Here is a 47,028-nt window from a genome sequence, read left to right as displayed (position 1 = left end):
TTAAAACGATTACTCATAAATCCCTCCACCATTCTCCATTTCTCTATATAAATTGACGGACTGTTGATCTCGCATTTGTGCGTTAAGATCTAATTGATATGCCTGCCGATCGGCAAGTAAACTAAGATCATATTGATATTCCGTACCTGATACACCTCTGTATCTTTTCTGTCCATTTTTGTAAAAAACAATTAATACCATATAAGCTCCTTAACGAAAATTAAAAAAATTTTAATCAGACTTGCTTTGTTATTTACATCAAGTAAATAACAAAAAGTACTATAGTACTTTTGGAAAACGAACATTTTTTGAGCTTTCGTTTATGTTCCTATTTCATCTGAAATCGTTAATCAATGAGGGTGTTGAGGGTTGAGACATCAATATGCTATGGCTGAAAGAAAGGGCGATATTAAACCGCCCTTTATATTTTATGATGATTGCGACGAAGAGAGATTGCCAGAATTCTTCTTCCTTCCATCGATTAATTCAGCAAATTCTTTAACTTTCCCCCAATCGGTATATTCAATTTCTTTGCTGGTGTCGGTTTCGCCACCTGTTAATCGCATAATAAATTGGATCATTATGCGATCAAAGAAATTATAGCGAGGGTAATATAATGCCCCAGCAAACACTGCTTTATAAGTAGGTTGCCAGCTGATTTTTTGTAATAATTTACGGGTGTAAACATTGGTTTCTGGGCTGTCTTTGCCAGCTTTTCTGGCGGTGAGATTGACAGAAAAAAAGGCACTGGGGATTTGGTTTAATTGTGCCGCATAACGCTGAATAAAAGCATATAATTTAGACTCAAAATGCCCATAACGGATAGAAGCACCGATAATAACACAAGAAATATTTTGAAAATCTACCGCACTTTTTTGTTCTAACTTTTCAATAACCACTTCTTTTTGTGGTGAAATTTGCTGTAATTGCTGTGCGATAAAATAAGCAATTTTTTTGGTTTGTCCATCACGACTGGAATATAAAATTAATGTTTTCATTATGATTTCCAAAAAGCAGGGCTAAATAAGACCAAGAGTGAAAAAATTTCTAAACGACCACAAATCATAGCAAAGGTTAAAATCCATTTGGCGCTATCTGGTAAATTGACCACATTACTATGCACCATACCTAAGGCTGGTCCAAGGTTATTTAAACAAGCGATAACCGCATTGAAGGCATCAAAAATTTCTACACCGCAAGCAATGACCCCTAATAAACAGAGAATAAAAACGAAAATATAGGCGGAAAAAAACGCCCAGATGCCTTCAATCGTGCGTTCTGGTAAGATACGTTTGCCTAATTTAATGGAAGAAATAAGGTTAGGGTGGATAAAGCGTTTTAATTCTCGTTGTCCTTGTAAGAACAACATTAAAACACGAATAACTTTTAATCCGCCCCCTGTTGAGCCTGCACAGCCCCCCACAAAAGAAGCTACTAGCAATAGCATAGGAATAAAGGACGGCCATATTTCAAAATTGGCACTGGTATAGCCTGCGGTAGTTGAAATAGAAACTGCTTGTAAGGCGGCTTGTTCTAAGTTCATTTCTGCTGTTGCAAAATAATCCCCTTGCCATAAAAAAACAAAGCAAATGCTGACTAAAAACACTTGGATTGCAATAAAAAAGCGAAATTCGGGATCTTGCCAGTAAATTTGCCATAATTTTCCCTCGCCTAAACGTGAAAACGCATTGAAATGTAGGGCATAATTACAGCCTGAAATAACGAGAAAAAATACGGTAATCCAATTAATCAAAGGGCTGGCAAAATAACCTAAACTGTCATCATGGGTAGAAAATCCACCAATGGAAACCGTAGAAAAACTATGGCATATAGCATCAAATAAGCTCATACCTGCGAGCCAGTAAGCCACCGCACAAACCACCGTCAACGAGGTATAAATAAACCAAAGAATTTTCGCGGTTTCAGCAATACGAGGACGCATTTTCTCGGTTAATGCCCCTGAGGTTTCCGCTCTATATAAGGACATTCCACCAATGCCGAGTAAAGGAATAATGGCAACCGCTAATACAATAATCCCCATGCCACCAAACCATTGTAACATTTGACGATAAAATAAAATGGCTTTGGGTAAATAGTCTAGCCCTACAATGGTGGTTGCCCCTGTGGTAGTTAAACCTGAAAAAGATTCAAAAAAAGCGGAAGCGAGATTGAGTTTAGGGTGTTCAAAGAGCATAAAAGGGATTGCCCCTAGACTGCCTAATACCAGCCAGAATGCCACCACAATTAAAAAACCTTCCCGAGAACGTAATTCTTCTTTATGACGATGCCCCGCCCACCATAATAAAAAACCCAGTACGGAACTCATTAAAAAAGTTTGCACAAAGGCTGTCCCAGCGCCATCACCATAAAACAAGGCAACCCCTGCTGGCATTAACATCGTTACCGAAAAACAAATTACTAAAATGCCAATAATACGGATTATAGATAAAATTTGCATTATTCACACCGCACTTTTTCTATACTTAATTGCCCAGCTGAACGCTCAGTGATTTCTTGACGAAAAGCCTCAACCTTTTGCTCACTGATTGCTAATTGAAAATGCACTCGCTCAGCAAAATCTTGTTTTTCTAGCACAATATCATATTTTTCAAATAACATTTGTAACCAATTAATTTGCCCATAATCGCAACGCAACAAGTAAGGCTCTCTAAGCACTTTTACTTCTGTTTCTAGCAATTTCAAGGCTTGTTGCACACCATTGCCATAAGCTCTAACTAAACCGCCTGTACCAAGCTGAATACCACCATAATAACGCACTACCACCGCACAAATTTCGCCGATATGACTGCCCATTAAGGCACTCAGCATCGGTTTTCCCGCCGTCCCTGCGGGTTCGCCATCATCTGAAAAACCATATTGTTGGCTATCATCAGGCGAACCTGCCACCGTTGCCCAACAATGATGACGGGCATTGGGGTGTTGCTGGCGCATTTGTTGCCAAAAGGCTCTCGCTTGTTCAAGGTTATCCACTTGACGCAAATAGGTAATAAAACGGCTTTTTTTGATTTCTTCTTCAAAAACTACCGCACTTTTGGGAATAAAATATTGGCTCATATCCGCTATTGATTAACGATCATCAACCCCCACAAGCAAATAATTACCTTGTTCATCACAAAGGCTACGAAACCCCACATTGATGATTTGATATGCCCCTTGCGAAATTTGGTTATAACTAAAATTATCATGATGATGTCCATGATAAATTTGCGATACCCCCATTTTTTCAGCAAGCTGATTAATCACATTAAACCCCGATGGATGCGGTTTTGGTGCTTCATGACAAATTAAAATATCCGCTTGTTGCTGTTCTAATATTTCCACATCAGAAGGAAAAATGGAACTACGATGACGCAACGGTATGCCACCACGCCAAATTTTCTCAGGTGGGCAATATTGGCAATAATGAATGGGATCAAAAAATAAGGGTTTATTCGGTGGCATCCAAACTTGCCCACGAAAAACACCGCCTAATCCAGCAATCCGCTTGCCTTGAATGTCCACAATTTTGGTATGCAAATTACGGTTTTTCCACTCTGATCCCCATAATGCCTGAAATGCGGTGGCGGTCTTGCTATCATGATTACCATGGATAAACCAAACATCACAATACTTCGCCAACCTTTCCAATTCTTCTGTGGAGGTCAACTGTAAATCCCCCAAAATAATCAAAGCGATATTCTCTCGCTGTTGAATAAAGGGATAAAGGTGGCTAAAACTGCCATGCGGATCGCCGGCAAATAAAATCATTCTATAACTTCCTCATCAATAAATTGATAAGACTCGCCCACTTTGACTAAGTCCTCATCATTGAGAATTTTCTCAATAATGGCTTTGGCTTGGTTATAGCGTTCTAAATAACTCGGCGACTCAATTTCAATATAAGGTACTTGATATTTTTCTAGTAATTTTTTCAATAACTGCTGAAAACGCGCCCGTTGTTTTGTACTACCGAGACTGCGTAAACCATCATCAACCCAACGAGTATTATTGTTAAGCAAAATAGTAACATCAAAGGGGTATTCTTTAATCATTGAATCAAGGAAAGGGTGAGCTTTACCTTCATATTGGATACAAAATGCTTGGGTAGTAATAAAATCCGTATCAATAATTGCCACTTTATGCGCATGGCGTACCGCATAATCAATATAACGCTGATGCCCTAATGCCATTTGTGGATAATCGGAATATTGCATAGCTTGTTCATTGCCACCTAATTGCTCAAACACAAATTCTCGCCCATATTCCCAAGCAGAAGTGGTATTAAACACCGTAGCGAGTTTATTCACTAACACACTTTTTCCGCTACTTTCGCCGCCTAAAATGGCAATGGTTTTAGCAAAAAATGGGCGAACCTCTTTGGGAATAAATTTCCAATAATGAAAAGGATTATTACGAATTTTAGTGGCGGACACATTAAAAAAATGCCGCTCAGGATCTACTAATGCTACTTCAAGGTTGAGATATTTCTCATAAGGGGCTTTATCCTGTATTTCACTACTAAACACCACACTAGGATTAACATTTTTCTCGGCAAATAAGCGTTTTACCTGTTCAGCCCAAGCTGCCCAGCCATTTGGGTAACTTGGTAAACCGTCTTCCACCAAGTGATGAATAAAAATTTGATTTTTTTGATATTTAAAAATTTGTTGCATCCAACGTAGCCGATCTTGCACCGTAGGCATACGTTTCATTTTACTATCATAAAACAGTTTCAAATCTCGCTCGCTATCTGTACATACCACCACATGCACTTCATCAACCTTACTAAAGGCTTCATAAATCATATTAATATGCCCTGTATGTACAGGATAGAACTTGCCAAAAATCACTCCAACTCGCTTATTCGCGACTTCATTAATTTGTAACACCTTATGCAACGCTCCGAGCTTAGAAGCACTTGGATTTTTGATTTTGCCACTCACTAATTGATTAAAATAGGCTCGAGTAATATTGGCTTGTTCACAAAGCTCATTAACCCGTAAATTGAGCTGTTTACGTTTTTGCTGAAGATAAGAAAAATCTGTCATAACGGCTACCTATCGGATAAAAAGTGCGGTCAAAAATCAATCTTTTTTTTCATCTTTTGCCACAAGTAATTGTTCTACTTGTTGCTCTAATTGCATGAGTTTTTCTCTGGTACGCACCAACACTTGGGTTTGTACCTCAAATTCTTCTCGAGTCACTAAATCTAATTTCGCTAACTGTGCTTGCAACACTTGCTTAATTTTATTTTCTGCATCTTGCCCTAAGTTTTTTACGCCTTCTGGCAACACATCATGAATTTGTTGCATAATTTGTTCAATTTTTTTCGGATTTAGCATAATTCCCTCTTTAATTTCACTAAGATTTGGTTATTGTATGCAATCTTGCTACAAATAAAAACATTTTTTCTTGTAAAACTTTCCGCTATACTATGCACTCATTCTCAGGGCAGGGTGTAATTCCCTACCGGTGGTAAATGTAATAAACATAAGCCCACGAGCGGTTAGCCTCTCATTAAAGGTTAATGACAAGCAGATTTGGTGAAAATCCAAAGCCGACAGTGATAGTCTGGATGAAAGAGAATATAGTCGTTTCAATTTAAAATAACACAAAATCGTACATTACCGAACACAACACAAAGAATATGGCGAGGCGTGCCAACGCTGTATTATTTTAAAGTAGAACGACTATAAACAGGACTTGTTCATTAACAAGACCTAATTTTGTTATTATCAAAATAACCCTTTCCATCACCCCTGATTCATTCTCATTACGTATTATTTATGAAGGAATTAACAATGAATCAGTCTTTACTTGCCGAATTCGGCACACCACAACAACGTGTGGAAAATGCCATTCAAGCCTTTAAACAAGGGCGAGGTGTACTTGTATTAGATGACGAAAATCGTGAAAATGAGGGCGATTTAATCTTTCCCGCCCAAACCATCAATGTGGCTCAAATGGCACAACTTATCCGTTATGGTAGCGGTATTGTCTGTTTATGTATTACCGATGAACTCTGCCAACAATTAGATTTGCCACCAATGGTAGCCAATAATACCAGCATCAATAAAACGGCATTTACTGTCAGTATTGAAGCCGCTGAAGGCGTTTCTACGGGAGTTTCCGCCGCCGATCGTGTTACCACTATTCAAGCTGCCATTAAAGAGGGAGCAAAACCAAGCGACTTACACCGCCCCGGGCATATTTTCCCCTTGCGTGCAGCAGCAGGTGGAGTAAAACAACGCCCGGGACATACGGAAGCCTCTGTGGATCTTGCTCGCCTAGCCGGCTATAAACCTGCCGCCATTATTTGTGAAATAACCAATGATGATGGCACAATGGCACGAGCTCCTGAAATTATCAACTTTGCCAAACAATTTGATTATCCAGTGATTACCATTGAAGATCTGATTGCCTATCTGTCCTAAACCTAATCTGAGCAAGAGAAGAAAAATTGGTGTAATGGAAAAATCCATTACACCAAAATAACAAGCGTAAAATGACACAATATGGGCTTAACCCAACGCCACTCTCGCATTTCTAAATAATCGCATCCACGCCCCGTCTTCTGACCAGTCTTCTGGATACCAAGAATTGCTTACCGCTCGGAATACACGCTCAGGGTGTGGCATCATTACAGCAACTCGTCCATCAAGGTTAGAAATGGCGGTAATACCAAATACCGAGCCATTTGGATTCGCAGGATAAGTTTCGGTTACATTCAAGTGATTATCAACATATTGTGCTACCACTAGATTTTGTTGTTGTAATCCTGTTAATTGTTGTTGAGATTTAAACTCTACTTGTCCTTCACCATGTGATACGGCGATTGGCATATGTGAACCTGCCATCCCCTTAAACCATAGGGACGCTGTATCATTAATTTTCACTAACGCCACGCGAGCCTCAAAGCGTTCTGATTTATTACGCACAAATCTCGGCCAATTTTCTGTGCCAGGGATAATTTCTGCTAAATTAGAGATCATTTGGCAACCATTACATACCCCCAAGGCAAGGGTATTTGGATTCGCAAAGAATTGACTAAATTGTTCTCTTAATTGTGGATTAAACAAAATGGATTTTGCCCAACCGCCACCAGCACCGAGTACATCACCATAAGAGAATCCACCACAAGCGACTAAGGCATTAAAATCTGCTAACTTGCGATGTCCTTGCATTAAATCACTCATATGCACATCAATGGCATTAAAACCAGCTCGGTCAAAAGCTGCCGCCATTTCATAATGGCTATTTACGCCTTGCTCACGCAAAATCGCGATAGTTGGTTTTACCCCTGTGGCAATAAATGGGGCGCTAATATCTTGATTAACATCATAACTCAGTTTGGCAGATAACCCCGGATCATCCGTAGCTTGTTTGCTAGCAAACTCTTGATCCGCACAAACAGGATTATCACGCAAACGTTGCATTTGGTGGGTCAACTCTGCCCAAATACTACGTAAGTTTGAACGTTTATCACGCAATAAGGTTTTTGTACCACGTGTAATTTCAAATTCATCTTGTGCCGTTACTACACCAATATCTTTAGTTAGGCTTAATAAATCATATTGTTTTAAAATTTCACGCACCGCTACCAGCTCACTTTCACGAACTTGGATAACCGCCCCTAATTCTTCATTAAACAATACGGCTAAATCATTATCGCCTAAAGCTGAAATATCTACTTGCACGCCACAATGCCCTGCAAATGCCATTTCGGCTAAGGTTGTGATTAAACCACCGTCAGAACGATCGTGATAAGCCAATAATTTTTGCTCACTGACTAAAGTTTGAATCGCCTCAAAAAAGCCTTTTAAGCGCGCAACATTCACAATATCTGCTGGCTTATCGCCTAATTGTTGATAAACCTGAGCCAATGCCGTTGCCCCTAGTCGGTTATGCCCTTCGCCAAGATCGATTAATAATAAACGGCTTGCCCCTTTATCAGTGCGTAATTGTGGTGTTACGGTTTTACGCACATCTTCTACACGTGCAAAAGCACTGATCACTAAGGATAATGGAGCGGTAACGGTTTTTTGCTCGCCATTTTCTTGCCAAGCGGTTTTCATTGACATAGAGTCTTTACCCACAGGAATGGTAATGCCTAACGCTGGACAAAGCTCTTCGCCCACCGCTTTAACCGCATCGTACAAGCCAGCATCTTCGCCCTTATGCCCTGCGGCAGCCATCCAGTTCGCCGATAATTTAATCCGCTTAATGTCGCCAATATTGGTAGCGGCAATATTGGTAATGGATTCGGCAACGGCTAAACGTGCTGAGGCGGCAAAATCCAATAATGCCACTGGAGCACGTTCGCCCATTGCCATCGCCTCGCCATAATAGCTATCTAAACTAGCAGTGGTTACCGCACAATCTGCCACAGGCACTTGCCAAGGGCCTACCATTTGATCCCTTGCTACCATACCTGTTACTGAGCGATCGCCAATGGTAATTAGGAAAGTTTTTTCCGCCACCACAGGCAAGCGTAATACCCTATGTAACGCCTCTTTCAACTCAATCGCTTGTTGATCTAAAGCGGGGCTATTCACTTGTGCTTTTTTCACATCACGTGTCATTTTTGGCGTTTTACCCAATAACACATTCATCGGCAAGTCAATCGGTTTATTGTTAAAATGGCTATCAGCTAAGGTTAAATGTTGTTGTTCTGTTGCCTCACCAATCACCGCAAATGGGGCTCGCTCACGCTGACAAAGTGCGGTAAATAAATCCAATTTTTCTGGTGCAACTGCCAAAACATAACGCTCTTGCGATTCATTACACCAAATTTCTAAGGGGCTCATTCCCTTTTCATCACATAAAATCTGACGTAACTGGAAGTTACCACCACGCCCAGCATCATTTACCAATTCTGGCATCGCATTGGATAAACCGCCTGCCCCCACATCGTGAATAAACAAAATCGGGTTTTGTTCCCCTAATTGCCAACAGCGGTCAATCACTTCTTGGCAACGGCGTTCCATTTCTGGGTTATCACGTTGTACTGAGGCAAAATCCAAATCTTCCTTTGATTTCCCACTGTCCATTGACGAGGCAGCCCCACCGCCTAAGCCGATATTCATCGCTGGACCACCTAATACAATCAGTTTCGCTCCCACTGGAATTTCGCCTTTTTGCACGTGTTCCGCACGAATATTACCGATTCCCCCTGCTAGCATAATAGGTTTATGGTAGCCACGCACCTCTTCGCCTGCAAAGCTATTGACCTTTTGTTCATAGGTACGGAAATAACCTAATAACGCAGGGCGACCAAATTCATTATTAAACGCCGCACCACCTAACGGACCTTCAATCATAATATCTAACGCAGAGGCAATGCGTTCTGGTTTAGATAATGGCGTTTCCCAAGGTTGCTCAAAGTTAGGGATTACTAAGTTAGACACCGAGAACCCAGTCAATCCTGCTTTCGGTTTAGCACCTCGCCCCGTTGCCCCCTCATCACGAATTTCGCCACCTGATCCTGTTGCCGCCCCCGGGAAAGGCGAGATTGCCGTTGGGTGGTTATGGGTTTCCACTTTCATTAAAATATGGGCATCTTCTTGATGATAACGATATTGCCCATCTTGATCAGGGAAGAAACGCCCTACTTTTGACCCTTGCATTACCGCCGCATTATCTTTATAAGCGGATAACACATAATCAGGGGTTTGTTCAAAGGTATTTTTAATCATCTTAAACAAGGATTTTTCCTGTTTTTCGCCATCAATAATCCAATCGGCATTAAAAATCTTATGGCGACAATGTTCTGAATTGGCTTGAGCAAACATATAAAGCTCAATATCGTGAGGATTGCGTCCAAGTGCGGTGAAATTTTCCACTAAATAATCAATTTCATCTTCCGCTAATGCCAAGCCTAATTGAATATTGGCTTGTTCTAAGGCTTGTCTGCCCCCTTTCAAAATATCCACTTCAGTAAAAGATTTTGCTTGCTGTTGAGCAAATAAAGCCTCAACCTGTGCAATATCAGTAATGACCGTTTCCATCATTCGATCGTGCAACAAACTGGCGAGTTGTTGATATTGTGGTTCAGTTAAGGCTTGTGCAAAAGAAAAATAATAAATCACCCCACGTTCTAAACGTTCTACCTTACTTAACCTACAATTATGGGCAATATCCGTTGCTTTTGATGACCAAGAAGAAATTGTGCCAATGCGAGGGATAACAATCAGGCTTTCGCCCTGCGTAGCTTGTTCGGGCAAGGTTGGGCCATAATGCAATAATTCTGTTAATGCTTGTTGTTCAAGTGCGGTCAGTTTTTCGGTTAATTTTGCAAAATGCACATATTCGGCATAAACAGAAGTTACCGCCAAATCCGCCTTAGCAAAATTGGTTAATAATTGATTAATACGAAAATCAGAAAGGGCTGGCGTGCCACGAAAGGTTTGGATCATAAACAATAACACCATTTTTAATTAAAAACTGGCACTTATTATAAAGTAAAGCAGATAAAACGAAAACGTTTGCTTAATAAAAATCTCGCCAAAATAATGAAAATCATCGCCTAAGTTTTATTTTAGCGTTATTATTCTTAATAAACAGCATTAGCTCGCCTTGTCATAGTCGCTATGCTGTCTTATTTCAAATTACAACGACCTACTCATTAATCTTTCTATTTGTTAAATCGCCATTTACTGTGTAAAATCGCCAAAGGATTATTTGGGCTTATTAATGATTTGAAAGGTTTATTTTTACGCATTATTGCCGCTTTGGGCTTATTACTTTGGGCAATTGACATGGTTTTTCCATGGCAACGTTTTCTCCTATCTGAAGAAAACCATTATCATGTTATTCAACAACGTGGAAAATTAATTGTTGGCACAATTAACAACCCCGTTTCCTATTTTATCGGACAAGATGGTGCAGCGGGCTTGGAATACGAATTAAGCAAAGCATTTGCTGATTATCTTGGCGTACAATTAGAAATGCGAACATTGAGTAACAACGATGCCTTATTTAATGCTCTCAATAAAAATGATATTGATATTGCTGCGGCTAATCTGCTATATCAGCCTGATAAAGCTCATCATTTTCAAATAGGCCCAGCCTATTATTCCGCCTCTTGGCAAGTAGTTTATCGTAAAGGCGAATACCGCCCTCGTTCTTTAGCCGATATTAACGAGAAGTTATTGATTGCAGGTGGCTCAGAACTATCCCATATTTTAGCCGAATCTCAGCAAAACTATCCTCATTTACAATGGGATAGCAAAAATGATCGCACACAAGAAGAATTATTACTGAAAGTCGCCGAAGGGGAGCTTAATTATACCATTGCGAACTCTATTGATGTCCTCGCCATTCAACAAATTCGCCCACAAATTGCGGTTGCCTTTGATCTAACCGATGAAGCACAAGTACATTGGTATCTTCCTGCAAGCTCCTATAATGAATTACAAGCTAGCTTGCTTGAATTTATGAATCAAGCCTTAGAAACTGGCACTATTGCCCGCATTGAAGAAAAATATCTTAATCATTTCTCTAATTTTGATTATGTAGATATGCGAGCTTATTTAAAAGCCATTGAAAATATTTTACCTCTCTATCAGCCTTTATTTGAACAATACAAAGGCGAACTTGACTGGCGTTTATTAGCGGCTATCGCTTACCAAGAATCCCATTGGCAAGAAGATGCTACCTCCCCAACGGGCGTGAGGGGGATAATGATGCTGACGAAAGCGACCGCTGATCGAATGAATGTTACTGATCGAACAGATGCGGAACAAAGCATTAAAGCAGGTTCAGAATATTTACATTTATTAATTAATCAAATGCCTGCCTCCATTCCTCCTGAAGATAGAATTTGGTTTGCATTAGCTGCTTATAATATGGGGTTAGGGCATTTACTTGATGCAAGACGTTTAACCACTAGCTTAGGTGGTAACCCTGATAACTGGTTAGATGTGAAAAAAAACTTACCCTTATTAGCGGAAAAACGCTACTACGAAAAACTCAAATACGGTTACGCACGAGGCTATGAGGCTTATCGTTATGTAGAAAATATCCGCCGTTATATGAACAGTATTGTGAACTATCATCGTTTACAAGCTAATAATGAACAAGTGATCGAACAAGACAAATCCCTTGAAAATGATAAAACTAATTAGGAAAACACTATGGCAGTTAGACGTAAAAAAATATTCTTAAAACAAAAAACCTCCTTTCGTATTTCACAAAATCGGGCTTTACGCTTAAAACGCTTAAAACAACGTAAAAAAATGGTATCATCACGCCATTCGTTGCAATTTATGTTACAACAAGAGCAATAAACAAGCCTTTTGGTGTTAGGATTTTACTCATTAAACTAAAGCTAACACCAAAACAGACCTTTTTCTCCTCAAAAAAATTCTTCGCAGCATACCGCACTTTTATGCTATATTCATTTTACTTTGAAATAATGCTGCATTGACTTGGCTTATCTTATTTCAAGCTAAAACATTATAATATTGCCCACCTAAACGTTTTTTATTGAGGACAAAATGATGAAAAATTATAAAGCTATAATGATATTATTATCTATAATTGGTTTATCCGCCTGTTCTGCAATTGGAACACAATTTACCAAAATGTCAGAACCAACAACCGAACAAAAGGCGAGAGTTCGTGTTCATGCCAATATGTTAGTCAAAGGGATACCTGAATCCTCTTGTGTTAATTGGAGTAAAACAGGGGCAGGGACAATCTTTGGTGGTCTAGTGGGAAGTAGTGGTTATCGTGGGCAAGTGATAGGTATGCCTAATCCTAATCAGCTTCAAAGCTCAAACAGTGGTGAATTTTATGTAGCTGGCGATAAACCCTTTACTATGATGTTATTAAATACCCCTGAAAGCAAAATGTTATGTTCTATTGCGATTACTTTTGTCCCTGAAACAGGGCACGACTATGAAATTCAAATGGCAACTTCATTAATAGAAAATAGAAAACGATCCATTTGTGCGGCACAAGTACATGATATTACAAATGGACAATATCAAGCCGTTCCTATTAAAGAAGCGCCTAAATGTTAACATCTCCCCTTTATTTTATAGTCGTTTTACATTGAAAGACGCACCAACACCGTCATTTTAAAGTGGAATGACTATAAAAAACCATTGCCTACATTACAAATAGGCAATCCTTTGAGTGAAGTATTCTCCAAACACTTTCCCAATTCTCACTGCAACAAACTATCCCTCAATTTACACATCGCTTTTTGCAACACCTTAATTTCCTCAAGGCTTAAGCCAAATTTTTCAATGATATTCATACAAATCAGGCTTTGCTGACATTTTTGTTGCCCTTGCTCGGTTAAGTTTAGCACCACTTGGCGTTCGTCTGTTTTAGAACGTTGCCGTAGGATTAAGCCTTGTTGTTCCAAACCTTTTAAGAGAGGCGTTAATGTGTTAGAAGCAAGAAACACCTTTTGCCCTAATTGATTAACGGTTTGATTTTCGCCTTCACTTAAAGCTAACAACACAATCCATTGAGTATAGGTTAAACCTAATTGATTGAAATAAGGTTTATAGGCTTTGCCAAAGGCAAGATTGGCGGTATAAACCGCAAAACAGAGAAAATCTTGCAAAGGGGGGAATTGTTTTTCTTGGTTAAGGTTTTGTTTTTCTGTCATTTTTTATCCTCTCTCTTTATATTATAAAAATCGCATGCGATTTTTATTCAAAAACCATTGACAAAGTCATAAACCTTGCCTAGAATGACCTTAAATTATATCGTATACGATATAATCATTAGCGATTTAGTTATTATAAAAGAAAGAATGGGGTTTTGCTATGAGATTTTTTACAACATTCCCCTTACTTAATCTATATTCATTAAATATATAAGGACAAATTATGAAAATTTTTTATCAAACTCAAGCTACTGCAACAGGTGGGCGTACAGGTAGAACCGCTTTAGATGATGGTTCACTCGCTTTTGATTTAGCCTTACCAAACAGCGGGCAACAAGGGGCAAATCCTGAACAATTATTCGCCATGGGCTATGCCGCTTGTTTTGATAGTGCGTTAAATTTAACCGCTCAACAAATGAAATTGCCTTTAAGCCATAGCCAAACGTCGGTACAAATTGGGATTGGGCAAGTGCTAGGTGGCGCGTATCAATTAACCGCCAAAATTAGCGTAACGACCCAAGGATTAAGTCAAGAACAAGCAGAAAGTTTAGTAGAAAAAGCCCATCAAGTTTGCCCCTATTCTAATGCGGTACGAGGCAATATTGAGGTGGAATTGGTTACCCTTGCTAAATAGGAGAATAAACCATGCAAGCAGCAATTTTTCAACAATTTGGTGAACCTGAACAAGTGATGGAATTTAGTCAGCATCAGCCACAACCGCAAGCAAAAGCAGGGGAAGTGTTAGTAAAAATGCGTTTATCGCCGATCCATAACCACGATTTATGGACCATTCGTGGCACTTATGGTTATAAACCTGAGCTTCCAGCCATTGCAGGCAGCGAGGCAGTGGGCGTGATTGAGGCTTTAGGCGAAGGCGTAAGCCATTTACAAATAGGACAGCGTGTTAGTGTTGCCAGTGCCAAAGGAGCATGGGCGGAATATTTTACTGTACCAGCCAATCAAGTCGTACCCGTGCCTGATGAAGTAAGCGATGAAATGGCGGCACAATTAATCGCCATGCCCTTTAGTTGCTTAACCTTATTAGAGTTTATTGGCGCAAAAGCAGGCGATTGGATTGTGCTAAATGCCGCCAGCGGTGCGGTGGGCAAAATGACCGCCTTACTCGCCAAAGCGCGCGGTATCAAGGTCATCAATTTGGTGCGCCGTCAAACCGCCATTGCCGAACTCAATGCCTTAGGCATTGATGAGGTTATCGCCACCGATCAACCAAACTGGCAACAACAAGTCCACGCCATGGTAGGCGAACAAGGCATTATGGCGGCAGTGGATTCCATTGGTGGCAAAGCCAGCTTGGAATTAAGCCAATTATTGGCACAAGGCGGCAGCTTGATTTCTTTCGGCACCATGGGCGGCGAGCCAATGCAAATTCCAACAGGCGATTTAATTTTCAAGCAAATTACTGTAAAAGGCTTTTGGGGCGCTTTAGTGAGCCAACAAATGCCTGCGGAACAACGCAAGCAATTAATGCAAGAGCTAATCGGTTATGCTATCGCAGGGAAAATCCCAATGCCAGTGGATAGAGTGTATCCACTAAGTGAAATTAAACAAGCCTGCCAAGCGAGTTTGGCGCAGGGGAAACAGGGGAAAGTGTTGTTGCGTGGCTAAAAGTGCGGTGTGTTTTTAAAAAATTTTTGTGAACAATTAATGATAAAGAGGTAAAAAATGCAAAATATTCAAGACAAAGTCGTGATTATTACAGGGGCATCTTCAGGTTTAGGCGCTGAAACAGCACGTTATTTAGTACAACAAGGGGCAAAAGTCATTTTGGCTGCCCGCCGACTAGATCGCCTAGAACAGCTTGCTCAAGAACTAGGCATTAGCGAGCAACATTGTGTACAAGCCGATGTTACTGACTTATCTCAAATGCAAGCCGTTGCACAACGTGCTTTGGCGCTATACGGTAGAATTGATGTGCTACTCAATAATGCTGGTGTTATGCCTTTATCCTTGTTGGAAGAATTAAAAGTAGAAGAATGGAACCAAACCATTGATATTAATATCCGAGGTGTATTGCATGGTATTGCTGCTGTATTACCAACCATGAAAGCACAAAAAAGTGGACAAATTATTAATGTTTCTTCCGTAGCAGGACATGTTTGGGGAGCGATGTGGGCGGTTTATGCAGGTAGTAAAGCTGCTGTTCGTGCTATTAGCGAAAGCCTACGCAAAGAAGTTAAACCTTATAATATCCGCACTACAATTCTTTCGCCCGGTGCAATCGCTAGCGAGCTAAAACATGGCTCAAGTTCTGCCATGGCAAGCCAAACAATGGAAGATTTCTATGCCAATAATGAAATTCCTGCCGAGAGTTTTGCCCGTTGTGTTGCTTTTGCTATTAGCCAACCTGAAGAGGTAGATATTAACGAAATTGTCTTCCGCCCAACGAAACAAGAAATTTAAAAGAGCGGTGTTTTTCAAAAGTTTTTATCTTTAGATTATTAACTTTTTGTTATAACTGTTTTAGCAAAAAGGTTATTTTTTAACAAAGATAAAATCATTATCATAAGCACCAGTTACCCGTTAAGGGGTTTAGTAATGTTAAATGTTTATTTAGAAAAAGGAAAGCAAAATGAAACGTAATTTAATCAAAACAATGTTAGTGTTAACTTTAGGTTTTTCGGCATTCAATGCGATGGCTGATGATAAAACCAGTGTTGAAATTGAACGCTCAATGAGCCAGTTACCAGCCAGTCCTGTAACGCAACCTACTGAACGTTACACAGAAACCAGAAAATTACTTGAGCAAAAATTAGAGCAATTAGCTCAAACTACGGATAAAGCACAATTTGACGGGCTATTACAACAAAGTCGTGAGCTAGCACAGCAAGCAAAATCATACAGCAATGATTTATTGGTGGATATGGGCGACAGTAGCGACAACCGCCGTTTAGAAGATGATGTGTTTTATAAACAATATCGTTTAAGTAAAATCATTAAATCTTTAGACCAAATTGAACAGGTAAGCCAAGACAATCAATTCGCTCAAGCACAACGTTTGGCGAAAGCGTTAAGTTAAGCCTTTGATTGTTAATTAAGTCAGTCAATAAGCATTACCATAAAGGTAATGCTTATTTTTTAGCAGTTAGGATTTTGTAATATGATATTGACGTAGCTTATTCGCCACTGCGGTGTGAGAAATGCCTAAACGATTGGCGAGTTTGCGTGTACTCGGATATTTTTCATAGAATTTTCGCAAAATCGCTGCTTCAAAATTCCCCATAATTTGTTCAAGGCTTTCTTCGCCGAATTGTTCAATATCCATAGATTGAATATCATTTTCCAATAAACTTAATCCCTCAATGGAAAGCTGTTGGTTTTCCGCCAAGGTGCAAGCACGATAAAGGGCATTATAGAGTTCCCTAACATTCCCTGCCCAAGGGTAATTAATCAAATATTGCAAAAAGGCTTGCTCATAGCGAGGTGGGTCAATGGCTAATTGTTGGCAAATTTGTTGAATAAACAAATCCAGTAAGGCAGGCACATCTTCTTTACGCTCTCTTAATGGGGGAATGGTTAAGGTTAAGACATTTAGGCGATGAAATAAATCGCTCCGCATTTTTCCTTGTTCTACATAATATTGTAAGGGAATTTGTGAGGTACAAATAACTCTCACATCGGCGTGATGCTCTTGTTCCTCGCCCACTCGGCGGAAAGAGCCGTCATTGAGAAAACGTAGCAACTTAGCTTGTAGCTCTAATGGCAATTCAGCCACATTATCCAATAACACCGTACCATTATGAGCATATTCAAAAAAACCTGTGCTTTGTTTGTTGGCAAGTGCTGAGCCAAACATTTCGCTTTCCGCTTCTTCTTGTGGTAAACCTGCACAATTAACGGCGATAAATTTTTGCTGTCCTCGAGGGCTAATATGATGACAAATTTTAGCGACTAATTCTTTTCCTGTGCCTGTTTCCCCTTGAATAAGCAAAGGGGCATCTAATAAAGCAAATTTTTTCGCTTTAGTAATCAATTCAAGCATTTTAGGACTCTTAGCAACAATTTCAGAAAAATTATGTTGAACGCTATCAGGTTTCATCTTTCCCCCTTAATAATATGATCGTTTTCAACATAATACGGCACGACTGTAAAATTGCCAAATGATTTTTGGAAAGTTTTATTTACAAAATTAAACTTACAATTTAACCCATTGCTTAATTAAATCCTCATCAATTTGCTGCCTTGACCACATTGTGGCTAAATCAGGTTCAGGGTATTTGCTATGGTTATAGCCCACTAAACGCGTAAAATCAAAAACGGCGTGAGGATAATCATTAATAAATAACAATGCCATAGTGCCGTTGTTTGCCCAACAAATTTCAAGTTTTCTCACTAATTGTGGTTGTTCAACGCTAGCAACATTATACACAAACAACGCGTCCACCACAGGTTGAGGTTTACTGGTATCAATGGCATAAAAATAGCCAGTTTCGCCATTATCCTCAAACATCACTGAATATTGTGGTTGTTCCATGGCGGTTGAGCCAATTTGCTTGGCTTTGCCAATATAAAGATCATCTTCTAGTCCTAATAGCATAGTTACTCCAAAAAATATAGAAAAAAACCACCGCACTTTTGGTTTGGTGGTTTCCATTGTGATTAATCTATCAAAATTAGGCTTGACCTTTCACTTCTTTTAAACCGTTGAAAGGGGCTTTATCGCCTAATGCTTCTTCAATACGAATTAATTGGTTGTATTTCGCTACACGATCAGAACGGCTCATTGAACCTGTTTTGATTTGACCTGCTGCTGTACCTACCGCTAAATCCGCAATAGTGGCATCTTCTGTTTCGCCTGAGCGGTGAGAAATTACTGCAGTGTAGCCTGCATCTTTTGCCATTTTGATTGCCGCTAAGGTTTCAGTTAATGAACCAATTTGGTTGAATTTAATCAAGATTGAGTTGGCAATACCTTTTTCAATCCCTTCTTTTAAGATTTTGGTATTCGTTACGAATAAGTCATCGCCCACTAATTGGATTTTGTCGCCCAATACTTTAGTTTGGTAAGCGAAACCGTCCCAGTCAGACTCGTCTTGACCGTCTTCAATGGATTTAATTGGGTATTCTTCACATAATTTCTCTAAATAATGGGTAAATTCTTGTGAAGTGAAAGATTTGCCTTCGCCTTTTAATTCATATAAACCGTTTTCTTTGTTATAGAATTCAGATGATGCACAGTCCATCGCAAGGGTAACATCTTTACCTAATACATAACCTGCTTTTTCTACCGCTTCTTTAATGCAAGCTAAGGCTTCTGCATTAGAAGATAAGTTAGGTGCGAAACCACCCTCATCACCTACGGCGGTGTTATAACCTTTAGATTTTAATACTTTCGCAAGGTTGTGGAAGACTTCTGCCCCAATGCGTACCGCTTCTTTTAATGTACTTGCACCCACTGGTTGGATCATAAATTCTTGAATATCAACGTTGTTATCCGCGTGTTCCCCACCGTTGATGATATTCATCATTGGTAATGGCATAGAATAAACACCCGGTGTGCCGTTTAATTCTGCAATATAAGCATATAATGGTAAACCTTTTGACGCAGCCGCCGCTTTTGCAGTTGCTAATGAAACAGCAAGGATTGCGTTAGCACCAAATTTAGATTTGTTATCTGTACCGTCAAGATCAATCATAATTTGATCGATTTCAGCTTGTGCCGTTCCTTCTTTACCAACTAAGGCATTAGCAATTTCATTATTTACCGCTGAAACCGCTTTTAATACCCCTTTACCTAAGAAACGTGCTTTATCGCCATCACGCAATTCTAAGGCTTCACGAGAACCTGTTGATGCACCAGACGGAGCAGCGGCTAAACCAACAAAGCCCCCTTCTAAATGCACTTCTGCCTCAACCGTTGGATTACCACGAGAATCGATAATTTCACGACCAATTACTTTAACGATTTTTGCCATTTTGTTTTCCTCTATGAGTTAACGTTAAAAATTAAAATAAATTCAGCATATACTAAATGGATTTTATCAAATTGTCTTGTAAAAAATCAGTTTTATTGATCAAGATCGGGATTTTTTACTTCTTTTGATGTTCTTTTGCCGCCTTTACAAACCCTGTGAATAATGGGTGTCCATCACGAGGGGTTGAGGTAAATTCTGGGTGGAATTGGCAAGCCACAAACCAAGGGTGATTTGGTACTTCAATAATTTCCACCAGTTTTTTATCCGCCGATAAACCTGTTACTTTTAGCCCAGCTTTTTCAATTTGTGGGCGTAACACATTATTTACTTCATAACGATGACGATGACGCTCTTCAATGGTGTCTGCACCGTATAATTGACGTGCTAAACTGCCTTCGGCTAAGTGGCATAATTGTGCCCCTAATCGCATAGTGCCACCTAAATCAGAATCAGAAGAACGGGTTTCCACCTTGCCTTCCGCATCTTGCCATTCAGTAATTAAACCAATCACAGGTTGCGCACAAGTGCGGTCAAATTCTGAAGAATTTGCTTCGCTTAGCCCTGCCACATTGCGTGCATATTCAATAAATGCCACTTGCATACCTAAGCAAATACCTAAATAAGGAATATGATTTTCCCTTGCATATTGTGCGGTTTTAATTTTGCCCTCAACACCACGATAACCAAAGCCGCCCGGAACTAAAATACCGTCAAGGTCTTTTAATAGCTCAGTACCTTTTTTCTCTACGTCTTCAGAGTCAATATATTTGATATTTACTGCTAAACGGTTTTTCAAGCCTGCGTGTTTTAAGGCTTCATTCACAGATTTATACGCATCAGGCAATTCGGTATATTTTCCAACCATACCAATGGTGACTTCGCCTGTTGGATTGGCTTCTTGATAAAGCACCTGTTCCCATTCCGATAAATCCGCCTCAGGGCAAGTTAAATGAAAACGATCACAAATAAACTGATCCAAACCTTGCGATTTTAATAACGCAGGAATTTGATAGATAGAACTCACATCTTTTAATGAAATCACTGCTCGCTCAGGCACATTACAAAATAAAGCAATTTTTGCTCGTTCATTGGGTGGGATCATTCGGTCTGAGCGACAAACTAACACATCAGGCTGAATACCAATAGATAATAATTCTTTTACCGAATGTTGCGTTGGCTTGGTTTTCACTTCGCCTGCGGTTGGAATATATGGCACAAGGGTTAAGTGCATAAATAAGGTACGCTCACGCCCCACTTGCACCGCTAATTGACGTAACGCCTCTAAGAAAGGTAAAGACTCTATATCGCCAACGGTTCCGCCCACTTCAACAATGGCAACATCATGCCCTGCTGCACCGTCAATCACTCTGGCTTTAATTTCATTAGTAATATGCGGAATAACTTGAATGGTTGCCCCTAAATAATCGCCACGCCGTTCTTTACGCAATACCTCAGAATAAATTTTACCTGTGGTAAAGTTATTGCGTTTGGTCATTTTGGTGCGAATAAAACGTTCATAATGCCCTAAATCCAGATCGGTTTCTGCCCCGTCTTGGGTAACAAACACTTCGCCATGCTGGGTTGGACTCATTGTACCCGGATCCACATTAATGTAAGGATCAAGTTTCATCATGGTGACATTTAAACCACGTGCTTCTAAAATTGCCGCAAGAGAGGCTGCAGCAATGCCTTTACCAAGGGAAGATACGACACCGCCCGTTACAAAAATATAATTTGTTGCCATGTTGAAACCTAAATTTTATTGTGTTGATTTGAAGAAAAAGTGAGATACCCATAGGCGTTCTACTTTGGAAATAAGACAAAATGACACGAAGAACACAGCACCAATGGTACAGCAAGCCAACGCGGTATTATGTCAAAAGTAAGATAGCCAATAAGTATCAGGACGGGACAGTAGTTTACAGCAAAGCCGATATTATCTCAATCATTGAATGTGGATTTTCATAAAAAATTGCCCCGCTAAGCCAATACTTAACGGGGCAGAAAATTAAAGAATATCTAATAATTCTACTTCAAAAATCAAGGTGCTAAATGGCGGAATTGATGCTCCTGCACCACGTTCACCATAGGCTAATTGATGCGGAATAGTTAATTTCCATTTTGATCCCACTGGCATCATAGATAACGCCTCAATCCAACCTGCAATCACGCCATTTACAGGAAATTCCGCAGGTTGCCCACGTTGTACGGAACTGTCAAAAACAGTGCCGTCAATTAATGATCCGGTATAATGTACTCGCACTTTATCTTGACGAGAAGGCACTTTTCCCTCGCCAGCCACTAAAACTTCATATTGCAAGCCAGAATCCGTTTCCACCACATTCGCATTTTGCTTATTTTGGGCTAAATAATCTTTGCCTGCTTGTTCAATTTGTGCAAACTGCGCTTGACGTTGTTGCTCTGCCGCTTGGTGTAGCTGCTGTAAGGCTTGGGTCACCACATTAAAATCTAGGGCTGGGGGATTTTGTTTTAACGTATCAAAAATGCCCTTTGCCAACGCAGCCACATCAATTTGCAAACCGCTTTCCATTAACTGTGAGCCAATTTGCAAACCAACACCATAGCTGCCTTGTGCCTTAATATCATCTAATTTGACTTGAGCTAAAAATTGTTCTGTCATTTTGTTTTCCTTCTATTTTTCATCACTTTATTGTTGATAAGCCATAATCTCGCCCACTTTTACAAAACTATCCACCTGTAAATAGTCGGCTAACTGTACTGCCCCCGCCGGGAATAAATTAATTACTGTTGAACCTAACTGAAAAGCCCCCATTTCCTGCCCTTTTTTCAACTCAATGGCTTGCTCTCCCTCGTAACTCCAAGTTTTCACCTCTTTACTGCGTGGCGGATTAACCACACCACTCCAAACCGTACTCATACTTGCAGTAATGGTTGCCCCCACCAAAATTTGCACCATTGTGCCAAAAGCCGTATCAAACACACAAATTAATCGCTCATTGCGAGCTAATAAATTCGGAATATGGCGATTTAAAAAAGGATTTACCGAAAATAATTCCCCCGGCACATAAATCATCTTACGCAACTTGCCATCACAAGGCATATGCACCCGATGATAATCTCTTGGCGACAAATAGGTAGTAACAAAATCCCCTTGTTTAAAGGTTTCTACTAACTCATTATCCTCTGCCAATAAATCTTTTAACTGAAAAAAATGTCCTTTGGCTTGCAATAACAGTCCCTCATCAATATGTCCACATTGACTAATACGTCCGTCAGCAGGTAAACAAAGTGCCTTAGGATCTTGATTGATCGGGCGTACATTCTCGGCTAATGGACGAATAAAAAAAGCATTAAAATTTTCATAATGTTCAACTTGCGGAAACTTCGCCTCATTCATATCTACCTGATATTTCTTGATAAATGCCTTAATTCCCCACTGGGTTACCATGCCCCACTTTTGCTTGGCTAACCAGCCTGCCAACTGGGTTAAATAAAGCTGTGGCATCACATATTGAAAAGCAATTTTTACACGTTGCCAATAGGATAATTCTGTTTGTTTTGTCATATTTATTTGCCTTAACTTGTTGATCAAATAGGACTAAACGGCGAATTATAGCAGTTTCTCGCTATTCTGAGAAATATTATAGTCATTTCAATTTATCGCCGTTTTCCCTTGCGATAGTTAATAAATGATTATAATATAAACAACATCAATGATTTTTATCGCTAAAAACTCTCAAATAAACAATATAGATAGTCAAAAGCTATCAATTTAATTGGTGGTAAATTATTAAATTTTGCCTATAATAATCAACAAGTTTGATAGATATTAACGATTAAATTTTTAACTTTCATTAGAGGAGATAATTATGTCTAAAGTAACTAAATTAAGAGAATTACACGCATCTATTAAATCATTTACCTTTGAAATGCAAAAATACCATTGGACAATCAAAGGAAAAGGATTTTACACCTTACATAAAGCCTTTGAAGAACTTTATGACTGGGGTTTTGAACAAGAAGATGAAATCGCTGAACGCCTATTAATTATCGGCGAACAACCTGTACTTTCATTACAACAAATTATTGAATTAAATAAAATCAGCGTATTAGCGGAATCTGATCTGGTAGAAAATAAAATGATCGACAATTTGCGTGACGCTTTCGCTACCTTATTAGCGGTTGCAAGACAAGCTCTTGAACAATGCGAAGACGAAGACGTCGGCACAGACGCTTTACTCTCTGATTTTATCGCTGATGTTGAAAAACGCGCTTGGATGTTGCGTGCTTACTTAGCTTAATTAAATCGTTTGTTTCATCAATTTTGTACCCCAAAAAAGTGCGGTTAAAAATGACCGCACTTTAGTAATGTAATACCTCTTATTTTGTTTCTCTGCCTGATTTAATTAACAGTAAAAAGGCTTAATTTAGCTCTCGTCAGTTGTTGTACTTGAGCAAATTGATTATCTTAACTCACTTGTTCAATTTGATCTAAAGATTTAATGATTTTACTTAAACGGTATTGTTTATAAAACATATCATATTCTAAACGGTGATTATCGCTACTGTCGCCCATATCTATCAATAAATGATTACTATATGAATTAAATTACGTTTTATTTTACTTCCTTTCTTCTAAATAAAAATTTAACATTACTGCCCCCTTAACGGGTAACTGGTGCTTATGATAATGATTGTATTTTTGTTAAAAAATAGCCTTTTTGCTAATTACAGCCTTATAACTAATCTACTATCCAGTTGCTTTCCCACCAATATAAAATTACCCCAGCCACCACGTTTTTGGTGCAGGGGTTACAAAAAATTTATTGAGGTTTAAGGAAATTTTTTAAAAACTAACCGCACTTTACCCCCGCATTTTTTGCCGAATACGGGTTAGGTGTTGGCGTTTAATACCCAAATAGGAAGATAAATCGGTAAGAGAAAGACGTTTGAGTAAGTTAGGCTGTTGTTGCATAAATTGGCGATAGCGTTTTTCCGATTGGCTGATTAAGAAACTTTCAGTGCGGTATAGATAGCTGGCAAAAGCTTGTTCTAATTGTAGGCGGAAAAAACGTTCTAGTTGTGGGCTTTGTTGTAAGCTATGTTGAATATGGGCGAAAGGTAAGCCGATTAGGGTGCAGTGTTCTAAGCATTGAAAGCTGTATTTACTGGGGCGTTGTTGCATATAGGCAAGGTAATCGCCAGCAAATTGCCCCTCTTGGCAAAAATTAATGTTGGTCAGTTCGCCTTGTTCATCGCTGTAATAAACTTTAATCAGCCCGTGGCAAAGATACACCATTTGTGTAGGGATTTCGCCTGCTTGCAATAAATGGCTTTTATTGGCAAGTTGAAACAGGGTTAAGCCGCTGGCAAATTGATTGAGTTCGGCGGAGCTGATTTGTGGGCAGCTTTGTTGAATTTGGCTTAATAAGGGGGTGAATTGGGCTAACATTTTGCTTTTCTGGAAAAATTTGGGTGATGTTAGTATAAATTATTTATAAAAAAATAAAAATGACACAAACGTGTCAGGAAATTTGCCTTAATACTCACGATAATAACCGCTCTTTTATTGTTTTCAAGGAGCAAAGATGAAAATTGCAGTGATTGGTGCGTCAGGACAAACTGGGCGTTTAGTGGTAGAGCAAGCGTTAGCGTGAGGTTTTGAAGTGGTAGCTTATGTGCGTGAGCAGGCACGTTTGCCGTTGCAACAGGCAAATTTAACAGTGATTGAGGGAACGTTGCAACAAACCTCGCATTTGGCTAAGGCGTTGCAGAGGTGTACGGCTGTTCTCTGTTGTTTGGGAACGCATCAGTTACGCAAGGTGCAATTTATGCAGGAACATTTGCCGTTGCTGGCACAAGCCATGCAGTTGGCGTCGGTCAATCGCTTGATTTTGTTATCGGCTTTTGGCGTGGGGCAATCTTATGCCAAAGCCAATGGCTTAGCGAAATTGGCATATCGTACATTGGTTAAATCCGTTTATCAGGATAAAGCCTTATCGGAACAGGCGTTAGCCAAAACGGACTTGACAACTACTCTCATTTTGCCAACGGTATTAAATCTTGCCCCATTGTCTGATCAAGTGATGGTCAAGCCTTTAACCCAAGTGGCAAGCGTCAATGGTTTGGCGAAGGTAGGGCGCACGAATGTGGCAAAAGCGATGTTAGATTGCGTTACCGATAAGCAAAGCATTGGACAGCAGTTGGTGGTAGCGCCTGCGGAGGCGGTACGGTACAGGGCATGCACTTAATTGGGCAAAGCATGACACTGAACTTTATCCCCCCCTTCTCGCTTTCAGGTGGTCTCTTTATGACTACCTGAAAAATTTTAAAAACCCACCGCACTTATTTCAAATTCACACGATAAAAATCCACCAACTTGGCAAAAGGAATTTTATCGGCATTATCGTACATATCGGTATGATTTGCCCCTTGCACATAATAAAGTTCTTTCGGCTCGCCTGCGTTTTGGTATGCCATTTCGCTAAAGATTTTGGATTGCGCCTCATCGCCTGTGATAAACAACACAGGGCGCGCCAAGCGGTCTAAATCGTTAAGCGGATAGAAATTGGCAAATTTCACATTGCTAGACAAGGTTGGCATAGTGGTATGATTTTTATCCGCACCTGCTGGGGTAAACTCGCCGCGTGCAGTGCGGTAAAAATCGTAAAATTCCCGTTGCATCGCATCAGTGTCAGGTTTAAGCTCGGTTACCGTTCCGCCTGTATAAACTGGGCTTGCCCCTTGATATTCTTGACGGCGTTGTTCACTGCTGTCGGCAAGCACACTCGGATTGGCTGCCAATAAGCCTCGCATTACCGTTCCCATATCCACCATTGCCACCGTTGCCACCGCCTTGATACGCGGATCGATTTTGCTTGCGTCCAACACATAGCCACCACTGGCGCAAATGCCTAGCACCGCAATCCGATCAGACTGAATAAAAGCCAGCGATTGCAAATAATCCACCGCACTGCTAAAAGCATCAGCATACAACGTCGGCTCAACCGCTTGACGAGGTTGCCCACCGCTTTCGCCCCAAAACGGCAAATCAATGGCTAATGTGGCAAAGCCTTGCTCCGCCAACACTTGGGCATACAACATTGAGGCTTGTTCTTTCACCGCCCCTAAAGGGTGTCCAATTACAATAGCGGGCAACTTGCCCTGCGTACGCTCAAAGCCCTTTGGCAACACCAAATTGCCCACAATCTCAATGCCATAAGGATTGGCAAAACGCACTTTTTCTATTTGCACCTGCTGGCTTTGATAAAAATTTTGATAACCTGTTGGATAAGACATATTCTGCTCCTGTGCATAACTGAATGGACTAATCAAACTCCCTGCCATCAGCAGGGATAACAATAATTTTTTTAGTTTCATTGATAAACTCCTCAACTTGTTGATATGGTTATCATAACACCACTAATTTAGGCGAAAAATAGCGAAAAAAGAATAAGACCTATAACTTAAAGTTGATAATCAAACAGCCTTGTTACACAAGGCTGCCTGAAATTTTCGCAAAACCCACCGCACTTATTTTAAATTCGCTTTAAAAAATTGTTCAAATTGCTCAAAAGGGATTTTGCCTGTGCTGTTGTCGTATAAGTCCGTATGCACTGCATTTGGCACGATAAGCAATTCTTTATTTTCTGCCCCTACCGCCTTGAAGGCGTCTTCCGAAAAATAGCGTGAGTGGGCGTTTTCGCCTGCCACAATCAGGGTTGGGGCTTGGATTTCATTGGCGTAAGAAAGTAAAGGCATATTCATAAACGCTAAAGGGGTTACCGTTGTCCATGTGCTGTTGGAGTTGACCGAGCGTGGGTGGAAACCGCGTTCGGTGGTGTAAAATTGTGAGTATTCACGCACAAATTGTGGCACGTCGTCGGTAACGTTTTCGTATTTAATCAAGGCATTATCGGCTAAGGTGGCGTAGTTTTGCTGGCTGGCAGATACGCGCCCTTGATTGATGCCTTGTTTCATCGCCAAGCGTTGCTCTGGTGTGTTGCTGTCATTATAGCCTTTTGCCATCACTCGGCTCATATCGTACATGACGCTGGTTGCCACCGCTTTGATACGGGTATCAATCGCCGCCGCGTTTAATGCCATTCCGCCCCAACCGCATACTCCTAAAATACCGATAGCTTCAGGATTAACCTTGTCTAATTGGGCTAAATAATCCACTGCGGCGCTAAAATCTTCGGTGTTGATTTCGGGCGAGGCTTGATTGCGTGGCAAGCCGCTGCTTTCTCCTGTGAATGAGGGGTCAAAGGCAAGGGTAACAAAACCACGCTCCGCCAAAGTTTGCGCGTATAAGCCTGAGGATTGTTCTTTCACCGCACCAAAAGGTCCGCTTACCGCAATGGCGGGCAATTTGCCTGTCGCCCCTTTTGGCACATATAAATCGGCGGCGAGGGTAATGCCGTAGCGATTGTTAAAGGTCACTTTGTAATGCTCAACCTTGTCGCTTTGTGGGAAAATTTTATCCCATTGTTGCGTTAATTGAATAGATTGGGCTGGGATTTCAATCGCGGTTTGGTTTTGTGGGGTGATTGCCATAGCGTTTGCTCCTAATAATGTTGTGGATAATAATAAAGCCGAAGTTAAGATTTTTAGTTTCATTTCAATGTCCTCTTGTGAATAACTTGGGCGTATTATGCCAAGCAAAAGGGATTGGATAAAGGCGCGATTTGTTATAATATTTATGCGTTTTTGTTATCAATCAAGGGAGGAAATATGTTGGAAAAAGAGTATTTAAGCGCCTTATACCAATTTATGTGGGTGGCAGAGCTGGGCAGTTTTAGCCAAGCGGCGGACAAACTCAATATGGCACAAGCAGGGGTAAGCCGTAGCGTGAAAAGTTTGGAAAACCATTTAGCCGTCAAACTGTTACACCGCACCACTCGCCGTTTATCCCTCACCCAAGCAGGCGAGCAGTTGTATCACAGTGCCAAACAAAGTTTTCAGCTGTTAGAAAACGGACTGAACCGCCTTGATTTTTTACGTGATATACCCAAAGGCAAAGTACGGATTACCGCCAGTCGCCACGCCATTGAATACATTTTAATCCCCAAGCTCGCCCATTTTGCCCAAGATTACCCCGATATTCAGCTGGAATTATTGGAAAATAATGCCTTTGTGGATATTATCGCCGAACGCTACGATGCTGGCGTCAGGCTGGGCGATAATGTGGCGGAAGGTATGGTGGCAGTGAAAATCAGCCCAGAATTGCCCTGCGCGGTGGTGGGTAGCCCTGACTTATTTAAACGCTATGGCATACCGCAACACCCCAACGACTTAAACCATTTCCCTTGTTTAACCTATCAACTGAAAACAGGGCGGATTTACGACTGGGCATTTAACGACAACGGCGAAACCCTCTGCCATAAACCAAGCCATAGTTGGGTTTTCAACGACTCGCAAGCCATTATGCAAGCGGCAAAATTCGGCATTGGTTTAGCCTATGAACCCCTAGATTTAGTGCAAAATGAACTGACAAACGGTAGCCTTATAGCGGTTTTAAGGGATTACTGTATCAATCTAGACAGCTTGTATCTTTATTATCCCGATAGAAACATTAGCCCTGCCTTAAGGTTGGTGGTGGATTGTTTGCGGGAGTGAGAAAACTTTTTGAAAATGCACCGCACTTTTTATGCTAACAACCCAAATTCCCCTTAGCTTACGAGTAAAAATACGCCTCTTTTTCTTTGGTAACAAAGCATAAAAGCCTAAACTGATTTCTTTATAAAAAGGAAAAAAGATGAATAAAATCGTATTGTTGCGTGGCGTAATGCCAACAGGGAAAAATAGTATTCCTAAAATGTCCTATTTGGTTGAGATTTTACAAGATGCGGGATTTCGCGCGGTGAAAACCTATATTCAAAGTGGCAATATTTTGTTGCAAAGCAATCAATCTGACGATGAAGTTAAACAGATTGTTCATCATGTGATTGAAGAAAAAATATAGTCGTTCCACTTTAAAATAATACAGTGTTGGCACGCCTCGCCGTACTATCTGTACTGTCTTCGGCGTGCCGCCTTGTCTTATTTTAAATTGAAACGACTATAGGTTCGGATTTGACGGTTATCGTGAAAGCACCCCATCAATTTGCTACCGCTATTGCCGAACAACCTTTTTCAGCAACATTAGATAAAACGCGAATTCATTTGGTTTTTAGTCAAGATAGCTTTCCTGTGGATAAATTAACGCCCTTATTACAAGAGGATTTTGGTGATGAAATCATCAAGCAAGGCAGTGAATGTCTTTATTTGTATCTTCCGCGAGAGGCGAAAAAGAAACCTTTATACACCAATTACCTTGAAAAACGACTGAATTGTGCAATGACGGCTCGTAAACTCAGTGTTATTCATCGTTTGCTTGAGATGGTGTCTTAAAAGAGTTGATTGAAAATTTTTTGAAAATAGATCGCACTTAAAATCTTAGTTTTTTAAATTTCAAGGTTAATATAGTGGTATTCAATTTTTGAAAAGTTTACCGTATTTGCTAATATACAAATGGTTATTGGTAATAAACTGAGTTTTTAAGATGACAATTAATTAGATAAGGAAAACAGTATGAATAAAAAATTCGTTTATATACTTGGATTATCTGTTGTACTGCTAACGTCCTGTGCTGCTCCAACAACTATGCATCAGCGTTTTGAGCAAGTTAGCACGTATTTACAACAAAATAGTCAACCGTTAGGTAATGTACGTTTTTATGATGTACCTGCTGCTGATAATCCCATTTCTAATGCCATAATCATTAGTACAACACAAGTCAATTCATCTTTGCCCTCTGTTCAACAAGTTGTTGAGCAAATTACACAAGGAATACCTATTGCGGTAACATCAGCTAGCCCATCACTGGCACTCGCCAATGTGCGTTCGGCGGTGCGTAGTGTTCCACAAGGACAAAATGCAACGGTTTATGTTTTAGCTGAGCGTGATGAAGATCTGGAAAAAACAGCTTCGGCGAAAGGTATTCGCTTGTTTTTTGTTTCTCCCTCTCGCTAGTTCTAGAATAGTGTAGAGTTTTCACGATAATAGAAAAGTTGCCTAGAGTTTAATCTATTTTCTAAAAAATTCAGGCAGCTTTTATCCAAAGCCACCTGAAAATTTTTTAAAAACAGACCGCACTTTTTGTGCGTAGGGATTAAATATCTAAGTTTGCATATAAGGCATTGCTTTCAATAAATTCGCGACGTGGTTCTACTTCATCGCCCATTAGGGTGGTAAAGAGTTGGTCAGCGGCGACAGCGTCTTTAATGGATACTTTCAACATACGGCGGGCATTAGGATCCATAGTGGTTTCCCATAATTGTTCCGCATTCATTTCGCCCAATCCTTTATAACGTTGAATGGTTAAACCTCGGCGTGATTCTTTGACTAACCAATTTATCGCTTGTTCAAAAGAAGTAATGGCTAACTTGCGTTCGCCTCGTAGGATATAAGCACTATCATCTAATAAGCCTTGTAGTTGTTGCCCCAATTTCACAATGCGAGCATATTCTGAGCTTTCGGCAAAGTTAAAATCTAGTGGATAGTCAATATCTATGCCATGGGTGCGTACGGTAAGCAACACTTGATAAAGCTGGCGTTCGCCATTGTAATCAATACGATAGCTGTAATGATTGCCACTGGTTTCTTGTTCCGTTAATTTTTCTACTAACTGGTTTGCCCATTGTTGTAATGCGCTTTCATTTTGCATTAATTCAAGGCTTAAGGTTGGTTGGTAGATAAGTTGATTAAGTAATGCACTTGGATAACGGCGGTTAAGACGTTGGATCATTTTTTGTACATTATTATATTCCGCCACTAGTTTTTCTAGGGCTAAACCATTCATCGCAGGGGCATTTTCATTAACATACAAAGACGCACCCTCAAGGGCAATGGCAAGCTCATATTGCGTCATAGCTTCATCGTCTTTGATATATTGTTCCTGTTTGCCTTTTTTCACTTTATAGAGTGGCGGTTGAGCAATATAAACATGCCCCCGTTCAATTAACTCTGGCATTTGGCGATAGAAAAAGGTTAATAATAGGGTACGGATATGTGAGCCGTCCACGTCCGCATCGGTCATAATGATAATGCTGTGATAGCGTAATTTATCAGGATTATATTCATCACGCCCAATGCCACAGCCAAGTGCGGTAATCAAGGTTGCGACTTCTTGCGAAGAAAGCATTTTATCAAAACGGGCTTTTTCCACATTAAGGATTTTCCCTTTTAATGGCAAGATCGCTTGATTTTTACGGTTACGCCCTTGTTTTGCTGAACCGCCAGCAGAATCCCCCTCCACTAAGTAGAGTTCAGATAAAGCAGGATCTCGTTCTTGGCAATCGGCTAATTTCCCCGGCAAGCCCCCTAAATCTAACGCCCCTTTACGGCGAGTCATTTCTCTGGCTTTGCGTGCTGCTTCTCTGGCACGAGCGGCATCTTGGATTTTGCTTACCACAATTTTGGCATCATTCGGATTTTCCAATAAGTAATCTTGGAAACGTTCGCCCATAGCGGATTCCACCGCCCCTTTGACTTCAGAAGACACCAATTTATCTTTGGTTTGTGAAGAAAATTTTGGATCAGGCACTTTAACGGAAATAATCGCCACCAAGCCTTCACGAGCATCATCACCTGAGGTGCTGATTTTATTTTTCTCTTTTTTGCCTGCGTTGTCTTCCATATATTTATTTAACACACGGGTCAATGCCCCTCGGAAACCCGCTAAGTGCGTACCGCCATCACGTTGTGGAATATTGTTGGTAAAGCAATACACATTTTCGTTATAGCCGTCATTCCATTGCAATGCCACTTCCACACCAATACCGTCTTTCTCGGTAGAAAAATAAAAAGGTTTTTGATGAATAGGGGTTTTATTTTTATTGAGATATTCCACAAAGGCTTGGATACCGCCTTCATAATGGAAATGATCTTGTTTATCAGTGCGTTTATCCAATAATTTAATGGATACCCCTGAGTTTAAGAAAGATAATTCACGCAAGCGTTTGGCTAAAATATCATATTCAAATTCAACATTGCTGAAAATAGTTGGACTTGGCCAAAAACGTACGGTTGTCCCTGTTTGCGAGGTTTCGCCAATGACGGCTAAAGGCGCTTGCGGTTCGCCGAGTTGGTAGAATTGCTCGTGTACTTTGCCCTCACGGCGGATAGTCAGTTGGAGTTTATCGGATAGCGCATTGACCACTGAAACCCCTACGCCATGTAAACCACCAGAAACTTTATAGGAATTATCATCAAATTTTCCCCCTGCGTGTAATACCGTCATAATTACTTGAGCAGCGGAAACCCCTTCTTCTTCGTGAATACCCACAGGAATACCACGTCCATCATCTTGTACTGAAACGGAATTATCAGAATGAATAGTAACAATAATATCCTTACAATGCCCTGCTAAGGCTTCATCAATGGCATTATCCACTACTTCAAAGACCATATGATGTAACCCTGTTCCGTCATCGGTATCCCCAATATACATTCCGGGACGTTTGCGTACCGCATCAAGCCCTTTTAATACTTTAATACTTGATGCACCATAAGATTCAGGCGTGTTCGTTGACATAATTTTCTCTGTTGTAAAATGATAAAAATTAGCCGAGATTATAGCAGAATTTGTGATTATTATCATCTTCTTAATTGTTATTGCTATATTATAGTCAGAGAGAAAATCTTGGATAGCTGATCTTGAAGGTAAAATTCCCTTAAATGATTTGTAGTTATAAGCTAACTTGTTTACAATGCTGAACAGATTTATGTTTGAGAGAAAATTATGCGAAAAAATCCTTTTTTAATTGTTCTTGTATTGGCTGTCAGTTTCGTTACAGGTTGTTCTAGTATCAATCCTGAAACAGGGGAACGTAATGATCCCATTCAGGGCTTTAACCGAACCATGTGGGATTTTAACTATAATGTGGTAGATCCTTATGTGTTAAAACCCGTAGCAACTGGCTGGAAAAATTATGTTCCTCAGCCCGTAAGAACAGGATTAGTCAATGTGGCAAATAACCTTGATGAACCTGTGAGCTTTGTAAATCGTTTACTTGAGGGAGATGCTAAAAAAGCCATTGTGCATTTTAATCGTTTCTGGATCAACTCGGTATTTGGCTTAGGAGGATTAATTGATTGGGCGAGTTATAGTGATCCGCTCAAAATTGATGGTGAGCGTACCTTTGGCGATACTTTAGGCAGTTATCATGTAGATCCCGGTATTTATATTATGTTGCCATTATATGGGGCAACTACGCCGAGAGAGGCAACAGGGGCGGTAGTGGATAGTGCTTATACTTATGCCTTTTATGATTGGGTTGGTGGACCTTGGGCGTTAGTAAAATGGGGTGTGCAAGGCATTGATAAACGTGCTAAAGCTATTGATCAAGAGGCTTTGTTAAAGCAATCGCAAGATCCTTATGTTACGTTTCGTGAGGCGTATTATCAAAATCTTGAATTTAGAGCCACTGACGGTAAGGCGAGAGAAATCAAAGAAACCTTATCTGATGAGCAATTACAACAAATTGATTAATTAAAATTTTATTGTATTAGGGGTATGTTATGGAAATGACCGCAACGCAACGTCTTATTTTAGCCAATCAATATAAATTAATGGCATTATTGGACAGTGATAACGCACAAAAATATCAACGTTTAGAAATTATTGTGCGTGGTGGATTTGGTTTAGAACTCAAAGAGTTAGATAAAGAATTTTCGGATTTATCTGAACAAGATTGCCGTTTAGTGCTAGATACGTTAGAAATGTATAATGCCTTACAAGTGTCTTATAATCATCTTAAAGATAAATCGGCGATCAGTGAACATCGTTTAACTTTCCCCGGTTATTGTGCGGTGCGTGAGAAAAAATATTTGAATTATTTGCGTTTTATCACAGGAGTAGAGGGCAAATATCGTGAATTTATGCATTGTGCCCATGGCTGCGATTCGCAAGTTCCAATGAATGACAAATATCGCAAAATGCTTGAAGAATTACGCCGTTGTCCGCACGAATATCATCTCAGTGCGGCGGAAATTCAGAAAATTTTAGATGCCTAAAAAATAATGGAAAAATATACCGCACTTTTTGTTGTGGTATATTTTTTTATTCATCATTATAACAACTAGATTTTTGAGTAATTATTATGGCTTTTCCATTAAAAAATGATCGTTATCTTAGAGCTTTATTGCGTCAACCTGTGGATATGACCCCCGTATGGATGATGCGTCAAGCAGGGCGTTATTTACCTGAATATAAAGCCACTCGAGCAACTGCCGGAGATTTTATGGCGTTATGCCGTAATGCGGAGTTAGCTTGCGAAGTAACGTTACAACCATTACGCCGTTATCAGCTTGATGCTGCCATTTTATTTTCCGATATTTTAACCATTCCTGATGCCATGGGATTAGGCTTAAGTTTTGGGGCTGGCGAAGGTCCTAAATTTGCCAAGCCTATTCAAGGTAAACAAGATATTGAACAATTACCTATTCCTGATCCTGAACAAGAATTGCAGTATGTGATGAATGCAGTACGGACAATTCAGCGTGAATTAAAAGGCGAAGTGCCTTTAATCGGTTTTTCGGGTAGCCCTTGGACATTAGCCACTTATATGGTTGAGGGAGGCTCAAGCAAAGCCTTTACTAAAATAAAAAAAATGTTGTACGCTGAACCGCACTTACTTCATCAGTTATTAAACAAAATTGCAGATGCTGTGATCTTATATCTTAATGCACAAATCAAAGCTGGCGCACAAGCGGTAATGATCTTTGATACTTGGGGCGGTGTATTATCTCAACAAGCCTATTTAGAATTTTCTTTGCACTATATGCACAAAATTATCAACGGACTTATTCGAGAAAATGAAGGACGTAAAGTGCCTGTTACCCTATTTACCAAAGGGGGAGGATTATGGTTAGAGGCTATTGCTGAAACAGGCTGTGATGCTATTGGGCTAGATTGGACAATAGATATAGCACAAGCACGAGCCAGAGTGGGGCATAAAGTGGCATTACAAGGTAATATGGATCCGAGCGTGCTTTATGCTCCTGCGGAGCGTATTGTGCAAGAAGTGCAAACCATCTTAACCGCATTCGGGCAAGGCAGTGGACATATTTTTAACCTTGGGCATGGTATTCATCAAGATGTTCCCGTAGAAAGCCCTAAAATTTTAGTGGATAGTATTCATCAATATTCACAACAATTTCATTGTCAGCAGGGATAATTATGAGAAACCCCATTCATAAACGTTTAGAAAAATTTTCCAGTTGGCAACATTTAACTTTTATGGCTTGTTTATGTGAGCGAATGTTGCCTAATTTTGCTTTATTTTGTCAAATGACCGATCAAGCGAAACAAGCTATGGTTTATAAAAATATTCTTAATCTCGTTTGGGAATATTTGACGGTTAAAAGCTGTAAAATTAATTTTGATCAGCAATTAGAAAAATTTGAAACCATTATTCCTGATATTAATCATTATGATTTTTATGGTGTAGAACCTGCCATAGATGCTTGTGAAGCCTTATCTGAATTATTGCATGCTATTATTGGCGGTGAATATTTACAACATGCTATTAGAATAAGCCAAAACTCCCTAAAAACAGTAGCGACTTATGTCTCTTTAACTCAACAACGAGAATTGTCCGAGCAAGCATTAAAACATAGCGAAGAAATTCAAACAGAACTTGATGTGCAATGGGCGATTTATCGTAGTTTAAATGAATGTGAAGAAAGGGATTTAGATGTGATTTTATCCCTTAAAAATGAGCTAAGAATGGAAAAAATCAGTAATATCGGCATAAAAATGGACGAATAATGTGATTTTTTTAACATTTTTAGTAGATAGTGCTTTGCTTTCGTGCAAAGTTAGATTAAGCTAGTTATCACTGTAACTTTACAGTGAAAAGTAAATTTTAGATAGAAAGGAATTTGATTTCTTTTTCAGCTTAATTTAGTTTTTAATAAAAAGTCTAGAGGGTAATTATTATTATGAACAAAACTGATTTAATTGATGCAATTGCAAGCGCTGCAGAGTTAAACAAAAAACAAGCTAAAGCAGCGTTAGAAGCAACATTAGATGCTATTACTGCAAGCCTAAAAGCAGGTGATTCTGTGCAATTAATTGGTTTCGGTACATTCAAAGTGAATGAGCGTAAAGCACGCACTGGCCGTAATCCACAAACAGGTAAAGAAATCCAAATTCCAGCCTCAAAAGTACCTGCTTTTGTTTCTGGTAAAGCACTTAAAGATGCAGTTAAATAATTTTATCTAAATTATTTATTCTCTTTTAACCCCACTATGCTGAATAGTGGGGTTATTTTCATTTTTTCTTCATTATTGCTAACGGTTTTGCTGTTGGCGACTTATTTTCAAGGGAACGATTATAATTGAAAAACCCACCGCACTTTAGCTCAAATAGTTTGAAAAAACCTTTACATCTTATATTTTCCTCTATAAAATTTCGTTTCAAAATCAAACCGAAAGAAAAATATGTCAAAACGTAATACTCAACAACGCCGTCATACCATTATGCAACTCTTGCAAGAGCAAGGAGAAGTGTCTGTAGAACAACTTGTGAGCTTATTTGATACCTCTGAAGTAACCATTCGCAAAGATCTTACCGCATTAGAAGCCAATGGCTTTTTATTGCGCCGCTATGGTGGGGCGGTTTTGATGCCGAGTGAATTATTATATGAGCCTCAATCACAACATCTTTCGAAACAAAAGTTAGCCATAGCTAAAGCCGCAGCGGAACGTATTCGTGATCACAATCGCATTATTGTGGATAGTGGTAGCACGACAGCAGCGTTAATTAGCCAATTAAATCATAAGCAAGGTTTAATTGTTATGACAAATTCTTTATCGGTGGCAAACGAATTATCTGCTCTGGAAAATGAACCTACCTTGTTGATGACAGGGGGAACTTGGGATACCCGTTCGGAGTCTTTTCAGGGCAAGGTAGCGGAGCAGGTGTTACGTTCTTATGATTTTGACCAATTATTTATTGGTGCAGACGGTATTGATTTAGCACGTGGTACAACGACCTTTAATGAATTAGTGGGATTAAGCCAAGTGATGGCAGAGGTTTCACGAGAAGTGATTGTAATGGTGGAATCACAAAAAATAGGGCGAAAAATGCCGAATTTGGAATTAGCTTGGCAACAAATTGATCGGTTAATTACCGATGATTTGTTGGATAAAGAAATAAAAAAACAAATAGAAGCACATCATGTGGAAGTGATTTGTGCGTAAACATTAAGGATTAAATTATGTGTGGAATTGTGGGTGCAGTGGCACAACGTGACGTAGCTGAAATCTTAATTGATGGGCTACATCGTTTAGAATATCGTGGTTATGATTCAGCAGGGGTTGCCATTTTAGATCAACAACATCATTTGCATATTGTTCGCCGAGTTGGCAAAGTGAAAGCCTTGGAAGAAGCCCTTGAAGCACAACCTTTATTGGGGGGAACAGGGATTGCTCATACCCGTTGGGCAACTCATGGTGAGCCATCAGAAATTAATGCTCACCCTCATCGTAGCGGTAAAATTGCGGTAGTACATAATGGGATTATTGAGAATTATGAACAACTGCGTAGCCAATTACAGCAACAAGGTTATCAATTTGTTTCACAAACGGATACCGAAGTGATTGCCCATTTAGTGGCTCAGCAATATGCCCAAACCCATAATCTATTAAGTGCGGTGCAAAATGCCGTAGAAAAATTGCGTGGTGCTTATGGTATGGTGGTAATGTTACAAGATGATCCTGATCATTTGGTGGTGGCACGTTCTGGTAGTCCGATTGTAATTGGATTAGGGGTAGGTGAAAATTTTATTGCTTCTGATCCCCTCGCATTATTAAGCGTTACTCGCCGTTTTATTTATTTAGAAGAAGGGGATATTGCCCAAATTTCTCGCCGCCAAGTGGCGATTTGGGATAAAACAGGGCAACAAGTGGAACGAGAAGTTCACGAGGGGAATTTTGAAACCGATGCGGCAGATAAAGGGCAATATCGCCACTATATGCAAAAAGAAATTTTTGAGCAACCTGTTGCCATTATGAATACCCTTGAGGGGCGTATTGCTAATGGTAAAGTAGTGTTAGAGGCGATTACCCCTAATGCTCAGCAAATCCTCAGTAAGGTGGAACATATCCAAATCGTGGCTTGTGGTACGTCTTATAATGCCGGTATGGTGGCTCGCTATTGGCTTGAGGGCATTGCAGGAGTGAGCTGTGACGTGGAAATTGCCTCAGAATATCGCTATCGTCAGTTTGTTAGTCGCCCCAATAGCCTCTTAATTACCCTTTCTCAATCAGGGGAAACGGCGGATACTTTAGCCGCATTACGTTTGGCAAAACAAAAAGGCTTTATGTCCGCAATGACGATTTGTAATGTCGCGAGTTCCTCTTTGGTGCGTGAATCCGATTTTGCCTTTATGACAAGAGCAGGGGTTGAAATTGGTGTCGCCTCAACCAAAGCTTTTACTACTCAATTAACCTGTTTATTATTATTAACTACCGCACTTGGGCGTTTAAAAGGCAATCTTTCTGAACAACAAGAACAGCACATTGTTCAGGCTTTACAACGTCTGCCAGCTCAAATTGAGCAAGCCTTAATTTATGACAAAGAAATAGAAAAGCTCTCAGAGGATTTTGCCGATAAACATCATACGCTGTTTTTAGGACGAGGCGAATATTATCCTATTGCTATGGAATCGGCATTAAAACTTAAAGAAATTTCCTATATTCATGCGGAGGCTTATGCCGCAGGTGAATTAAAGCATGGTCCTCTTGCCTTGATTGATAATGATATGCCTGTGGTGGTGGTTGCCCCAGAAAATGATTTATTAGAGAAAGTAAAATCAAATATTGAGGAAGTGCGGGCAAGAGGAGGGCAACTTTATGTATTTGCTGATGCAGGCGCTGGTTTTGATGCCAGCGAGGGGATAAAAACCATTTTATTGCCTAAGGTTGATATGGTTACAGCCCCTATTCTTTATACTGTGCCATTGCAGTTATTGTCTTATCACATTGCCTTAATAAAAGGAACAGACGTGGATCAACCGCGTAATTTAGCAAAAGCGGTTACAGTGGAATAATAATATTGCCCCTATTAAATGGGGCAATGTTATTTCTTTTCGTTTATATTAATATGCCCATAAAAAATTCCTTAATCTCTCCGATTCTCTTTACCTAACTAGACGAAAGTGATAAAGTTTTAAACATCATCGCTGCTCAATGTTATTACTATACGACAATAGTGTTTAGCGAGAAAAATTGATTGATATATCATCGTTTATGATGGAATAAAAAATTAGGTTAGGATAGCCCTTTGCAATATGATCTGGCTCTAGCGAGAAAATATGTTTCAACATTAGAAAAAGAAAGAACAGCGTTAGCATTATTAGGTGCTTCTAACGAGTTTCGGCATATTTTTCAGTTACTTCCGTTATTATTACATATAAATCACCCTAATTTGCCGGGTTATCTAGCGGATAGCCCAGCAGGGGTTGCTCACTTTCAGTTATCGGATTATCAACAGCATTACCTATCCCATCAATTATCCCCAAATGAACAAGAAAACTTGTTAAAGCAGTCTTGTTATAATCCTGCTATTAATGGTGTTTATGTCATGGGAAGTATCGCTTCAATTACACAAACATCAGAATCTGATTTGGATATTTGGGTTTGTCATCAAGAAGGTTTATCTGAGGTTGAGCGACAAAGGTTGTTAGCCAAACTTAATGCGTTGCAAAGCTGGGCAAAAACCTTTGCTATTGATATGAATTTATTTTTAATGGATCAACAGCGCTTTCGTTCCTTTCAATATGCTGATGCGTTGACTGACGAAAATAGTGGCTCTGCACAACATATCTTATTATTAGATGAATTTTATCGTTCTACTATCAGATTAGCAGGTAAGCCTTTGTTATGGTTGCATTTAGCCGTAGAAAAGGAACAGGATTATGAAAGCGAAGTACAGCGTTTAGTGCAACAACAACAGCTTAATCTTGATGACTGGGTAGATTTTGGTGGCTTAGGCAAATTATCAGCGAATGAATATTTAGGGGCAACCCTTTGGCAACTTTACAAGGGGATTGATTCGCCCTATAAAGCGGTCATTAAGATTTTATTATTGGAAGCCTATTCTTGGGAATATCCTAATACTCAATTAATTGCGGTAGAATTTAAACGCCGTTTGCTTAATGGCGATACCGCAGTGAACCATTTTGATTCTTATTTGGCTATGTTGGAAAAAGTCAGTCAATATTTGAGTCAAATTCAAGACTATAAGCGTTTAAATTTTGTTCGACAATGTTTTTATGTTAAAGCCAATATTGATGCTCAACTTGATCGCCAACCTCATTGGCGTAGTGAGACCTTATTGTCTTTAATCCATTCTTGGCAATGGTCAAAAGAGACTACCGATATTTTAAATGCACGTGATGCGTGGAAAATTAAACAGGTCAAACGTATTTATAATGAATTGGTACAAGTGTTGATGTTGAGTTATCGTAACTTAGTCAATTTTGCCCATAAGCATAAGGTTGATGATAGCATTATGCCACAAGATATTAGTATCTTGACCCGTAAACTCTATACCGCCTTTGAAGAACTTGCGGGTAAGGTAACCTTGCTTAATCCACAGATTTCTAAAGATTTATCGGAAGCCCATTTAACCTTTATTGAAGTAAGAAATAGCCAAGTGATGAAAGACGGCTGGTATGTCGTCAACCAAGCTCCTAAAATTACAGAATTATCCCGTCTGCGTTATGTGGAATACAATCCAAACCTGCATAAATTAGTATCTTGGGCATATTTTAATGGCTTATTAACCGCCAATACGCAATTATATATTTCAAGCCAAAATGTCAGCCTTGATGTTTTACGTCAATTTGTTACTGATTTACGCTTATCTTTTGCAGTTAATGTGCCTCCCGCCAGCAATGAAGATTTATATCATTCCTGTGAGATAAAGAACCTTATGGTGGCAGTAAATCTCGTATCTGATCCCACTAAAAAACTGACTGCGTATAATTCCAAACAAGCTATTCGGCAAAGTGATTTATTTAGTTTTGGACCAGAACAACAAAGTTTAGTAGGCAGTATTGATTTAATTTATCGTAATTTATGGAATGAAGTGCGTACCCTGCATTTTGAAGGAGCAAATGCCATTTTGTCGGCATTAAAAGTGCTAACCAATAAAATTCACAAACACGCCACCTTACCCCAAATTAATGTGTATTGTTATAGCCGTTATTATCATCAAGAATTGGGGCAATGTGTATTGAGTTTGCTAAAAAAATGCTTGCATGGCAATAATGAACAGCCCCTTAATATTTTGCGTGTGGCAGGTAAAACTTGGCAACTCTTTTTTGCAGATCGAGGTATTAATCTAAAAGAAATTACATCAAATAACCCTAACGAGCAACCGCCTTGTTCCAGCGAAAAAGCCCCTGAGGATAGGCTTTCTAAACATCAGAAGTATCCTTATGAAATTGATAATTTTGCCAGTGAGGGCTTTTTACAATTCTTTTTTGAGGATAATCCTGATCGCACTTTTAATGTTTATATTCTTGATGAACTTAACCATTTAGAAATTTACCGTCATTGTGTGGGAAAGAAAGAAGCAAAAATTAAGCAAATCAATCATATTTATACTTCGTCAGGCATTGATAAGCAGGATAATCCCTATAATATTGTGCAACATAATTTTAATTATCCCCAATTTTATCAAATTCTACATCAAGGTACATTAACGCGTATTTTGCCGTTCCATAGTCAACCTAATCACGAGTGATCGCTAGCAAGATATGCCATAACTTGGCTAATTTTTCCCTGCTGAGCCTGTAATAATTGTTGAGCGTTTTCCTTATCTTGCCCAGTTAATAACATTAAAATGGCTAATTTACATTGGTAATCCGTTTGTTGTAACGCCCATTGTGCCTGTTCCCTATGACAATCTGTGGCTTGCATCACTATCCGTAACGCCCTTGCTCGCAATTTTTCGTTACTGGCTTGCATATCCACCATTAAATTTTGATAGCATTTTCCCATTTGCACCATACTTGCCGTTGTCAACATATTCAAGACCATTTTTTGGGCTGTACCTGATTTTAAACGGCTAGAACCTGTAAGGACTTCCGCTCCGACTAAGGTTTCAATGCAAATATCCGCATATTGTGCCATTGCTGATTGTGGATTACTCACAATAGCGACGGTGGTTGCCCCTAATTGCTTTGCATAAGCCAAACCTGCTAATACATAAGGGGTTCGTCCACTTGCCGCAATCCCCACTAGTACATCTTTAGAGCTTAAAGCGATTGTCTGTAAATCCTGTTCCGCTTGGGCTTGATTATCTTCAGCACCCTCAACGGCACAACGTATAGCCGTTTCTCCCCCTGCAATAATGCCTATTACTTGGCTTGGGTCTGTACCAAAGGTAGGGGGACATTCTGAGGCATCAAGCACACCTAACCGTCCGCTAGTGCCAGCCCCAAGATAAATCAACCGTCCCCCTTGCTGAAAGGCGGCAACAATATGATCGACTGCTTGTGCAATATGGGGTAAACATTGCTCAATGGCAATAGACACAAGTTTATCTTGTTGATTCATCAGGCTGACGATTTGCAAGCTGGATAAACGATCCAAAGCTATACTGGCAGGATTGCGTTGCTCGGTAATAAGTTGGGTTAAATCCTGTAATAATGGTTGTTGTGTCATTAAAAAATTACTCCTAAACTGACCGCACTTTTAGCCCCTGTTACCGAGGGAAGATTTGAGGTTTTTTGCTGTATTCGTTGATAGGCCAACCAAGCAAAAGCCACCGCCTCTACATAATCCTCTGCTAAGCCATAACTGGCAGTAGTTGCCACTTGCCAATGGGCTAATCCCTGTTGTAAGCCTTGCATTAGCAATGGATTATAAGCGCCACCGCCACAAACTAATAACTCACAAGGCAAGGTGGTTTCAATTTTTTGCAAATCTTGCACAATGCTTTGTACCGTAAGAGCTACAAGGGTTGCTTGAATATCCTGTGGTAAAAGTGCGGTGTGTTTTGCCAAAAATTTTTCTAGCCAAATAAGATTAAATTGCTCTCGTCCTGTACTTTTCGGTGGCGGTTGTTGGAAAAAAGGCTCACTTAATAAATCCTGTAATAATGGCTGATAAACTTGCCCTGTCTTTGCCCATTCTCCCCCCTTGTCGTAGCTTTTGCCTTGATATTTAGCAATCCATTGATCGAGCAAGGTATTTCCCGGACCAAGATCATAGCCTAACACCGCTTGCTCAGGTATCAATAAAGACACATTGCTAATGCCACCAATATTTAACACCGCCACCACTCGATCAGGACGGGCAAAATAGGCTTGATGAAAGGCTGGCACTAAAGGCGCGCCTTGTCCGCCTAATGCCATATCTTTACGGCGAAAATCGCCAATCGTTTGAATACCTGTGTTAATGGCAACAATATTCATATCGCCAATTTGCATGGTAAAGGGATAATCGCCCTGCGGTGCGTGCCAAATGGTTTGCCCATGACAACCTAATGCCACAATATCATTCGCACTAAGTTGTTGCTCGGCTAAAAATTGATTAATACAATCGGCATATAAATGCCCTACTAAATGATCAGCTTCACCAAGTTGGGATAAGGTAATTTGAGGTTCGGTAATAAGTGCGGTCAGTTTTTGTTTTATTTTTTCAGGCATTGCCATAAATTTTGTGGCAACCACCAAGGCAGGTTGATGAGAAAAATCCACTAACGCAAGATCAACACCATCTAAGCTCGTGCCAGACATTACGCCAATATAATATTGTTGCATTAATTTAATCCTGTTTAGGCTTGAGGGCATTATATAGCTGTTCCACTGTAAAATAATACAACATTGGCACGGCTTGTATCATTTCAATGTGGAACAGCTATATTTTGTCCTAAATGGTTAAGTTTTCTTGCGTGGACGTTGCCAGTTTTGAATATGGAGTTGTGGTACACGCGTAATAACCAATTCATTTTGATGAATATCTTTGGTTATCGTTGAACCTGCTCCAATAGTTGCACCGCTTTCTACTTCCACAGGCGCGATTAATTGACTATCCGAGCCAACAAAAACATCATCGCCGATAATGGTTTTGAATTTGTTTGCACCGTCATAATTGCAAGTAATCACACCTGCACCAATATTACATTGACGCCCAATTTCACTGTCGCCAATGTAAGCAAGATGATTAACCTTTGAACCTTGGGCAATAGAAGATTTTTTAATTTCCACAAAATTGCCAACGTGAGTTTCTGCCCCTAATTCGCTACCCGGGCGTAAACGTGAGAATGGTCCAATAATCGCGTGGTGATCAATTTTCGCTTGCTCAATCACTGAATAAGGTTTTATTTCTACCCCATCGGCGATCTCACAATCTTTTAATACACAACCTACCCCGATTTTTACTTGATTTCCTAACCACACTTTGCCCTCAAGAACAACATTGACATCAATCTCCACATCTTTACCATGGCTAAGCTCGCCACGCAGATCAAAGCGTTCAGGATCTTGTAACATCACGCCTGCAAGTAATAAATGTTGTGCTTGTTTACGTTGGTAATAGCGTTCTAATTTAGCAAGCTGTAAACGATTATTCGCCCCTTCTACTTCTAAAATATCTTCTGCTTGTACAGTAACGATTGGACAACCCTCTTGGTAAGCTAAAGCGATAACATCAGTCATATAATATTCGCCTTGAGCATTGTTGTTTTCTAATTTGGCAAGCCATTTTTTGAAGCTAGCTCCGTCAGATACCATCACGCCTGTATTGACCTCTTGGATTTGACGTTGCTCATCATTGGCATCTTTTTGTTCAACAATACCGATAACATTACCATTGTGTCGCAAAATTCGTCCATAGCCCGTTGGATCGGCTAGATTAACAGTTAATAAAGCAATGCCTTTTTCTGGTTTTGCCTCAATAAGTTGAGTGAGAGTGTGTTGACTAATCAACGGCGTATCGCCATAAAGCATTAAAATATTTTCATTATCTTGAAAAAACGGCGCAGCTTGTTGCATAGCATGCCCTGTACCTAATTGCTCTGCCTGATATACCCAGTTTACAGGTTGGTCTTGTAAATGTGTTTGCATTAACTCGCCACCATGCCCATAAATCAGATGAATATTTTGCGCATGAAGTTTTTTGGCTGTATCAATGACATGCTGAACCATAGCTTTACCCGCTATCTTATGTAATACCTTAGGCAGATCGGAATACATTCTTGTGCCTTTACCTGCTGCTAAGATGACAACACTAAGCGGTTTATTTGATTGTGTATTTTTCATTGCTATTCCTAACTTAATTTGTTGTTTTGAGCTGATCAATGGTGGCTTTATTGAAAAAATAATGTGTGCCACAACATTCGCATTGCATATCAATAGTACCTTGATGCTCTGCTAGAATTTCCTCAATTTCTTGTTCTGGCAGTAATAATAAGGCTGCACCAGAACGCTGTTGAGAACAGCCACAATGAAAGGTCAGGGGTTGTGGCGAAAAAATTTCAACGGTTTCTTCATGGTACAAGCGATACAATAATTGTTCGGCAGATAAGGCAAAAAGCTCTTCTGGTTTAACTGTTGCCGTTAAGGTAGCCAAATGCTCAAAATCTTGTTCATGCCCAGAGCCATCAGGCATAATTTGTAACAACATTCCTGCTACCACAGGTTTATTTTCCATTTCACCTGAATAAATAATTAATTGGGTTTGTAATTGTTCAGAACGGACAAAATAATCCTCAATACATTCAGTTAATGTTGGTTTATCTAGACTAATAATGCCTTGATAACGCTCGCCCTCTGTAGGAATAATTGAAATAACCAATACCGCTTTCCCCACCATTTCAGCTAATGTCATATCATTCGTGATTTCGCCATCTACTCTTGCCAAGGCTCGTAATTGCTGTTGATCTGAACCATTAACTACTGCAAGTTTTAGTGGACCTTCCCCCTGAATTTGTACAGTAATTGCACCTTTAAATTTTAAGGTAGCAGTTAATAAACTGGTAGCGACCATCATCTCGCCTAATAAATGCTGTACAGGCTTTGGATAATGGTGGGTATTTAGGGTATCGGTAAAGGTTTGATTTAATCGTACCCACTCGCCTCGTACCGCACGATCTTTAAATAGGTATCGGTATAATTTGTCGTTATCTTGTTGATATTGTTGTTCTTTCATTATTTTTCCTAAAATACTAAATATTTAATGCTTCATCGGTTTCAATAAAGTATTGATTCATTTCAAAAGCAGGTTTTTCAGCTTGATTGTGGCTAATAATGCGAGCAGGCACACCTGCCGCCGTAGCAGATTCTGGCACAGCTTGTAGCACCACAGAATTTGCCCCAATTTTGGCATAGCGTCCTACTTCAATGTTTCCCAAGATTTTTGCCCCAGCACCAATCATTACCCCTTCACGGATTTTAGGGTGGCGATCGCCACATTCTTTGCCTGTAC

The 47,028-nt window shown here is 39.8% G+C and carries 47 protein-coding genes and 1 riboswitch (2 of these 48 running past the window's edge); of the genes, 22 read left to right on the top strand and 25 right to left on the bottom strand.

What is annotated here, in order from left to right; translation table 11 throughout:
* The 8 genes from A6A20_RS08240 to ubiK form a co-directional block, all read right to left on the bottom strand.
* On the bottom strand, positions 1–17 hold the 5' end (the start) of the coding sequence (locus A6A20_RS08240) for a hypothetical protein (protein ID WP_279572979.1). The gene continues 541 nt to the left of window position 1, outside the view; only the first 17 of its 558 coding nucleotides appear in the window; it begins with the start codon at positions 15–17; the stop codon falls past the left edge of the window.
* On the bottom strand, positions 10–201 hold the full coding sequence (locus A6A20_RS08235; protein WP_279572978.1) for a hypothetical protein: 192 nt from the start codon (positions 199–201) through the stop codon (positions 10–12). The genes A6A20_RS08240 and A6A20_RS08235 overlap by 8 nt, the downstream gene beginning before the upstream one ends.
* 227 nt (positions 202–428) lie before the next feature.
* Positions 429–998 (bottom strand): menaquinone-dependent protoporphyrinogen IX dehydrogenase, encoded by a 570-nt coding sequence (gene hemG / locus A6A20_RS08230; protein ID WP_279572977.1) that lies wholly within the window; start codon positions 996–998, stop codon positions 429–431.
* Positions 998–2,458, bottom strand: a complete 1,461-nt coding sequence (locus A6A20_RS08225; RefSeq protein ID WP_279572976.1) for a TrkH family potassium uptake protein — start codon at positions 2,456–2,458, stop codon at positions 998–1,000. Before A6A20_RS08225 ends, hemG begins: the two co-directional genes overlap by 1 nt.
* Positions 2,458–3,075 (bottom strand): YigZ family protein, encoded by a 618-nt coding sequence (locus A6A20_RS08220; protein WP_279572975.1) that lies wholly within the window; start codon positions 3,073–3,075, stop codon positions 2,458–2,460. The genes A6A20_RS08225 and A6A20_RS08220 overlap by 1 nt, the downstream gene beginning before the upstream one ends.
* A gap of 12 nt (positions 3,076–3,087) precedes the next feature.
* Positions 3,088–3,768, bottom strand: a complete 681-nt coding sequence (locus A6A20_RS08215; protein ID WP_279572974.1) for a metallophosphoesterase family protein — start codon at positions 3,766–3,768, stop codon at positions 3,088–3,090.
* The gene (gene nadR / locus A6A20_RS08210; RefSeq protein WP_279572973.1) at positions 3,765–5,048 is read right to left on the bottom strand and encodes a multifunctional transcriptional regulator/nicotinamide-nucleotide adenylyltransferase/ribosylnicotinamide kinase NadR; all 1,284 of its coding nucleotides are present in this window, start codon (positions 5,046–5,048) and stop codon (positions 3,765–3,767) included. Before nadR ends, A6A20_RS08215 begins: the two co-directional genes overlap by 4 nt.
* Positions 5,049–5,084: 36 nt before the next feature.
* Positions 5,085–5,342, bottom strand: coding sequence for a ubiquinone biosynthesis accessory factor UbiK (gene ubiK, locus A6A20_RS08205; protein WP_279572972.1), 258 nt, complete (start codon positions 5,340–5,342; stop codon positions 5,085–5,087).
* Positions 5,343–5,438: 96 nt separating this feature from the next.
* Positions 5,439–5,591, top strand: a riboswitch (FMN riboswitch).
* A gap of 210 nt (positions 5,592–5,801) precedes the next feature.
* Here ubiK and ribB point away from each other — a divergent pair.
* Positions 5,802–6,434: a 3,4-dihydroxy-2-butanone-4-phosphate synthase gene (gene ribB / locus A6A20_RS08200; protein ID WP_279572971.1), complete on the top strand. Its 633-nt coding sequence runs from the start codon at positions 5,802–5,804 to the stop codon at positions 6,432–6,434.
* An 87-nt stretch (positions 6,435–6,521) separates the two neighbouring features.
* On the opposite strand, the gene purL is transcribed toward ribB, so the two are convergent.
* Positions 6,522–10,415: a phosphoribosylformylglycinamidine synthase gene (gene purL, locus A6A20_RS08195; RefSeq protein ID WP_279572970.1), complete on the bottom strand. Its 3,894-nt coding sequence runs from the start codon at positions 10,413–10,415 to the stop codon at positions 6,522–6,524.
* Between the two features lie 282 nt (positions 10,416–10,697).
* Between purL and mltF the strand changes: the two genes are divergently transcribed.
* From mltF to A6A20_RS08180, 3 genes are all read left to right on the top strand, one after another.
* Complete coding sequence (gene mltF, locus A6A20_RS08190; protein WP_279573772.1) at positions 10,698–12,125, top strand: membrane-bound lytic murein transglycosylase MltF; 1,428 nt, start codon at positions 10,698–10,700, stop codon at positions 12,123–12,125.
* Positions 12,126–12,134: 9 nt separating this feature from the next.
* Complete coding sequence (locus A6A20_RS08185; protein WP_279572969.1) at positions 12,135–12,287, top strand: hypothetical protein; 153 nt, start codon at positions 12,135–12,137, stop codon at positions 12,285–12,287.
* Between the two features lie 213 nt (positions 12,288–12,500).
* Complete coding sequence (locus A6A20_RS08180) at positions 12,501–13,025, top strand: hypothetical protein (RefSeq protein WP_279572968.1); 525 nt, start codon at positions 12,501–12,503, stop codon at positions 13,023–13,025.
* Positions 13,026–13,171: 146 nt separating this feature from the next.
* Here the strand turns inward: A6A20_RS08180 and A6A20_RS08175 are convergent, their stop codons facing one another.
* The gene (locus A6A20_RS08175) at positions 13,172–13,624 is read right to left on the bottom strand and encodes a MarR family winged helix-turn-helix transcriptional regulator (RefSeq protein WP_279572967.1); all 453 of its coding nucleotides are present in this window, start codon (positions 13,622–13,624) and stop codon (positions 13,172–13,174) included.
* A 223-nt stretch (positions 13,625–13,847) separates the two neighbouring features.
* Between A6A20_RS08175 and A6A20_RS08170 the strand changes: the two genes are divergently transcribed.
* The 4 genes from A6A20_RS08170 (at position 13,848) to A6A20_RS08155 (ending at position 16,661) form a co-directional block, all read left to right on the top strand.
* Entirely contained in the window at positions 13,848–14,258 is a 411-nt protein-coding gene (locus tag A6A20_RS08170; RefSeq protein WP_279572966.1) for an organic hydroperoxide resistance protein, read from the top strand.
* An 11-nt stretch (positions 14,259–14,269) separates the two neighbouring features.
* Positions 14,270–15,250 carry a zinc-binding dehydrogenase gene (locus A6A20_RS08165; RefSeq protein ID WP_279572965.1) on the top strand — a complete coding sequence of 327 codons (981 nt, stop codon included), beginning with the start codon at positions 14,270–14,272 and terminating at the stop codon, positions 15,248–15,250.
* A 57-nt stretch (positions 15,251–15,307) separates the two neighbouring features.
* Positions 15,308–16,045, top strand: coding sequence for an SDR family oxidoreductase (locus A6A20_RS08160; protein WP_279572964.1), 738 nt, complete (start codon positions 15,308–15,310; stop codon positions 16,043–16,045).
* 169 nt (positions 16,046–16,214) lie between these two features.
* Positions 16,215–16,661, top strand: a complete 447-nt coding sequence (locus A6A20_RS08155) for a hypothetical protein (protein ID WP_279572963.1) — start codon at positions 16,215–16,217, stop codon at positions 16,659–16,661.
* Between the two features lie 66 nt (positions 16,662–16,727).
* On the opposite strand, the gene A6A20_RS08150 is transcribed toward A6A20_RS08155, so the two are convergent.
* From A6A20_RS08150 to asd, 6 genes are all read right to left on the bottom strand, one after another.
* A complete protein-coding gene (locus A6A20_RS08150; RefSeq protein ID WP_279572962.1) occupies positions 16,728–17,681 on the bottom strand; it encodes a sigma 54-interacting transcriptional regulator in 954 nt (317 codons plus the stop codon).
* 96 nt (positions 17,682–17,777) lie between these two features.
* Positions 17,778–18,179 (bottom strand): DUF2251 domain-containing protein, encoded by a 402-nt coding sequence (locus tag A6A20_RS08145; RefSeq protein ID WP_279572961.1) that lies wholly within the window; start codon positions 18,177–18,179, stop codon positions 17,778–17,780.
* Between the two features lie 76 nt (positions 18,180–18,255).
* Complete coding sequence (eno, locus tag A6A20_RS08140) at positions 18,256–19,557, bottom strand: phosphopyruvate hydratase (RefSeq protein ID WP_279572960.1); 1,302 nt, start codon at positions 19,555–19,557, stop codon at positions 18,256–18,258.
* Positions 19,558–19,672: 115 nt separating this feature from the next.
* Positions 19,673–21,301: a glutamine hydrolyzing CTP synthase gene (gene pyrG / locus A6A20_RS08135; protein WP_279572959.1), complete on the bottom strand. Its 1,629-nt coding sequence runs from the start codon at positions 21,299–21,301 to the stop codon at positions 19,673–19,675.
* Between the two features lie 264 nt (positions 21,302–21,565).
* Positions 21,566–22,198, bottom strand: a complete 633-nt coding sequence (bamJ, locus tag A6A20_RS08130; RefSeq protein ID WP_279572958.1) for a BamJ family beta-barrel-assembly machinery protein — start codon at positions 22,196–22,198, stop codon at positions 21,566–21,568.
* A gap of 27 nt (positions 22,199–22,225) precedes the next feature.
* Complete coding sequence (asd, locus tag A6A20_RS08125; RefSeq protein ID WP_424585425.1) at positions 22,226–23,104, bottom strand: archaetidylserine decarboxylase; 879 nt, start codon at positions 23,102–23,104, stop codon at positions 22,226–22,228.
* Between the two features lie 304 nt (positions 23,105–23,408).
* On the opposite strand from asd, the gene A6A20_RS08120 reads away from it, so the two are divergent.
* The gene (locus A6A20_RS08120; RefSeq protein ID WP_279572957.1) at positions 23,409–23,840 is read left to right on the top strand and encodes a Dps family protein; all 432 of its coding nucleotides are present in this window, start codon (positions 23,409–23,411) and stop codon (positions 23,838–23,840) included.
* A 563-nt stretch (positions 23,841–24,403) separates the two neighbouring features.
* Here A6A20_RS08120 and A6A20_RS08115 read toward each other — a convergent pair.
* On the bottom strand, positions 24,404–24,991 hold the full coding sequence (locus A6A20_RS08115) for a Crp/Fnr family transcriptional regulator (RefSeq protein WP_279572956.1): 588 nt from the start codon (positions 24,989–24,991) through the stop codon (positions 24,404–24,406).
* Positions 24,992–25,205: 214 nt separating this feature from the next.
* On the opposite strand from A6A20_RS08115, the gene A6A20_RS08110 reads away from it, so the two are divergent.
* Positions 25,206–25,790: an NAD(P)-dependent oxidoreductase gene (locus A6A20_RS08110; protein ID WP_279572955.1), complete on the top strand. Its 585-nt coding sequence runs from the start codon at positions 25,206–25,208 to the stop codon at positions 25,788–25,790.
* Positions 25,791–25,884: 94 nt separating this feature from the next.
* Here the strand turns inward: A6A20_RS08110 and A6A20_RS08105 are convergent, their stop codons facing one another.
* Entirely contained in the window at positions 25,885–26,919 is a 1,035-nt protein-coding gene (locus A6A20_RS08105) for an alpha/beta hydrolase (protein WP_279572954.1), read from the bottom strand.
* A gap of 153 nt (positions 26,920–27,072) precedes the next feature.
* Positions 27,073–28,158 (bottom strand): alpha/beta hydrolase, encoded by a 1,086-nt coding sequence (locus A6A20_RS08100; protein ID WP_279572953.1) that lies wholly within the window; start codon positions 28,156–28,158, stop codon positions 27,073–27,075.
* Positions 28,159–28,272: 114 nt separating this feature from the next.
* Here A6A20_RS08100 and A6A20_RS08095 point away from each other — a divergent pair, with 114 nt between their 5' ends.
* The 4 genes from A6A20_RS08095 (at position 28,273) to A6A20_RS08080 (ending at position 30,552) form a co-directional block, all read left to right on the top strand.
* Positions 28,273–29,157: a LysR family transcriptional regulator gene (locus A6A20_RS08095; protein WP_279572952.1), complete on the top strand. Its 885-nt coding sequence runs from the start codon at positions 28,273–28,275 to the stop codon at positions 29,155–29,157.
* Positions 29,158–29,296: 139 nt separating this feature from the next.
* Positions 29,297–29,503 carry a DUF1697 domain-containing protein gene (locus A6A20_RS08090; RefSeq protein WP_279572951.1) on the top strand — a complete coding sequence of 69 codons (207 nt, stop codon included), beginning with the start codon at positions 29,297–29,299 and terminating at the stop codon, positions 29,501–29,503.
* A 110-nt stretch (positions 29,504–29,613) separates the two neighbouring features.
* Positions 29,614–29,931 (top strand): hypothetical protein, encoded by a 318-nt coding sequence (locus A6A20_RS08085; protein ID WP_279572950.1) that lies wholly within the window; start codon positions 29,614–29,616, stop codon positions 29,929–29,931.
* Positions 29,932–30,111: 180 nt separating this feature from the next.
* A complete protein-coding gene (locus A6A20_RS08080; RefSeq protein WP_279572949.1) occupies positions 30,112–30,552 on the top strand; it encodes a hypothetical protein in 441 nt (146 codons plus the stop codon).
* Between the two features lie 139 nt (positions 30,553–30,691).
* On the opposite strand, the gene gyrB is transcribed toward A6A20_RS08080, so the two are convergent.
* Complete coding sequence (gene gyrB, locus A6A20_RS08075; protein WP_279572948.1) at positions 30,692–33,115, bottom strand: DNA topoisomerase (ATP-hydrolyzing) subunit B; 2,424 nt, start codon at positions 33,113–33,115, stop codon at positions 30,692–30,694.
* Between the two features lie 207 nt (positions 33,116–33,322).
* Here gyrB and A6A20_RS08070 point away from each other — a divergent pair, with 207 nt between their 5' ends.
* From A6A20_RS08070 to A6A20_RS08035, 8 genes are all read left to right on the top strand, one after another.
* Positions 33,323–34,072: an MlaA family lipoprotein gene (locus A6A20_RS08070; protein ID WP_279572947.1), complete on the top strand. Its 750-nt coding sequence runs from the start codon at positions 33,323–33,325 to the stop codon at positions 34,070–34,072.
* A gap of 29 nt (positions 34,073–34,101) precedes the next feature.
* Positions 34,102–34,596 (top strand): YfbU family protein, encoded by a 495-nt coding sequence (locus tag A6A20_RS08065; protein ID WP_279572946.1) that lies wholly within the window; start codon positions 34,102–34,104, stop codon positions 34,594–34,596.
* Between the two features lie 86 nt (positions 34,597–34,682).
* Positions 34,683–35,759: a uroporphyrinogen decarboxylase gene (gene hemE / locus A6A20_RS08060; RefSeq protein WP_279572945.1), complete on the top strand. Its 1,077-nt coding sequence runs from the start codon at positions 34,683–34,685 to the stop codon at positions 35,757–35,759.
* Between the two features lie 2 nt (positions 35,760–35,761).
* Positions 35,762–36,352 (top strand): YjaG family protein, encoded by a 591-nt coding sequence (locus A6A20_RS08055; RefSeq protein ID WP_279572944.1) that lies wholly within the window; start codon positions 35,762–35,764, stop codon positions 36,350–36,352.
* Positions 36,353–36,525: 173 nt separating this feature from the next.
* The gene (locus tag A6A20_RS08050; RefSeq protein ID WP_279572943.1) at positions 36,526–36,798 is read left to right on the top strand and encodes an HU family DNA-binding protein; all 273 of its coding nucleotides are present in this window, start codon (positions 36,526–36,528) and stop codon (positions 36,796–36,798) included.
* A gap of 228 nt (positions 36,799–37,026) precedes the next feature.
* Positions 37,027–37,788 carry a DeoR/GlpR family DNA-binding transcription regulator gene (locus A6A20_RS08045; protein WP_279572942.1) on the top strand — a complete coding sequence of 254 codons (762 nt, stop codon included), beginning with the start codon at positions 37,027–37,029 and terminating at the stop codon, positions 37,786–37,788.
* Positions 37,789–37,805: 17 nt separating this feature from the next.
* Positions 37,806–39,638, top strand: a complete 1,833-nt coding sequence (gene glmS / locus A6A20_RS08040; protein ID WP_279572941.1) for a glutamine--fructose-6-phosphate transaminase (isomerizing) — start codon at positions 37,806–37,808, stop codon at positions 39,636–39,638.
* A 233-nt stretch (positions 39,639–39,871) separates the two neighbouring features.
* Positions 39,872–42,340, top strand: coding sequence for a class I adenylate cyclase (locus A6A20_RS08035; RefSeq protein ID WP_279572940.1), 2,469 nt, complete (start codon positions 39,872–39,874; stop codon positions 42,338–42,340).
* Here the strand turns inward: A6A20_RS08035 and murQ are convergent.
* From murQ to cysE, 5 genes are all read right to left on the bottom strand, one after another.
* Positions 42,331–43,263 (bottom strand): N-acetylmuramic acid 6-phosphate etherase, encoded by a 933-nt coding sequence (gene murQ, locus A6A20_RS08030; RefSeq protein WP_279572939.1) that lies wholly within the window; start codon positions 43,261–43,263, stop codon positions 42,331–42,333. The genes A6A20_RS08035 and murQ overlap by 10 nt on opposite strands.
* Positions 43,263–44,363 (bottom strand): anhydro-N-acetylmuramic acid kinase, encoded by a 1,101-nt coding sequence (locus A6A20_RS08025; protein ID WP_279572938.1) that lies wholly within the window; start codon positions 44,361–44,363, stop codon positions 43,263–43,265. The genes murQ and A6A20_RS08025 overlap by 1 nt, the downstream gene beginning before the upstream one ends.
* 117 nt (positions 44,364–44,480) lie before the next feature.
* Positions 44,481–45,863 carry a bifunctional UDP-N-acetylglucosamine diphosphorylase/glucosamine-1-phosphate N-acetyltransferase GlmU gene (glmU, locus tag A6A20_RS08020; protein WP_279572937.1) on the bottom strand — a complete coding sequence of 461 codons (1,383 nt, stop codon included), beginning with the start codon at positions 45,861–45,863 and terminating at the stop codon, positions 44,481–44,483.
* Positions 45,864–45,876: 13 nt separating this feature from the next.
* A complete protein-coding gene (hslO, locus tag A6A20_RS08015) occupies positions 45,877–46,752 on the bottom strand; it encodes an Hsp33 family molecular chaperone HslO (RefSeq protein WP_279572936.1) in 876 nt (291 codons plus the stop codon).
* 16 nt (positions 46,753–46,768) lie between these two features.
* On the bottom strand, positions 46,769–47,028 hold the 3' portion of the coding sequence (cysE, locus tag A6A20_RS08010) for a serine O-acetyltransferase (RefSeq protein ID WP_279572935.1). The gene runs 550 nt beyond the window's last position; the window shows 260 of its 810 coding nt (coding positions 551–810); the start codon falls outside the window, past its right edge; the stop codon is at positions 46,769–46,771.

Source organism: Volucribacter amazonae (genome assembly GCF_029783845.1).
GTDB lineage: Bacteria > Pseudomonadota > Gammaproteobacteria > Enterobacterales > Pasteurellaceae > Volucribacter > Volucribacter amazonae.
Note: the sequence above shows the minus strand (reverse complement) of the source record. Positions and strands in the feature narration are given on the sequence as shown.

What these genes read in the sequence shown, in the direction of transcription:
- ubiK (WP_279572972.1), bottom strand. Translation starts at nt 5,342, where the DNA reads ATGCTAAATCCGAAAAAAATTGAACAAATTATGCAACAAATTCATGAT.
- A6A20_RS08220 (WP_279572975.1), bottom strand. Translation starts at nt 3,075, where the DNA reads ATGAGCCAATATTTTATTCCCAAAAGTGCGGTAGTTTTTGAAGAAGAA.
- A6A20_RS08105 (WP_279572954.1), bottom strand. Translation starts at nt 26,919, where the DNA reads ATGAAACTAAAAAAATTATTGTTATCCCTGCTGATGGCAGGGAGTTTG.
- A6A20_RS08145 (WP_279572961.1), bottom strand. Translation starts at nt 18,179, where the DNA reads ATGCTATTAGGACTAGAAGATGATCTTTATATTGGCAAAGCCAAGCAA.
- A6A20_RS08160 (WP_279572964.1), top strand. Translation starts at nt 15,308, where the DNA reads ATGCAAAATATTCAAGACAAAGTCGTGATTATTACAGGGGCATCTTCA.
- glmU (WP_279572937.1), bottom strand. Translation starts at nt 45,863, where the DNA reads ATGAAAAATACACAATCAAATAAACCGCTTAGTGTTGTCATCTTAGCA.
- A6A20_RS08115 (WP_279572956.1), bottom strand. Translation starts at nt 24,991, where the DNA reads ATGTTAGCCCAATTCACCCCCTTATTAAGCCAAATTCAACAAAGCTGC.
- A6A20_RS08175 (WP_279572967.1), bottom strand. Translation starts at nt 13,624, where the DNA reads ATGACAGAAAAACAAAACCTTAACCAAGAAAAACAATTCCCCCCTTTG.
- gyrB (WP_279572948.1), bottom strand. Translation starts at nt 33,115, where the DNA reads ATGTCAACGAACACGCCTGAATCTTATGGTGCATCAAGTATTAAAGTA.
- asd (WP_424585425.1), bottom strand. Translation starts at nt 23,104, where the DNA reads ATGACAAAACAAACAGAATTATCCTATTGGCAACGTGTAAAAATTGCT.
- eno (WP_279572960.1), bottom strand. Translation starts at nt 19,557, where the DNA reads ATGGCAAAAATCGTTAAAGTAATTGGTCGTGAAATTATCGATTCTCGT.
- A6A20_RS08080 (WP_279572949.1), top strand. Translation starts at nt 30,112, where the DNA reads ATGAATAAAAAATTCGTTTATATACTTGGATTATCTGTTGTACTGCTA.
- hemG (WP_279572977.1), bottom strand. Translation starts at nt 998, where the DNA reads ATGAAAACATTAATTTTATATTCCAGTCGTGATGGACAAACCAAAAAA.
- A6A20_RS08185 (WP_279572969.1), top strand. Translation starts at nt 12,135, where the DNA reads ATGGCAGTTAGACGTAAAAAAATATTCTTAAAACAAAAAACCTCCTTT.
- bamJ (WP_279572958.1), bottom strand. Translation starts at nt 22,198, where the DNA reads ATGACAGAACAATTTTTAGCTCAAGTCAAATTAGATGATATTAAGGCA.
- A6A20_RS08025 (WP_279572938.1), bottom strand. Translation starts at nt 44,363, where the DNA reads ATGCAACAATATTATATTGGCGTAATGTCTGGCACGAGCTTAGATGGT.
- A6A20_RS08180 (WP_279572968.1), top strand. Translation starts at nt 12,501, where the DNA reads ATGAAAAATTATAAAGCTATAATGATATTATTATCTATAATTGGTTTA.
- A6A20_RS08070 (WP_279572947.1), top strand. Translation starts at nt 33,323, where the DNA reads ATGCGAAAAAATCCTTTTTTAATTGTTCTTGTATTGGCTGTCAGTTTC.
- A6A20_RS08155 (WP_279572963.1), top strand. Translation starts at nt 16,215, where the DNA reads ATGAAACGTAATTTAATCAAAACAATGTTAGTGTTAACTTTAGGTTTT.
- murQ (WP_279572939.1), bottom strand. Translation starts at nt 43,263, where the DNA reads ATGACACAACAACCATTATTACAGGATTTAACCCAACTTATTACCGAG.
- A6A20_RS08165 (WP_279572965.1), top strand. Translation starts at nt 14,270, where the DNA reads ATGCAAGCAGCAATTTTTCAACAATTTGGTGAACCTGAACAAGTGATG.
- A6A20_RS08120 (WP_279572957.1), top strand. Translation starts at nt 23,409, where the DNA reads ATGTCTAAAGTAACTAAATTAAGAGAATTACACGCATCTATTAAATCA.
- glmS (WP_279572941.1), top strand. Translation starts at nt 37,806, where the DNA reads ATGTGTGGAATTGTGGGTGCAGTGGCACAACGTGACGTAGCTGAAATC.
- hslO (WP_279572936.1), bottom strand. Translation starts at nt 46,752, where the DNA reads ATGAAAGAACAACAATATCAACAAGATAACGACAAATTATACCGATAC.
- ribB (WP_279572971.1), top strand. Translation starts at nt 5,802, where the DNA reads ATGAATCAGTCTTTACTTGCCGAATTCGGCACACCACAACAACGTGTG.
- A6A20_RS08170 (WP_279572966.1), top strand. Translation starts at nt 13,848, where the DNA reads ATGAAAATTTTTTATCAAACTCAAGCTACTGCAACAGGTGGGCGTACA.
- A6A20_RS08100 (WP_279572953.1), bottom strand. Translation starts at nt 28,158, where the DNA reads ATGAAACTAAAAATCTTAACTTCGGCTTTATTATTATCCACAACATTA.
- A6A20_RS08215 (WP_279572974.1), bottom strand. Translation starts at nt 3,768, where the DNA reads ATGATTTTATTTGCCGGCGATCCGCATGGCAGTTTTAGCCACCTTTAT.
- A6A20_RS08090 (WP_279572951.1), top strand. Translation starts at nt 29,297, where the DNA reads ATGAATAAAATCGTATTGTTGCGTGGCGTAATGCCAACAGGGAAAAAT.
- hemE (WP_279572945.1), top strand. Translation starts at nt 34,683, where the DNA reads ATGGCTTTTCCATTAAAAAATGATCGTTATCTTAGAGCTTTATTGCGT.
- A6A20_RS08045 (WP_279572942.1), top strand. Translation starts at nt 37,027, where the DNA reads ATGTCAAAACGTAATACTCAACAACGCCGTCATACCATTATGCAACTC.
- purL (WP_279572970.1), bottom strand. Translation starts at nt 10,415, where the DNA reads ATGATCCAAACCTTTCGTGGCACGCCAGCCCTTTCTGATTTTCGTATT.
- A6A20_RS08055 (WP_279572944.1), top strand. Translation starts at nt 35,762, where the DNA reads ATGAGAAACCCCATTCATAAACGTTTAGAAAAATTTTCCAGTTGGCAA.
- A6A20_RS08095 (WP_279572952.1), top strand. Translation starts at nt 28,273, where the DNA reads ATGTTGGAAAAAGAGTATTTAAGCGCCTTATACCAATTTATGTGGGTG.
- A6A20_RS08150 (WP_279572962.1), bottom strand. Translation starts at nt 17,681, where the DNA reads ATGAAACCTGATAGCGTTCAACATAATTTTTCTGAAATTGTTGCTAAG.
- nadR (WP_279572973.1), bottom strand. Translation starts at nt 5,048, where the DNA reads ATGACAGATTTTTCTTATCTTCAGCAAAAACGTAAACAGCTCAATTTA.
- A6A20_RS08050 (WP_279572943.1), top strand. Translation starts at nt 36,526, where the DNA reads ATGAACAAAACTGATTTAATTGATGCAATTGCAAGCGCTGCAGAGTTA.
- A6A20_RS08065 (WP_279572946.1), top strand. Translation starts at nt 34,102, where the DNA reads ATGGAAATGACCGCAACGCAACGTCTTATTTTAGCCAATCAATATAAA.
- pyrG (WP_279572959.1), bottom strand. Translation starts at nt 21,301, where the DNA reads ATGGCAACAAATTATATTTTTGTAACGGGCGGTGTCGTATCTTCCCTT.
- A6A20_RS08225 (WP_279572976.1), bottom strand. Translation starts at nt 2,458, where the DNA reads ATGCAAATTTTATCTATAATCCGTATTATTGGCATTTTAGTAATTTGT.
- A6A20_RS08235 (WP_279572978.1), bottom strand. Translation starts at nt 201, where the DNA reads ATGGTATTAATTGTTTTTTACAAAAATGGACAGAAAAGATACAGAGGT.